The 57,671-nt window shown below is 37.8% G+C and carries 35 protein-coding genes and 7 pseudogenes (1 of these 42 running past the window's edge); 19 read left to right on the forward strand and 23 right to left on the reverse strand.

Translation table 11 applies throughout. The features are described from left to right. A pseudogene (locus F6K06_RS19470) lies at nucleotides 1-150 on the forward strand (transposase); the annotation flags it as partial. Nucleotides 151-165: 15 nt separating this feature from the next. Here the strand turns inward: F6K06_RS19470 and F6K06_RS19475 are convergent. From F6K06_RS19475 to F6K06_RS19495, 5 genes and pseudogenes are all read right to left on the reverse strand, one after another. Continuing rightward, entirely contained in the window at nucleotides 166-1,398 is a 1,233-nt protein-coding gene (locus tag F6K06_RS19475) for a hypothetical protein (RefSeq protein WP_124145539.1), read from the reverse strand. 805 nt (nucleotides 1,399-2,203) lie between these two features. Continuing rightward, nucleotides 2,204-4,294, reverse strand: coding sequence for an elongation factor G (fusA, locus tag F6K06_RS19480; protein ID WP_124145540.1), 2,091 nt, complete (start codon nucleotides 4,292-4,294; stop codon nucleotides 2,204-2,206). Between the two features lie 354 nt (nucleotides 4,295-4,648). Further along, nucleotides 4,649-5,614 (reverse strand): RNA-guided endonuclease IscB, encoded by a 966-nt coding sequence (iscB, locus tag F6K06_RS19485; protein ID WP_287242860.1) that lies wholly within the window; start codon nucleotides 5,612-5,614, stop codon nucleotides 4,649-4,651. Between the two features lie 74 nt (nucleotides 5,615-5,688). Continuing rightward, a pseudogene (locus F6K06_RS19490) lies at nucleotides 5,689-5,937 on the reverse strand (RRXRR domain-containing protein); the annotation flags it as partial. Between the two features lie 475 nt (nucleotides 5,938-6,412). After that, the gene (locus F6K06_RS19495) at nucleotides 6,413-7,333 is read right to left on the reverse strand and encodes a histone deacetylase (protein WP_124145542.1); all 921 of its coding nucleotides are present in this window, start codon (nucleotides 7,331-7,333) and stop codon (nucleotides 6,413-6,415) included. Between the two features lie 378 nt (nucleotides 7,334-7,711). Here F6K06_RS19495 and gyrA point away from each other — a divergent pair, with 378 nt between their 5' ends. Both gyrA and F6K06_RS19505 read left to right on the forward strand, forming a co-directional pair. Beyond that, nucleotides 7,712-10,369 (forward strand): DNA topoisomerase (ATP-hydrolyzing) subunit A, encoded by a 2,658-nt coding sequence (gene gyrA / locus F6K06_RS19500; protein ID WP_124145543.1) that lies wholly within the window; start codon nucleotides 7,712-7,714, stop codon nucleotides 10,367-10,369. Between the two features lie 234 nt (nucleotides 10,370-10,603). After that, entirely contained in the window at nucleotides 10,604-10,816 is a 213-nt protein-coding gene (locus F6K06_RS19505; RefSeq protein WP_287287030.1) for a hypothetical protein, read from the forward strand. Here F6K06_RS19505 and F6K06_RS19510 read toward each other — a convergent pair. After that, nucleotides 10,802-11,593, reverse strand: a pseudogene (locus F6K06_RS19510) (IS5 family transposase). The gene F6K06_RS19505 and the pseudogene F6K06_RS19510 overlap by 15 nt on opposite strands. Nucleotides 11,594-11,715: 122 nt before the next feature. Here F6K06_RS19510 and F6K06_RS19515 point away from each other — a divergent pair. The 3 genes from F6K06_RS19515 (at nucleotide 11,716) to F6K06_RS19525 (ending at nucleotide 12,611) form a co-directional block, all read left to right on the forward strand. After that, a complete protein-coding gene (locus F6K06_RS19515) occupies nucleotides 11,716-11,892 on the forward strand; it encodes a transposase (protein ID WP_192901140.1) in 177 nt (58 codons plus the stop codon). Nucleotides 11,893-12,047: 155 nt separating this feature from the next. Further along, entirely contained in the window at nucleotides 12,048-12,359 is a 312-nt protein-coding gene (locus tag F6K06_RS19520) for a transposase (RefSeq protein WP_287323287.1), read from the forward strand. A 120-nt stretch (nucleotides 12,360-12,479) separates the two neighbouring features. Then, nucleotides 12,480-12,611 (forward strand): hypothetical protein, encoded by a 132-nt coding sequence (locus tag F6K06_RS19525; RefSeq protein ID WP_275670392.1) that lies wholly within the window; start codon nucleotides 12,480-12,482, stop codon nucleotides 12,609-12,611. A gap of 158 nt (nucleotides 12,612-12,769) precedes the next feature. Here F6K06_RS19525 and F6K06_RS19530 read toward each other — a convergent pair whose 3' ends face one another. From F6K06_RS19530 to rimI, 7 genes are all read right to left on the reverse strand, one after another. Continuing rightward, nucleotides 12,770-13,276, reverse strand: coding sequence for a DNA-binding protein (locus tag F6K06_RS19530; protein WP_124145544.1), 507 nt, complete (start codon nucleotides 13,274-13,276; stop codon nucleotides 12,770-12,772). A 180-nt stretch (nucleotides 13,277-13,456) separates the two neighbouring features. Continuing rightward, complete coding sequence (locus tag F6K06_RS19535; RefSeq protein ID WP_124145545.1) at nucleotides 13,457-13,906, reverse strand: hypothetical protein; 450 nt, start codon at nucleotides 13,904-13,906, stop codon at nucleotides 13,457-13,459. Nucleotides 13,907-13,966: 60 nt separating this feature from the next. Then, nucleotides 13,967-15,103 carry an RNA-guided endonuclease TnpB family protein gene (locus tag F6K06_RS19540; RefSeq protein WP_287242854.1) on the reverse strand — a complete coding sequence of 379 codons (1,137 nt, stop codon included), beginning with the start codon at nucleotides 15,101-15,103 and terminating at the stop codon, nucleotides 13,967-13,969. Between the two features lie 377 nt (nucleotides 15,104-15,480). Next, nucleotides 15,481-16,689 (reverse strand): kynureninase, encoded by a 1,209-nt coding sequence (gene kynU, locus F6K06_RS19545; RefSeq protein ID WP_287242853.1) that lies wholly within the window; start codon nucleotides 16,687-16,689, stop codon nucleotides 15,481-15,483. A gap of 628 nt (nucleotides 16,690-17,317) precedes the next feature. Continuing rightward, on the reverse strand, nucleotides 17,318-19,786 hold the full coding sequence (locus F6K06_RS19550; RefSeq protein ID WP_124145547.1) for an ATP-dependent Clp protease ATP-binding subunit: 2,469 nt from the start codon (nucleotides 19,784-19,786) through the stop codon (nucleotides 17,318-17,320). Nucleotides 19,787-19,889: 103 nt separating this feature from the next. Continuing rightward, entirely contained in the window at nucleotides 19,890-21,140 is a 1,251-nt protein-coding gene (locus F6K06_RS19555) for a transposase (protein ID WP_287242851.1), read from the reverse strand. 896 nt (nucleotides 21,141-22,036) lie between these two features. Further along, nucleotides 22,037-22,663 carry a ribosomal protein S18-alanine N-acetyltransferase gene (gene rimI, locus F6K06_RS19560; protein WP_124145549.1) on the reverse strand — a complete coding sequence of 209 codons (627 nt, stop codon included), beginning with the start codon at nucleotides 22,661-22,663 and terminating at the stop codon, nucleotides 22,037-22,039. A 181-nt stretch (nucleotides 22,664-22,844) separates the two neighbouring features. Between rimI and F6K06_RS19565 the strand changes: the two are divergent. The 4 genes and pseudogenes from F6K06_RS19565 to F6K06_RS19580 all read left to right on the forward strand — a co-directional run bounded on the left by F6K06_RS19565 (nucleotide 22,845) and on the right by F6K06_RS19580 (nucleotide 27,768). After that, nucleotides 22,845-24,092: pseudogene (locus tag F6K06_RS19565) on the forward strand (RNA-guided endonuclease InsQ/TnpB family protein). 101 nt (nucleotides 24,093-24,193) lie between these two features. Next, the gene (gene lysA / locus F6K06_RS19570) at nucleotides 24,194-25,600 is read left to right on the forward strand and encodes a diaminopimelate decarboxylase (RefSeq protein WP_124145550.1); all 1,407 of its coding nucleotides are present in this window, start codon (nucleotides 24,194-24,196) and stop codon (nucleotides 25,598-25,600) included. 507 nt (nucleotides 25,601-26,107) lie between these two features. Continuing rightward, nucleotides 26,108-27,025 carry a diadenylate cyclase CdaA gene (cdaA, locus tag F6K06_RS19575; protein WP_124145551.1) on the forward strand — a complete coding sequence of 306 codons (918 nt, stop codon included), beginning with the start codon at nucleotides 26,108-26,110 and terminating at the stop codon, nucleotides 27,023-27,025. Continuing rightward, nucleotides 27,022-27,768 (forward strand): isoprenyl transferase, encoded by a 747-nt coding sequence (locus F6K06_RS19580; RefSeq protein ID WP_124145552.1) that lies wholly within the window; start codon nucleotides 27,022-27,024, stop codon nucleotides 27,766-27,768. The genes cdaA and F6K06_RS19580 overlap by 4 nt, the downstream gene beginning before the upstream one ends. Before the next feature lie 81 nt (nucleotides 27,769-27,849). Here the strand turns inward: F6K06_RS19580 and F6K06_RS19585 are convergent, their stop codons facing one another. The 3 genes from F6K06_RS19585 to F6K06_RS19595 form a co-directional block, all read right to left on the reverse strand. Beyond that, nucleotides 27,850-28,122: a DUF3143 domain-containing protein gene (locus tag F6K06_RS19585; protein WP_124145553.1), complete on the reverse strand. Its 273-nt coding sequence runs from the start codon at nucleotides 28,120-28,122 to the stop codon at nucleotides 27,850-27,852. A 197-nt stretch (nucleotides 28,123-28,319) separates the two neighbouring features. Next, nucleotides 28,320-28,793 (reverse strand): J domain-containing protein, encoded by a 474-nt coding sequence (locus F6K06_RS19590; RefSeq protein ID WP_124145554.1) that lies wholly within the window; start codon nucleotides 28,791-28,793, stop codon nucleotides 28,320-28,322. A 250-nt stretch (nucleotides 28,794-29,043) separates the two neighbouring features. After that, entirely contained in the window at nucleotides 29,044-29,271 is a 228-nt protein-coding gene (locus F6K06_RS19595) for a hypothetical protein (RefSeq protein ID WP_124145555.1), read from the reverse strand. Between the two features lie 959 nt (nucleotides 29,272-30,230). Between F6K06_RS19595 and lepA the strand changes: the two genes are divergently transcribed. The 6 genes and pseudogenes from lepA to F6K06_RS19620 all read left to right on the forward strand — a co-directional run bounded on the left by lepA (nucleotide 30,231) and on the right by F6K06_RS19620 (nucleotide 37,906). Further along, nucleotides 30,231-32,036, forward strand: coding sequence for a translation elongation factor 4 (gene lepA, locus F6K06_RS19600; RefSeq protein WP_124145556.1), 1,806 nt, complete (start codon nucleotides 30,231-30,233; stop codon nucleotides 32,034-32,036). Between the two features lie 153 nt (nucleotides 32,037-32,189). Beyond that, nucleotides 32,190-32,708, forward strand: a pseudogene (locus F6K06_RS19605) (GDP-mannose 4,6-dehydratase); the annotation flags it as partial. After that, a pseudogene (locus tag F6K06_RS19610) lies at nucleotides 32,709-33,971 on the forward strand (NAD-dependent dehydratase); the annotation flags it as partial. It abuts the pseudogene before it with no gap. A gap of 3 nt (nucleotides 33,972-33,974) precedes the next feature. Next, nucleotides 33,975-34,406, forward strand: a pseudogene (locus tag F6K06_RS34605) (GDP-mannose 4,6-dehydratase); the annotation flags it as partial. A gap of 86 nt (nucleotides 34,407-34,492) precedes the next feature. After that, nucleotides 34,493-35,860 (forward strand): UDP-glucose/GDP-mannose dehydrogenase family protein, encoded by a 1,368-nt coding sequence (locus tag F6K06_RS19615; protein WP_124145558.1) that lies wholly within the window; start codon nucleotides 34,493-34,495, stop codon nucleotides 35,858-35,860. A gap of 903 nt (nucleotides 35,861-36,763) precedes the next feature. Next, nucleotides 36,764-37,906: a tetratricopeptide repeat protein gene (locus F6K06_RS19620; RefSeq protein ID WP_287242847.1), complete on the forward strand. Its 1,143-nt coding sequence runs from the start codon at nucleotides 36,764-36,766 to the stop codon at nucleotides 37,904-37,906. A 42-nt stretch (nucleotides 37,907-37,948) separates the two neighbouring features. On the opposite strand, the gene F6K06_RS19625 is transcribed toward F6K06_RS19620, so the two are convergent. The 5 genes from F6K06_RS19625 to F6K06_RS19645 all read right to left on the reverse strand — a co-directional run bounded on the left by F6K06_RS19625 (nucleotide 37,949) and on the right by F6K06_RS19645 (nucleotide 44,611). Then, complete coding sequence (locus F6K06_RS19625; protein WP_287242846.1) at nucleotides 37,949-38,788, reverse strand: phosphodiester glycosidase family protein; 840 nt, start codon at nucleotides 38,786-38,788, stop codon at nucleotides 37,949-37,951. A gap of 884 nt (nucleotides 38,789-39,672) precedes the next feature. Beyond that, on the reverse strand, nucleotides 39,673-40,398 hold the full coding sequence (locus F6K06_RS19630) for an NUDIX domain-containing protein (RefSeq protein WP_124145565.1): 726 nt from the start codon (nucleotides 40,396-40,398) through the stop codon (nucleotides 39,673-39,675). Next, nucleotides 40,368-40,958: a nicotinate-nucleotide adenylyltransferase gene (locus F6K06_RS19635; protein ID WP_124145566.1), complete on the reverse strand. Its 591-nt coding sequence runs from the start codon at nucleotides 40,956-40,958 to the stop codon at nucleotides 40,368-40,370. The genes F6K06_RS19630 and F6K06_RS19635 overlap by 31 nt, the downstream gene beginning before the upstream one ends. 600 nt (nucleotides 40,959-41,558) lie before the next feature. Beyond that, on the reverse strand, nucleotides 41,559-42,509 hold the full coding sequence (locus tag F6K06_RS19640; RefSeq protein WP_124145567.1) for an ADP-ribosylglycohydrolase family protein: 951 nt from the start codon (nucleotides 42,507-42,509) through the stop codon (nucleotides 41,559-41,561). Nucleotides 42,510-43,237: 728 nt separating this feature from the next. Beyond that, a complete protein-coding gene (locus tag F6K06_RS19645) occupies nucleotides 43,238-44,611 on the reverse strand; it encodes a nicotinate phosphoribosyltransferase (RefSeq protein WP_124145568.1) in 1,374 nt (457 codons plus the stop codon). A gap of 477 nt (nucleotides 44,612-45,088) precedes the next feature. Here F6K06_RS19645 and F6K06_RS19650 point away from each other — a divergent pair, with 477 nt between their 5' ends. Beyond that, nucleotides 45,089-45,238 carry a hypothetical protein gene (locus F6K06_RS19650; RefSeq protein ID WP_192901141.1) on the forward strand — a complete coding sequence of 50 codons (150 nt, stop codon included), beginning with the start codon at nucleotides 45,089-45,091 and terminating at the stop codon, nucleotides 45,236-45,238. An 820-nt stretch (nucleotides 45,239-46,058) separates the two neighbouring features. On the opposite strand, the gene F6K06_RS19655 is transcribed toward F6K06_RS19650, so the two are convergent. Continuing rightward, entirely contained in the window at nucleotides 46,059-46,745 is a 687-nt protein-coding gene (locus F6K06_RS19655) for a diacylglycerol/polyprenol kinase family protein (RefSeq protein WP_124145569.1), read from the reverse strand. Between the two features lie 500 nt (nucleotides 46,746-47,245). Then, nucleotides 47,246-51,373, reverse strand: coding sequence for a PAS domain S-box protein (locus F6K06_RS19660; protein WP_287242844.1), 4,128 nt, complete (start codon nucleotides 51,371-51,373; stop codon nucleotides 47,246-47,248). Nucleotides 51,374-52,304: 931 nt separating this feature from the next. Between F6K06_RS19660 and acnB the strand changes: the two genes are divergently transcribed. Together acnB and F6K06_RS19670 are read left to right on the forward strand one after the other, a co-directional pair. Continuing rightward, nucleotides 52,305-54,914: a bifunctional aconitate hydratase 2/2-methylisocitrate dehydratase gene (gene acnB / locus F6K06_RS19665; RefSeq protein WP_287242843.1), complete on the forward strand. Its 2,610-nt coding sequence runs from the start codon at nucleotides 52,305-52,307 to the stop codon at nucleotides 54,912-54,914. 220 nt (nucleotides 54,915-55,134) lie between these two features. After that, nucleotides 55,135-57,671, forward strand: partial view of a DEAD/DEAH box helicase family protein gene (locus F6K06_RS19670; protein ID WP_287242842.1) — the 5' portion only. The gene runs 181 nt beyond the window's last position; the window shows 2,537 of its 2,718 coding nt (coding positions 1-2,537); the start codon lies at nucleotides 55,135-55,137; the stop codon falls past the right edge of the window.

Raw genomic sequence — 57,671 nt, forward strand, 5'->3', positions numbered from 1 at the left:
GTCAACTGTTGTATTTACCTCCTTATTCACCAGACCTCAATCCCATAGAGAAATGTTGGTCTTGGCTTAAAAGTCGCATTCGTCACCAGCTCAAAGGATTTGATTGTTTGCTTTCCGGCGATTGAATTAGTTCTGCAAGCAGTGTCCTAACCGCCTTGGCGGTTGCTATATGGCTACTCCATCGGAGAGTGTCAGGTTTTGAGTGCCAATGTTGATAGCTCCTGCGTTTCCTTTGTCTGTGGTTTGGACTGAGATGTTGCCGTCTCCTTTGATGTTGATGCTTTCTGGGGCGGTGAGGTTGATGTTGCCTCCGTTGCCTGTGGAGCTTGTGGAGGCTGAGATGAAGCCTTGGTTGGTGAAGTTGATGTCTAGGTTGGGGTTGGTTTTGTAGGGGCTGAGGGTGAGAACGCCTGCATCTGCTGTGGCTTCGGTTTCGGCAAATATTCCCAGTTCTCCTGCGATGTTGAGTTGGTTGGTGTTGATGGTGATGTTGCCTCCTGGATCTGTTGTTGTTGCTCCGAGGTTGACTGTGGCACTTCTTTGGGCGTTTTCGCCGATGGTGAGTTGGGGGGTGGTGATTTCTATGTTTCCGGCTTTTCCGCCTCTGTTGGTTTCGACTGATAGTTGGGTGTCTGCTTGTAGGTTGAGGGTTTCTGTGGCTTTGACTGTGATGTTGCCTCCTTCTCCGGTGTTTTCGGTGAAGGCTAGTATTTGGGTGTTGGGTTGGATGTTGATTTGGTCGCCTTCTAGGTTGATGTCACCAGCGTTGCCTAGACCTGTGGTAAAAGCGGTGATATCTATACCGTCAGAGAGGGTGATGTTGGGACTAAGGATGTCAATTTGGCCTGCCTTGCCTGATCCGCTGCTGCGGACTGTTATTTGTCCGTTGTCAGTAATGTTGAGGGTTTCTGGGGCGAATAGGATGATATTGCCTCCTATGCCACTGCTTTCGGTGAAGGCAGAGATTTGAGCGTTTTCGTTTATTGTTAGTTGAGTTTCTGTTGTGATGAATATATTGCCTGCGTCTCCTTGGCCTTGGGTGCTGGCAGATATTTCAGCACCATTTTTAACGAATAGAGACCCGGTGGTAATAGTTACACCCCCCGCATCCCCTTCTGCTTCTCGGTTCACATCGCTAAAGACTCCAGTGAGATATTCTGAGTCTCCTCTATCCAAGACTATAGTCTCAGTAGCATTAATTTCCACACTGCCTGCATTCCCCTTGCCGAAGGTATCGGCAGATACTTGAGCACCATTAATAACTTCCAGAGACCTGGTGGTAATAGTTACATCTCCTGCATCCCCTTCTGCTCCTGGTTGCACTGCGCTAAATGCTCCAGTGACAAATTCTGAGTCTCCTCCATCCAAGACCACAGTCTCAGTAGCATTAATCTCCACAGTCCCTGCATTCCCATTACCAAAGGTATTGGCAGATATTTGAGCACCATTTTTAACTTCCAGAGACTCCGTAGTAATAGTTACATTTACGGTCGGGCAGACGGAAATTAACGCCTCTGGAGAGAATGGCCTCTGCTTTGTTGAGGAAACTCAATCTAGTAAGTCAGCTCGAACGAAGAGAAAGAGCAAACCCAAATCGTGAGGTTTGGAATCCCCCGTGCTTTAGCCGGGGGAGAATGTCAATATATCAAATATCCCATTAGGGAAAAAATAAAAAATTTTGTAGGAGGTTTCCACCGAACCCCCCCTACAAGGTTTTCTAGAGATGTCTATACAAGGCTTTTCTACTTGACATACTCCCGACGTTGTGCTTACGCGACAACCCAGGATTCTTCAGTCAGGAAAAAAACTGACCGCTGTTTTGCCAGAGGTGATGTCAACCCCCTGCGTTGATCTTGATAGTAACAAAATACCTCCTAGGTTGTTAAGGGTATAAGAAAATTTAGTGCATGGAGGTATCTGACTCTTGGCCTTGGCTTTCATCCCGACGCTCCCCTAATAGCTGCCGCACTTGCTCCGCCAACAGGAGAGCGCGGGACTTCCCGCCAGGGAAGTTAATTTTAAGTTTTCAACCCTGTATAGAACCCATTTGGTATCTTGAGCTGGATGACAATTTTGAGCCATGGAGTCGGGAGTGGGATAGAAGCAATAATTGAAAATACTTCAATACACCCCATCCCCCATCTCCTCATCTGCCCCTTTATTTTTAAATAGATCTCAAATGGGTTCTATATACCAGACCTAACTATTTCTTCGCTTCTTCACGCTCTTTAGCTTCCTTAATTACCACTTCCGCCACATTAGCAGGGCAAGGTGCATAATGGGAAAACTCCATTGAAAACTGACCTCTACCAGAAGTCATAGTCCGCAAGTCACCAATATAACCAAACATCTCACTCAATGGCACATCTGCTTTAATACGAGTACCCATGGGTGATGAATCTTGAGACTTAATCATTCCTCGACGGCGGTTGAGGTCTCCAATCACATCACCAACATGATCGTCAGGGGTAAACGCATCAACCTTCATTATCGGTTCGAGTAACTGAGGAGATGCTTTAGAAAAAGACTGTCGATAGGCCGCCTTAGCAGCAATCTCAAAGGCGATCGCCGAGGAGTCAACCGGGTGAAAAGCACCATCCATCAACGTAAACTTCATATCCACACAAGGGAAACCCGCTAACATACCCTTTTCAAAACTACTTTCAAAACCCTTTTGCACGGCTGGCCAAAATTCTCTGGGCACATTTCCACCAGTCACCTTTGACTCAAATTGGAAACCTTCACCTGGTTCAGCTGGCTCAAAAATATAGTCAATCTTAGCAAATTGACCAGAACCACCAGACTGCTTCTTGTGAGTATAACTATCTTCAAGACGCTTAGTAATAGACTCGCGATAAGCTACTTGTGGCTTACCAACTTCCACATCAACCCCATAAGTCCGCTTCAGAATATCAACCTTGATATCCAAATGCAACTCACCCATACCCTTGATAATAGTTTCATTACTTTCCGGGTCTGTCTCAACTCGGAAAGACGGGTCTTCCTGAACCATCTTGCTCAATGCCATGCCCAGTTTTTCCACAGAACCTTTGTCTTTTGCTGCCACAGCAATAGAAATCACTGGATCGGGGAACACCATCGGTTCTAGAGTTGCAGGATTTTTAGGGTCACAGAGAGTATGACCAGTTTGGACATTCTTCATACCAACGATAGCAACAATATCACCAGCTTGAGCTGATTCAATTTCTTCGCGAGAGTCAGCGTGCATTTCCACCAAACGTCCAACTCGCTCAGTTTTACCTGTAAAAGTATTCAGCACTGTGTCACCTTTGGACAACATACCAGAATAGATGCGGGTAAAAGTTAGAGCACCATATTTGTCGTCCATGATTTTGAATGCCAAAGCACGCAGAGGCTTCTCAGGGTCAACATAAGCTAAATTACCAGTCTCATTACCCTCTAGATCGATCTCTGGCTGTGGTTTAACTTCAGTCGGGTTAGGTAGATAATCAACTACCGCATCTAGTACCAACTGCACGCCCTTATTCTTGAAAGATGAGCCACAGTAGGTAGGGAAGAAAGCCAACTCATTGGTTCCCTTACGGATGCAGTTCTTGAGAGTGTCAATATCTGGCTCTTCTCCTTCCAGATATTTTTCCATCACTTCGTCATCTTGCTCCACAGCAGTTTCAACCAACATTTCCCGATATTTCTCTACATCATCAACCATGTTCTCTGGAACGTCTTTAATTTCATATTTGGTTGGGTCTCCAGAATCATCCCATACCCATGCTTTGCGGGTTAGTAGATCGACTACTCCCACAAAATCATTCTCAATACCAATAGGTAATACCATTACTAATGGCTTGGCCGCGAGTACATCTTCAACCTGCTTCACAACCCTGTAGAAATCAGCTCCGGTCCGGTCAAGTTTGTTTACATAGATAATCCGAGAAACTTTAGAATCGTTGGCATAGCGCCAGTTGGTTTCAGACTGGGGTTCCACACCACCAGAGCCACAGAATACACCAATACCACCATCAAGTACCTTGAGAGAACGATATACCTCGATGGTAAAGTCAACGTGGCCAGGGGTATCAATAATATTTAACTGGTGGTCTTTCCAGAAGCAGCTTGTGGCAGCGGATTGAATTGTAATACCCCGCTCTTGCTCCTGTTCCATAAAGTCTGTTGTTGCTGCACCTTCGTGGACCTCACCGATTTTATGGATTTTTCCGGTTAGTTTCAGGATTCTTTCGGTTGTGGTGGTCTTGCCTGCATCAACGTGGGCGAAGATGCCGAAATTACGATAATTAGTGAGGTCTTTTTTCATAATTTAACTCTCTTGTTAGGTGCTACACTTTTGTGTTACTTAAGTATTACATATAGGCGGTAGATTTAGCCTTAGCAGCTAGGAGAGAAATCACTACACAGGTTTCTGCTAGTTAGCTGGCCCTAAGCTGCCGCTGGATTTCAAACATTGGGTTTGAAATATCTGTTTTATGCCCATAATTATATTGCTGATTTTGACATACTCTTCACTTTTAAAGTACAGTAAGGGAGTATTGTGTCTATTTCATGGCATTTCCTGAATCAAGTTGTCCATTTATACTGATGATTGGCCTTTCTAAAATATTTATATTTTCCTACGCCCCAGGGTACTTTTATGCTCTTAGAAAAAATATACTTAAAATGAGTAATTGTATCCATCTTGTCTATGGACCGGTTGGATATGGTTTCGAGATACAGACAAAATTTGATCCCCCTCTCGGATATCAAAGTTGCCTTTGCTTGTCACAGTTTTCATCCTGACTGCTTTTAACCCAGCATTTTGGCCTTTGACGACATTGATCATATCCCCTGTTTTCCAACCTGGTACAGGTTTTTTTGCTTTGTCACCAATCCTAGGAAAACCATATTTATCCATCTGTACCATTTGTCGGCAACCATGTCCCATTGCTGTGACGACCAGGGGTTGAGAAGTAAATATTGTTAACTTTTCAATTTCACCAACGCCAGCAGCATCTATCCAATGTTCTTTTGGCAAATTCAACCGACAACGGTTATATTTAGTACCAGCACCACTACCGGTAATCACACGCAAACCTTTTGCTTTTAAAGTTTCAAAGATTTGAGTGTGGGTTGTGTTGACTGCAGCAGCATCTTTTAATGGCGTTTTGGCAACCTTTAGAACATGAGCTAGTATAGACGGTTTATTTTCGAGAAATTCCCGAATATCCATAGCACCCTTATTTTGGTTGCATTGATGACAAGCTATGGCTAAATTAGACACCCGATTACTACCACCTTTTGAGCGTGGAACTATATGTTCAACTTCTAAGGGCGTATCTATTGCCCCACAATCAGCAGATAATCGACCCCATTTCTCTAATAGATACTCCCGGACATGATCACCAAATAGTTCCCCTTTTTGATATTCAACTCCTGAAATTTCTGGGTTCTGTATTTTCTGGGTGTCAAACTTGACCAATTCCATAGTCAAACTACTTATCGGACTTAGTTTACAAAGTCTATTAACCCAAGTTTCTACAGTCATATCATGTCCGGTAGCATCGGTATTGTATAGAAAAGGTAGGCAACAGGCAAAAGCTCCGGAAGGCAACAGGCAACAAACAGGAAGGCCATTGAGCAAGAAAAAAACTTAAATTTCCTGTAGATATCCACGCTAACTTTTACACAAACGCGCCCCAACGGACATGATCTCAAAACCCGATGCCTGAAACTTGGTGGCAGCCATCCTTTGTTTCGTTTGCGGTTGAAAAATCTGCACTTACGGTAGCGAGTTTTTCGACGACGACCTCGACGAAGAGTTCGCCGTCGCTCCAAAGCATTCTTGATTTACTGACCACGATGGATTAAAACCATTGCAAAGATAACTTCTTCACTTTGGGTAACCATTGCAAAGCCTGTTTGTTTAGAACCAGGGTCAATTTTTAATTGCAAGCCTTGATTTTCTTCAGCTATCAATTTATTTTAGATGTAAAGTTGGCCTCGCCCGGTTATTTAAACTTTTTACGTTCGGCACACTAGCTTTTCAAATCTCTTTGGCTGTTTAATGCCGAACAATAGAGGTTGGAACTGGCCTAGCATCCCGACGTATTGTCACCAAAATAACGTTTACTTGAAAAAAGTGGGCTGGACTAACCATTTAAACACAAAATTTGCGTTTTGATTAGATTTGTGGTTAGTACCCACACAACCTAGAGAATTACAAAATTGCAAATTAATTGAGTGGTAGCGAATCAATCCAGTCTCAGTTAAAATATAATTATTCATATCATTTCATGTCCGTTTAATTTAAGTCCTGATAATGTTTGATTTTGAAATCTTCGATCGCTTTAACTTACCTACATCTTCAAAGCTTCCCTATTGCCGGAGGTACTGATAACTGCTAACACAGTTCTTCCGGTAGGAGGCTAACTGAATTAATCTACAAACAACGTTCAATTGTTGCTACTACTGATTGAGATAAGCTAGGTAGGTCATAACCACCTTCTAAACCAAATAAGATTTTGCGGGTTATTTGCAAACAATATTTTGTAAATTCTCCATAGTCTTCTGGTTGTAGAGCAATACCTGCTAATGGGTCGTCACGGTTAGCATCATAGCCAGCACTAACAATCAATAAATCTGGTTGAAAGCTAGCTAAAAAGGGTACAACTTTTTGCTCGAATGTGGGTTGATAAATTGCCATTGTGGTACCTGGTGACATGGGTAAATTTAATACATTATTGTGGAAACCATGTTCATCAGCAGAGCCAGTGCCTGGATAACAGGGAGATTGATGGAGGGAGCAGTAGGCTATATTTTCGTTGGTTTCGACAATTTCTTGAGTACCGTTACCGTGATGCACATCCCAGTCTAGAATGGCGACTTTGTTAATACCTGGTTTCTCTAGAGCATAATGAGCTGCGATCGCCGCATTGGAAAATAAGCAAAATCCCATGCCTCGTCTACTTTCAGCATGATGTCCAGGGGGTCTCGCCAACACAAACGCCGGATTGGCATTTGCTAATACTAGATCGACTCCATCTAACCAAGCACTTATCGCTAATAATGCCACATCATAACTTTTCGCAGAAACTGGCGTATCTCCATCCAAATAACCGCCACCTTGATTAGCTATTTCTGCTACTGCTTGAATATGGCTGCGAGAGTGAACTTTTTCTAGTAGTGTCATCAATGATGAATGACGTTGTTGCACCGGGGTGGGCGATCGCCATTGCAATTGGCCATTGTGAGGAAAAGTTTTGAGAGTTTTGACAATTGCAGTTAAACGTTCTGGTCGCTCCGGGTGTAGCATACCAGTTTTGTGTTCGAGAAATTCATCGGAATAAATAACAGAAATCATCAGTTAATTTTAGATATTAGATTTTTTTTGATTAAATGAAACTTTTTATCTTTTGATTTTGGGTTTAATACCCCCCTGTCTACACGGTGTTTACAGATGGTTGGAGTTATAAGTCATTGACTATCCCCCTCCACTTTTTCCTTCTTTTTTCTTCCTTCTTCCTTCTTCAGTGTAATCATACCAGTATTTTAACTTGAAATCGGACGGAAAATACTTATCTATTACTCATTAATTTTCTCAAAAAATAGACACAAAATATGCTATAATTGTAGACGTAAACAGCATAATTTGGCAAATACACCGAACTTAATCGGACGAAATCCAATTTTTTCGGTTTTTTGCTAATTCATTATATATTTAACGGAGTTTTTCATTAGTATGACTACTTCTGAGTCACGAATTGTACCGACCGATCTCCGTAATGAAATGTCCCAATCATACCTAGAATATGCCATGAGTGTAATCGTAGGTAGGGCATTACCAGATACTAGAGATGGTCTCAAACCCGTACATCGCCGCATACTCTATGCCATGAACGAATTAGGGTTAACAGCAGACCGCCCTTTCCGTAAATGCGCTCGTGTTGTGGGAGAAGTGCTGGGTAAGTATCATCCCCACGGCGATACAGCGGTGTACGATGCTTTGGTGCGAATGGCTCAGGATTTCTCAATGCGATCGCCCCTCATTCACGGTCACGGTAATTTTGGTTCCGTAGACAATGACCCACCTGCGGCTATGCGTTACACAGAGTGTCGTCTACAAGCGCTCACTTCTGATGCCATGTTGCGGGATATTGATGCAGAAACAGTAGATTTTGTAGATAACTTTGATGGTTCTCAACAAGAACCGTTGGCATTGCCCTCCCGCATTCCTCAACTATTCCTCAATGGTTCGTCTGGTATTGCAGTGGGAATGGCAACTAATATTCCTCCCCACAACTTGGGGGAACTTATTGATGGTTTGTTAGCACTGATACACAACCCAGAAATAACTGATACTGAGTTAATGCACTACATTCCCGGTCCTGACTTTCCTACAGGGGCTCAAATTCTGGGAAAATCTGGTATCCGTGATGCTTACACACTCGGTCGCGGTTCTATAACTATGCGGGGAGTCGCTACTATAGAAACTCTCGAACAGCGCGGTCGTCCTGATAAAGAAGCTATTATTGTTACAGAGTTACCTTACCAAACTAATAAAGCAGCTTTAATTGAAAAAATTGCTGAACTGGTTAATGACAAAAAAATTGATGGCATTTCTGATATTAGGGATGAAAGCGATCGCGACGGAATGCGGGTAGTTATCGAACTCAAACGAGATGCTTATCCTAGAGTTGTACTCAATAATCTTTATAAACAAACCACGCTACAAGCAAATTTTGGAGCTAATATTTTAGCATTAGTAAATTCAGAACCCCAGTTACTAACGCTGAAAAAATATCTCGAAGTTTTCCTAGATTTTCGGATAGAAACTATTACGAGAAGGACTCAATATGAACTCCGAAAAGCTGAAGAAAGAGACCATTTATTACAAGGTTTGTTAATTGCTTTAGACAATTTAGATGCAATTATTCAATTAATTCGTCAGGCTGCAGATACTCCTACTGCTAAACAAGAGTTAATTGAAAATCATGGTTTATCTGAAGTACAATCAGACGCAATTTTACAAATGCAGTTAAGAAGATTAACAGCATTAGAAGCGCAAAAAATTGAACAAGAGCATGAAGAATTACTGTTAAGAATTGCTGATTTACAAGATATATTAGCGAAACGGGAACGGATTCTAGAAATTATTGAAACTGAAGCTTTAGAAATAAAAGAACGTTATGCTACTCCGAGAAGAACTATCATTGAATTAGCAGAAGGTGAGCTAGATGATACAGATTTAATTGCCAATGAAAAAGCAATTATTTTACTAACAGAACAAGGCTATATTAAACGGATGCCAGTTAATACTTTTGAGGCTCAAAGTCGAGCAACTCGTGGTAAGTCTGGTACGAAAATGAAAGATGATGATGGAGTTGAACATTTTCTCAGTTGTTGTGACCATGACAGTATTTTATTCTTTACTCAAAGAGGTGTTGTTTACTGTCTAAATGCTTATCAAATTCCTATTGGTTCTCGTATAGCAAGGGGTGTACCAGTGGTACAAATGTTACCTATTCCACGAGATGAAAAAGTAACTTCTATAGTGGCAGTTTCTGAATTTACGGATGACAAATTTTTAGTGATGTTGACCAAAGGTGGATATATTAAAAAAACACCTTTATCAGCATTTTCTAATATCCGTTCTAATGGATTAATCGCTATTTCTCTCGCTGAAGGCGACCAATTAAGATGGGTAAGAAGAGCGAAAGTTGATGATAGTGTGATTATTGCTTCTAGTTCTGGGATGGCAATTCACTTTAGAACGGATAATAAGCAATTACGTTCTTTGGGTCGTAATACTAGAGGGGTAAAATCTATGAAACTGATCGAAGATGATGAGTTAATTAGTATGGATATTTTACCCAGTTCAATTTTAGATAAAATTGCTGATGTTGATGAGGAAGAATTAGAGCTAGAAGAAGCAGAATTAGAACTAGAAAATGGAGAAATAGAAGAGGAAGAAACTGAAGAAACTACATCAGTTAATAATAGTGGTCCGTGGGCATTAGTTATTACTACTGGTGGTTATGGAAAGCGGGTGCCAGTTTCTCAATTTACCTTACAAAACCGAGGTGGTAAAGGTCGCATTGCTACTAAGTTTAAGAAGAAGAAACGGAAACAAGATAAATTAGCTTCTTTACGAATAGTCAACGAAACTGAAGAATTAATAATGATTACTACTCGCGGAATTATTATTCGTCAAGCAGTTGACGCTATTTCGATTCAATCTCGTAGTGCTACAGGAGTAAGGGTACAAAAACTAGATGACGCAGATACCATCGCAGAAGTAGCTTTAGTTCCTGCCACTGAAACAGAAGAAATAGAAGATATGGAAGAAATAGATGCAGAAGAAACAGAAGATATAGACCCAGAAGATATGGAAGAGTAAGGAGGTAGGGATAGAGAGTTAAATATAGTTATATAATCCCTCCTTCGGGAGTAAGGAGAAAGGAAAATTGTATGAAATTCTACCCTACTCCTTACTATCATCTATTTATAAATATTTATAAAAAAATTGCCTTTTATTAGGGCGTGTCATCAATTAAAAAATTGACAAGTAGGGGTATTGTATGCTCTAGGTCGATGGCAATCGCTATGCTCATAATACCAAATTGATAAATGTTTGCTACAAATAGTTAGGATATTTCTTAGGAGTCAACCCACCCCTCGCCCCTCCCCCTCCCAGGAGGGGAAGTCAGGAGTCAGGAGTCGTATAGGAAGGGCTTCAATACCATTTTTTAGGTCGGAAGTCATCTTTTTTGTCAAAGGGAATATTCTGAAAAGTCTTTTTATTCCTCTTACTATTCGTAACATTATTTTTTCACGCTTGGTATAAAATGACTGAGGCTACCAAATAAATCCCTCCCAGGAAGTTAAACGAACGTTGATCGTATCTAGTAGCGATATAGCTGCCGCTAGGCGGAGCCAACGCTGGATACTCTTTGAGTTTGGCAAAGAAATTTTCGATTCATAGACCTGCTTTGTACAATATCTGATCATAATTACGCAGTTCACGCGCAGTTTTTTTTTTCGGGGAAATCACTACTTCTATTCCTCTGTGGGTCAAAGGCGATTGGCACCCGCTCCTGAGCATCATCAGCTTTTTCCCCTAATACTGCTTCCGCTTTTACCATCGGTAATACTACATCTGCCCCATCCAAGTCCGATGCTTGACCAGTAGTAAAAAAAATTAGTAGGATTACCCAGAGCATCTACTACTCCATGTATCTTGGTACTCAACCCTCCTTTGCTACGGCCAATGTCTTCCTGTTCTGCACTACTGTCCTTCACTCCGGCACTATGTTGATCAGCACGAACAATAGTGGCATCGATCATGGCATATTCGTTATCTGCATCCTCAGCTAGAGTTTGAAATAGTCTTTCCCAGACTCCAGAACCGCTCCAACGGCTAAAACGGGTATGGACAATGCGGAAGTCCCCAAATCTTTCTGGTAAGTCTGTCCAAGGAATTCCCGCCCGATATCTGTATCAAACCGCTTCTACAAAGAGGCGGTTGTATGCATGCTGTTCTTCCTACAGTTCCTTCACGGCCTGGTAGTAAATGTGGAATGGGTTCCCATTGGTCGTCACGCAAACCATAACGTCTAGTCATTGAGAGCAGTCCTATGCCTGTTATTCCTGTAGTTATTCTTTATAGAACCCCTGAGCGTATCTTTTCCGTCCAAGTTTATACTAAGTAGCGATCGCCAATTATCCTAAACAAGAGTTAGGCAAATGCCGTATTCAAGCAGTTTAACAGACAAAGAATGGGTTCAAGTTGAACCATTATTGCCAAAAAAGAAGAAAACTTGTCCCACAAAATGGACGAAAAGGCAAATACTTGATGGTATCCTCTACCAACTTAAGAATGGTTGTAATTGGTGTGATTTGCCCTGCATATTTGCCTCCTGATTCCACAGTTTTTTGGCAGCAGCTACATTCAGCTGGAATTAAGAGGCACTTAGCAGTTGATAGTCTTGGTTTTCCTTTTTTTACCCACTGTACATGCATCATCAGAAACTGATGATGTAGGATGAATAGAAATGATCTCAAACAACATCGACTATTTGAAATCCAAACCAGTCAATATTCCTCAGATTACTATCTTACTTGATCATGGATACCACCCCGAAAAGATCATAGAGGAGTTAAAGAAAATTTATCCGGCAATTATGACTAAGATTCGGTTTAAACTATCGCCAAAACCATCAAAGTTAGAGAAAGAGAATCTGGGAAAAAAAGGGTTTGTTCCCGTTCAAGCCTGGTGGGTGATGGAAAGAACCAATCCCTGGATGGAGAGGTGTAAAAGCTTGACTAAAAATTTTGTTTGCGCAGCATTCCGCAGGAAAAGAACCCTGGAAAATGCTACTTCCAAGTAAATTATGTGTTTTATTCGACTAATGCTTCAGAGATTGGCGATCACCTAAATTTTTAGAGATACGCTCAGGGGTTCTATAAGCATACTATACCTTTAATGTCAACCTCTTTATCTTTAATTGATGACACGCCCTAGTATTAATGGAGATTTTCAAGCAGCTTCCCGTTGGTATTTATATCAGTTTATTCCTGAATCTAATTATATTGCTGTTGTAGTAGTGGCAGGGAAAAATCAAAGTTTGAGTTTTTGGTAGATCAATAATATTGACATTGCTTTTTAAGATGCTTATTGTCACAAAATATAGCAATCCCAAATAGATTACAATAAATCAGAACTTACGCATCCACAACGCGACAGTACTATTTAATAGTATAAATAAAAATTGGTTGAATCTAAAAATCAGACCCTACCTTAACCAAAGCCTTGAGGTTTGTCTTCTTGCAGTTCTACATCCCGGAAAAATTTGCGAATAATTTCAATATCAGGCTCTGTCTCAATCCACAGCCGCGCACCACCAGCTTGACTTTTGTTAGGTTTATGAGGACGATAGACTATTTTGCAGTTTCCCAGAATTTCTACTTCGTGGCAGCGATGGTTTTTGCCTCCTTGTTTGACAGAAATTGCTGGAAGAGAAGTACCGTGGTCTCGGTTATAGTCAATTTCTCTTCGCAGCACATGGATAAAAGTATTGCCTGTACGGAATCCTTTATTCCAAGTTCCTTGAGGACCTCGACGACCAGGAGTAATTTCTGGCATTCCCCGACTATTTAAGGGAATGATCCAGAAGCGTTTGACTTTTTTGGCTCCTTTGAGACGACCTTGCCTGAGAAGTAACCTGAGTCTAGCGGTAGAAATATTTAGAAGAAATGCTGCTTCTGTTGTACCAACTTTATCTGGTTCAGTATTTGTATCTTTCATAAACTGTTTCGGAATATATAAAGGATGAACTGGATAACCATTTACAGCGTTGCATAAATGCGGGATGATTTTAATAGTTTTGTGAAATGAGCATCTTGCCCAGTCCTTATATTTTCGGGCGGGCAGGATGCCCATCCCACTTATATTTATCCCTTAATTCAGCAACGCCCCCATTTACTATCAAACCACATTCGAGATTAGATTGGCTTTGGTTTGTGCTTCTACTTTTTTGAGAAAAGGGACAAAATTGGTGCCGCCAGTTCCCCTCTGCTCTTTGGGAGCTTGTTGGAGGATATATTGAGCAGCAATTGCCAAGTGCTGTTTTCTAAAGTTCATTAGCTCCTCAACGCAATGATTGTATAAATCACATAAAGCAGGATGACTCTGTTGGTGGTCGATTATAAACTGTTTGATAGATGGTCCTGACCAAATGGCGACAATAAACTGGCGGTGCCTGGGGGACATATAGGAGTGCATCTCCTGCAAAAACGATTGAGTGTTACCTGCGTGTTGTATTCCTAAACCAGCGTCGAGGGACTGTACCAGGGAACATAGAGCTGCACTACCGCCAGCGAATTTTTGCGGTACATCACTGACCGTTCTTAGAAACCTATGATTATCTATATAAATCTATGATTTTCTATAATAAATAATCTGTTCTATTCTTGCTTCAACCTGGCAACGTCGGCGTTATCCAGTCCACAAGCTGTCACGGTCGTTCGCGCTAGCGTTGCGGAGCAAACTGACCGCCTGAGCTAAATTTAACGCTGCGTTCAAGTCTCTATCGCAGCTAAAATTGCAGTCTTCGCAAGTGAAAGCGCGCTCTGATAACAACAGAGACTCTTTTACAGTTCCACAGTTACAACAGGTTTTAGAACTGGGAAACCATCTGTCAACAATGGTTAAGGATGAGCCGTATAGTTGACATTTGTACTCTAGCTGCCTACGAAACTCGTAAAAACCCATATCAGCAATAGCCTTAGCTAGCTTATGATTTGCCATCATTCCTGATACATTTAAGTCTTCTATTACTATTTGGCTGTGATTCTTGGCTAAGTAAGTAGTAAGTTTATGCAATGTATCTTTTCTGATATCAGCTATTTTGCTATGTAGTTTAGCTATCTTAAGTTGCGCTTTTTTCCAATTATTGGAAAACTTGACTTTATGTCGATTCAAGTATTGCAACCGAGAAAGTTGAGCTTCTAACTTTCTATAAGATTTGGCTCCAGGAAATACTTCGCCAGTGGATAATGTTGCTAAAGATTTTATTCCTAAATCTACACCAACTACATCTACTGATTTTTCAGTAATTTGAGTTTCTGTATCTGTCTTGAAACTAATAAACCATCTATCAGCTTTCCTGCTAATAGTTACAGATTTAGGAGTTACATTATCTGGTAAAATTTCATAAGTTTTCACCCATCCAATTCTTGGTAATTTAATCTGATTAAAACCAACTGTAATTGAACCATCTAAAGTAAAGCTATCATCTTTACCTTTTTTCTTGAATTTAGGTTGACCAGACACTTTGGTAAAACAGCGTTTCCAACTATTGGATAAATACCTCAAAGCATACTGAGGTGCTGTTTTAGAAACCTCGTAGTACCAATAGTTATTTGGTTTAACCATTGCTACCAAAAGTTTATGGAGGTCGATTGCAGTAGGAAATTTAAGCTTACTATCAGGATTATGCTGGTTATGGTTTAAGATATTTTTAGTTAACCACAAACCCCAATTATAAGCATGACGCGCTACACCCGCGTGTTTAGCTAGCAATGTTTTTTGGTGGTTATTTGGATGTAACTCTGTTTTGAATCCAAGTAGCATAAACAGATAATCCTAGATTTTAATAGATAATACCAGATTTTAGCCAACAGTTACAAGCCCCGCCAACGCCGACAATGTTCCACCGCGAGATGACGACTCCGGAAAACCGGAATGTTTGGTCTGCCGATGTACAATGCATTGGATAGGCTAGAGTTTATTATATCCTACCTTTTCTTGCAGTGATCACCCTTTTTTTTTATCAGAAGAATTTATATCACATATAACTTTGTTTTATCTAGCCTTGCTCCCGTGCCAGATCTTCCTTTTTCCTCTATACCATTACTATGCAGGACTACCCTTTTTCTGATAATTCCGATCGAGTTTTATTATAATTCTGATAAAGCTTGCACAAATTGAAAAACTTCTGTATAGCGGTTTTAGAGGGGAACAGGTGCAATCCGAAGGGTGTTTGGTTCGCGCCAGTCGCATAATATTCCTCGTTCTGTTAACTTTTCCAGCAAATTTCCCTCGGCATTTTTAATCTGAATCGATAACTGACATCCTCTAGCTTCAGGATTGGCAGGGGTAAGCAATAAAGGTTTGTTTTCTAGACTATTCAATAAGAATTCAAGATAGCCAGTCAGCAGGCGACTTTTAGTTACTAATTGTGCCATTCCCACCCTGGCAAAGATATCTAGAGAAACTGACAGGGACGCTAATGATAAAACATCTGAATTACTAATTTGCCAACCTTCTGCACCGGATGACGGTTCAATATCTTGTTTCATCAGCAACCGCGTTTCAATTTTATTGCCCCACCAACCAGCAAACCGAGGTAAATTGAACTGATGGGCATATTTTTCATGGACGAAACAAGCTCCGACCGCTCCTGGTCCACTATTCATATATTTATAATTGCACCACACTGCAAAATCTACCTGCCAATCATGCAAAGCAAGGGGAACATTGCCAACAGCATGAGCGAGATCGAATCCTACCAAGCAACCGTATTGGTGTGCTTGCTCAGTAATTTTTTTCATCTCGAAAAACTGTCCTGTTAGATAGTTTATTCCTCCTAGAAATACTAAAGCAATTGAATTACCTTCTTGCTCTAATAAGTTTTCAATATCTTCGGTTCTGATGTAGGTTTCGCCCTGACGAGGTTTAATTTCCAGCAAGGTAATTTCTGGATCGTAACCGTGAAATTCAATCTGGGATTTGAGCGCATATCGAGGAGAAGGAAAGGCGTTAGCTTCAATCAGAATTTTGTATTTTTCTGGGCTAGGTCGATAAAATGAGACTAGCATCAGATGCAAGTTCATGGTCAGAGTATTCATGATTGCTATTTCTGACTCCAGTGCGCCGACAATTTCAGCCATTTTTGGCTTTAATGATTTACTATAATCCAGCCAGCGAGGAGTACCGCAGAAGTATCCTTCAATTCCCAGCTTTTCCCAATCATATAATACCTTTTCGATGCTTTCTCGAACAGTTACAGGTTGTAATCCTAGAGAATGACCACAGAAATAGATATTTTCTTCCCCAGAAGCAGCCTTGGGAATATAAAATTCTTTTCGTAAGGAAGCGAGAGGATCTCTAGCATCCATTTGTTCAGCAAATTCTTGTTCCAGTCTATATTCTATCATTGGCTAGTTGGGCATCTCGAAAAATTTGATTTAGCTGATCCATAAAACTGATACAAAGCGTCACATAACGTGAAAAATTGATGTGTACGGACGTTGCATGCAATGTCCCTTGCTTCTACTGAGGTCGTCGGCGGTTACTTAGGGTTTGCTGAAAAAGTCTTTTGGTGGGGGTAGGAGTCAGGAGACAGAAGACAGGAGACAGGAGAAAAGGGAATGAGCGAGGAGGCAGGAGCTAAGTTTTGTCCCTTAATTTTTTTGCCCAACTATGCGCCTAAAATACTAGCTTTTTGAGCTTTTTAGACTGAAACAGGCGCACTTTTTAAAGGCAAAAAAAGGCTGAAACCAATATCTGTCAGTGCTTTGATATTTAATCAGCAAGTCCTACTTATCCACAGGCATTCACGGTTGTTTAACGCCGAAGGCGGAGGGAGCGTAGCTCTCACCGACCGCATCTCTTAAAGTTCTACTCTACTATAATTTACATAGCAATCCTAAATTGGTTCTGACAATTTTTATCATCATTAATTTAAAAATTCTGACTCCCTACTCCCTCAAAACGGCAGAAAGCTTAAACTCTCTGCCGTCTTACCATGAAAAATTAACTTCCGTTCCCAGAAGAAACTAAATCCTACTCAGCTCCTTGAGGCAACAACTCTCGTTTTTCACCTTGAGTAACCTTAACCTGACCATCCTCTCCAACATCAACCACAGCAGTATCGCCCTCACGAACAGCACCAGAAAGAATTTCCTCAGCCAAAACATCCTCAAGCAAACGCATAATTGCCCGACGTAGAGGACGCGCTCCATAACTGGGATTATAACCTTCCTCAACTAACCGCTCTTGGAAGCGTTCAGTAATTTCTAGCTTGATGCCTTTTTCTGTCAAACGACTAAAGACTTCTTTCAACATAATCACAGCAATTTCCTTCACCTCATCCTTATTCAACTGACGGAAGACGATAATCTCATCTAAACGGTTGAGGAATTCTGGGCGGAAATATTGTTTTAGTTCTTCATTAACCAAGTTGCGAATTCGGTTGTATTGAGCATCAGCTTCATTATCGGAGAACTCGAAACCAAGACCACCGCCTCCTTTTTCGATTACCTTAGAACCGATATTGGAGGTCATAATAATTAAGGTATTCTTGAAATCTACTGTACGACCCTTAGCATCAGTCAACCGTCCGTCTTCCAAAATTTGCAACAACATATTGAAGACATCAGGGTGAGCTTTTTCGATTTCATCAAATAGCACCACAGTATAAGGGCGACGACGAACTGCTTCAGTTAGCTGACCACCTTCGTTATAACCCACATAACCAGGAGGAGAACCAATCAACTTAGAAACAGTGTGACGTTCCATGTATTCAGACATATCCAACCGAATCATTGCTTCTTCTGACCCGAAGAAATATGTAGCCAGAGCCTTAGTTAATTCTGTCTTACCAACCCCAGTCGGTCCAGAGAAAATAAAGCTAGCAATTGGTCGGTTGGGGTTTTTCAATCCTACTCTTGCCCGACGAATAGCACGAGATACTGCTCTGACAGCTTCTTCCTGACCAATCAAACGTTGGTGCAGAGTATCTTCCATGTGTAGCAACTTCTCAGATTCAGATTCTGTGAGCTTACTAACTGGAACACCTGTCCAACTTGCAACAATATGAGCAATATCTTCTTCATTAACCACTGGAGAATCATTTTCACTCGTGGAATCTGTCTTTTTACTTTGAGCAAGGGAACGAATTTCAGATTTAATCTCCATTTCCCGATCGCGCAACTCTCCTGCCTTATCAAAATCTTGAGAGCGTACTGCCTCATCCTTTTCTTTAAGAATTTGACGCAACTCTTTATCTAACTCCTTAGCTGCCGGAGGAAGTTGAGAATTAATCAAACGAACCCGGGAACCTGCCTCATCAATCAAATCAATAGCTTTATCCGGTAAATAGCGATCGCTAATATAGCGGTCTGACAATTTAGCAGCAGCTTCTAGAGCTGTATCCAAAATTTTTAACTTATGATGTTGTTCGTAACGTTCCCTTAAACCGTATAAAATTTCAATTGTCTCTTCAACGGAAGGTTCACCCACCATTACTGGTTGGAAACGACGTTCGAGTGCCGCATCTCGTTCAATATGTTTGCGATACTCATCGAGGGTTGTTGCCCCTATACACTGTAGCTCCCCACGAGCCAAAGCAGGCTTCAAAATATTAGCCGCATCAATTGCCCCTTCTGCTGCACCAGCTCCAATTAGAGTATGAACCTCATCTATAACTAGGATGACATTACCCGCAGAGCGAATTTCATCCATAATTTTCTTCAGACGTTCCTCAAACTCTCCTCGATATTTTGTGCCAGCCACCAATAGACCAATGTCCAGAGTAACTACCCGCTTTTCTTCAAGAATATCTGGTATATCATTATTAGCAATACGTTGTGCCAGACCTTCAGCGATCGCTGTTTTTCCGACCCCTGGTTCTCCAATCAAAACTGGATTATTTTTCGTTCTACGACCTAGAATTTGAATAACCCGTTCAATTTCGTTTTGCCTTCCCACTACTGGGTCCAACTTACCTTCAGATGCCATTTGAGTCAGATTAGAACCAAACTCATCCAGAGTAGGAGTTTTAGTCCGTCCACCGCCACCACCAGCAGTGACTTCTGCAGTTTCACCCAACATCCGAATTACCTGAGTCCGTACCTTCGAGAGGTCTACGCCCAAGTTTTCTAGAACTCTTGCTGCAACTCCTTCCCCTTCTCGAATTAAACCCAGAAGTAGATGCTCAGTACCAATATAGTTATGTCCTAATTGCCGTGCTTCCTCCAAGGATAATTCTAAAACCCTTTTAGCTCTGGGAGTAAAAGGAATTTCTACAGCCACAAATCCAGATCCACGGCCAATTATTTTTTCTACCTCAATCCTAGCGTCCTTGAGATTAACACCCATAGATTTGAGAACTTTGGCCGCAACACCTGTGCCTTCTCCAATTAGACCCAGGAGGATTTGTTCCGTCCCCACAAAGTTATGTCCCAAGCGCCGAGCCTCTTCTTGGGCCAACATTATCACTTTGATTGCTTTTTCGGTGAAGCGTTCAAACATAATTAATTAATTCCTATTATTTATAAAGTTCCCCTTACGGTTATTCTAGCGTGACATTTATATTAAAACTGTTACCGCTCAACTAAACTTACTCAAACTAAACTTACTCAAACTGAATGAGAAAGCCTGAAATATTAGTCATTCGTAGTGGATCAACCACCACAGGGTTAAACGGCAAACCCTTTATTCCTTGGTCAAAGACATCAGGAATTACTTTTTTAATAATGTTAAACGACCCATTTACATCAGCATTTAATAATTTATTTTCCCTAGTTTTATACAACCCTCTTGTTACTCTTTTTCCACTAAATTCCGGTTTTTGTTCTCCATCTTTGGGTAAATCATCCCCATCTAAACAGCTCGATTGAGATGTATAGGATTCTTCGGTAATTATTACTTTTATTCCTCTTAGTTGGGCTTTATACCTTAACATCTCTATTAACCTATAGTGAGGGATATTCACAAATTGTTGATTGTTCTTTTTCCCTAATTTTATTTCTTGTTTCCAAGTCTGATTATACCCAATAATTAAGGTCCCTATTTCATAGTTTACACACCAATCTATTACTATTTTACTTGCTGTATGAAGATAGTTTTCTACTCGACAATTTCGTTTGTGAGTTAATTTTTTTAACCGATGAGAATTACTTTTATTGTGGTTATTTTTTAATTGAGATTGTAAACAAGAGCGCTGTTTATTATAAAAAGTGTTGATTGCTTTTAATGGTCTGCCTTTAATCAAAAGAGGTGATATTCCTGTTTGATTTGTCGTTACAGCTATTAAGTTATTTACTCCTAAATCTACTCCTGCTATTTGTTGATTATTTGTTATTTCCTCCTGTTTTTCATAGACTATTTCTATAAGATAACAGCTACTTTTGGGGATGATTCTTGCCTCTATTATTTCTGTCTGTGAAGTAGGAATTTTTATTTCACTCATCGACAGATGACAAATCCCTTTTTTTAAGGCTTTTTTGTAAATTGATTCATCTGGATAAGGCAGAATATTTCGGCCTTTTGACTTATGTTTATATTTGGGAATTTTTGGTTTTCCTAAAAATTTATTTTGCTGTTTTTTCCACTCTCTTAAAGCTGAAAAATAATGTTTCCAACTTTGATCTAATCTCTTAATAATTTGCTTACTTACCTTGGTAGGTAAAGCTTGATAATCATCAGTTTTAGATACCTTGTGATACAGTTCATTAAAATTTAATTTCTTTTGATCGCAAAAGAAGTATTGACGATAATAATAGTTAGCTAAATTGAACAGATTTTTCGACAAAAAAGCCTTGTGGTCAATTTCTGACCACAAATAATGTGATTTGCTGATAACATGACGTTCAACTAGCTTCATACCTTAATTGTAGCTGATAGCGACTCAATGGATAGACAACTGAAAAAAAACTTACTTATTTTAGTTTGATAGCTATAATTATGAGTAAGTTTGATGAACTTTAGAGAAGTTTACGCTTTCTGTATTTACCCCGCAAAATGCTTATTCAGACTTGAGATAGTTCATAAAAATATAGTCACATAAGACATATCCTTCGGAACCCAGGTGTCACCCTGACTGGGTGTTAGCGTTTGCGTAGCATTCAGCAGGAAAGCTCCCCCGAAGGAGATACTACAACACCCTCGCTTCCCATAGTTAAAGACAAAAGTGAGCTGCTTTTCTCATTATATTCAGAGAACCGTTCACGCAACTCATTGATTAATCCTTTGGTGGCGGTGCAATTGCATTCCTCTTTCTACTCTTTTTCCTGAAAAAGTAACTTGATTTTTCTCACCTTTGTTGTACACTGGAATCAAATCATTATCTATAAAGCTTGCTTTTGAGATGTAAGATTCTAAAGAATTTAACGTTATGTACTTCCTCCTCCATTAATGGTATTTACACTTACATATTTATAGCCAAAATATAATTTGAGTTTCTAAAGTATAGCTCAGGTTTTTATATAGAGATGATTAAATCTGCTTGTTTATTTTAAGAAATTCTAAAGTTTTATCGGTAACAATTATCTATTTCAGTCAACTAAATCTTTGCTATTAATGTAGTTTTTATATTTAGATTCTATGAGAAAATATCTTAACAAAATGCAATATTGGGTGAGATTTTTAGACTTTTTATGTGTTTTTAGATTTTTTACAGATTATATCTATAAACTCCATACAATAAATTTAAAGTGTAGGCAAAAGGGTCTATAAACAAAATTAACTCAAAATAATAAAGCTATTTGAGTTGAGCGATCGCTAATTACCAATAACCGATTCTAACTTTTCCCACCTTACTTCATAGTCATTCAGACGAGCGATCGCTTGTCTATGCCATTGGGACAAAGTTTGCTCAAATTCTGGGTCATGGAGATGACCACGCCATAGAATTAGAGCATCTTCGCCAGTTTGCTGATAATATCCTCGACGACGGCCCACATCTTGAAACCCAAACTTGTGATAAAGGGACAATGCAGATGTATTTGAAGCTGCAACTTCTAAGGTGGCTCTCTCTAAACCTCTGTCCCAAGCAGACCTCATTAAGGAATATAATAATAACTGACCTAAACCCAGACGTTGGTATTGGGGATGAATTCCGAGAATAGTGATATGTGCTTCCTCTAAAATAGCCCATAAACAACCTATGCCAATTATGGACTGATAATTGGTAAGCTCTGATTTAGAGTTAGAAGATTTAAAGGTTACCTCCCTTTTCATCTCTTCATTCATTTGGCTAATTACTAAAATTAGCAAATCACTGTTAGGACTTTCTAGTTCTTGCTGATAACCTTGAAAATTCCAGAGTCCACCAAAGCAGAGTCGATCCAATTCAACCACGCTAGAAATATGCTTTGGACTCATTGGTTGAATCGTAATAATTGCCATAATTGCAAAAGTCTAAATTCTAGATAAAAAATTAATCAAAAATTGACCAAAAAAAGCAGGTCTCAATTCGCACCCTAGAAGGACAGTTAACCTCAATCAAGTTGCCCAAATTGAATTGAACGTCAGATCACAGATCATATACGCCAGACAAGCTAGCGTTAAGATTATGATAGTGTAAGAATTGAAAGCCAAGGGAAAACTGAATCAATATCAAGGGATTGATGAGGCAATTCGGACGGGTCAATTCCTGAGAAACTTATGTCTGCTTTATTGGATGGACAATCGAGGTTTAGGGAGAAAAGAACTGTACTCAGTACAATACCGAAATACGCGCAATGTATCCCTTTGTCAAAGATTTAAACTCTCATGCTTGTCAGGCATCTGTAGAACGGTGTTGGTCAGCAATTGCCAAGTTTTTCTTAAACTGTAACAAGAAAGTACCAGGCAAAAAGGGTTTCCCAAAATTAAAAAAACATAGCCGTTCAGTTGAATATAAAATCAGCGGCTGGAAATTGCATGACCCTAAAAATATTGAATTTACTGACAAAAAAGGTATAGGAAAACTCAAATTGATGGGGACGTGGGACTTGGCCTTCTATCCAATTGAACAGATTATAAAGAGTGAGATTGCTTAGACGAGCTGATGGTGATTATTGTCAGTTCTGTATCAGCGTAGATATCAAGGTTGATGTAGAACAGACATTGCATAACGTTGGCTTAGATGTGGGACTCAAAGAGTTCTACACAGATTCAGATGGCAATACAGAGTATAATCCACAGTTCTACAGGAAGAGTAAGAAACGACTTAAATTTTATCAAAGTCGGGTTTCTTGCAAGAAAAAAGGCAGTGCTAACCCCAAGTGCGCCATTAATAAACTCGGATCAGTACACCTCAAAATAAGTAGGCAACGTGAAGAACATGCTAAGAGACTAGGACATTGCGTAGTCCAGTCTAAGGATGTGGTCGCCTATGTAGAGGCAGAGCGACGTGCCGGAGGCAGATTTGAGGATTAAGAATCTAGTTAAGAATCACTGTCTGGCTAAGTCTATTAATGATGCAGGTTGGTATAAATTCAGAAAAGCGATGCAGCGCGGTCTTGAGGGTTTCCCCCATGAGCGATTGCATCAAGAATGGTTAGAGTATTTTGGCCATAGATTCGGTAAAGCCACTGTTGCAGTCAACCCAGCTTATACTAGCCAAAATTGTTTAAACTGTGGAACCACGGTCAAGAAATCACTATCAACTAGAACTCATCTTTGTCAATGTGGATGTGTTCTGGACCGAGACCACAATACAGCTATCAACATTCTGAATATCGCCCTTGGTACTGTGGGGCACACAGAAACCAGGCTCATCCAGTCAAACACTTTGGGAGACTTCTCCTCTACTGGGGTAGGAGAAATCTTGTCTCAGCAAGTCTGGTCATAGAACGAAGAATCTCCGTCAATTCATCGCGGGGAGTGTCAAAAAGTGAAATAACTTCTATATTATTAAATTAGACTACTAGAGTATAACTCTGTACAACACTTATGGTATCAACTCAACCTGTAATATCCGCAAATTCTGGACTTCAGTATTTGCCAAAAATGGAAAGTTCACCAAATCAGGAACTTTTACCACTCACTGCCAAAGTTAACAATCTAGACCACTTAGAAATCGGTGGCTGGGATGTCCCAGCACTGGTCGAGAAATTTGGCTCACCTCTATATATATTGGACGAATATACTCTCAGAACAGCTTGTCGTCAATATCGAGATGCACTTAAACAGTACTACCCTGGAGAATCTTTGGTTCTTTATGCTTCTAAAGCTTGGAGCTGTCTAGCAGTATGTGCTATTTGTGGTTCTGAAGGTTTAGGTATAGACGTTGTATCTGGAGGTGAATTATACACAGCTATCCAAGCAGGTATTAATCCAGAGAAAATATACTTACATGGCAATAATAAATCTCTTGCAGAATTAAGTTTAGCGGTCGAAACAGATTGTGTAATTGTTATCGACAATTGGCTAGAATTAAAAACATTAGCCGATTTAAAAAACGAACAAACAGAAGCACTAGAAAATCCCACAAAAATAATGGTGAGGTTTACACCTGGTATTGAATGTCATACCCACGAATACATTCGTACAGGTCATCTAGATAGTAAATTTGGATTTGACCCTAACCAATTAAATGATGTTTTTAGCTTCATAAGTCAACAACAAAAACTATCATTTATAGGAATTCATGCTCATATAGGTTCCCAAATTTTTGAAGTTCAGCCCCATCAAGATTTAGCAAGTGTAATGGTAGATGCAATGACAACTGCCATGGCACATAATCTATCAGTCACAGAAATTAATATGGGTGGTGGTTTAGGAATCCGTTATACTGAAGCAGATGACCCTCCTAGTATTGAAACTTGGGTTCACAATATCAGTAAGGCAATGGTAGATGCTTGCCAAGCTAGACAATTACCTTTACCAAAACTATTATGCGAACCTGGACGTTCAATTATTAGCCAGGCTTGTGTAACAGCTTATACAATTGGTGCTCAAAAACAAGTTCCAGAAATTAGGACTTATATATCAGTAGATGGGGGAATGTCAGATAATCCTCGTCCAATCACCTATCAATCTCTTTATCGAGTGGTTGTAGCTAATAAATTCTCTGAACCTGTAACAGAAACAGTTACCGTTGCTGGTAAACATTGTGAATCTGGTGACATTCTAGTTAAAAATGCCATGTTACCCGTAACTCAACCAGGAGATTGCTTGGTAGTAATGGCTACTGGTGCGTATAACTATAGCATGGCTTCTAACTACAATCGTCTACCACGTCCAGCAGGAGTTTTAGTTAGCAATGACGAAGTAAATGTAATATTACAAAGGGAAACTTACCAAGATTTACTCAGTCACGATGTTTTACCAGAACGAATAGCTATAGAACAATCATAGTATTTGATTCCAATGCAAAAAAGCTAACAATAGCAAGATGAAAAAATCAAACTGTTGTATGTCTTATAACTTACTATAGATACAGAAATTTGATTTTTAACCTAATTTGGCAATAAGTTCCATGTCTACTGATAACTCAAAAGCAAATTCTGGCGTTGGCATAATTTGTTACTAACCAAAAATGATGCTATAAGGAATAGTTAGGACTAAGGGGAGGTGAAACAGATGTAACTATAAGTGAGTGAACTAGAATTTGCATCAAGATGCTTATACTATAATATAAATATATCAAAGAGTATAGCATCTATATATATTCCGCAAACCTACTAATGTCGCCAAAAAATGTCCAATTAACAGTGGATGATCAAACTTATTGTTCATTGATATTGATAATTAATTATTTACATTACGCAAGAGAATAAATGCTCTTTGCTGGTGATGACACCAATGTTAAATGTTAAATAAAAAAACATCAAAAGTTGACGTTAGATTAATAATTAAAGTTCAATGAAATCGGGTCTTAGTAATGACCCAGGCTTGATGAAGTCCTTATTAGTACATAGTATTGATATCGGACTGGTTCTAGCCTTGATATATATGGTGCTTGTCATCATAGGGGAACGTCGTACACTATGGATGGTAAGAGGGTTTATAGTCTTAATGTTGGCTTCGGCCTTAAGTCATTGGGCTGGATTAAAGCTTTTAAGTTTTGCCCTCAACAGTTTAGTCATAGGTTCTGCTGTTTCCATGGCAGTAATATTACAATCAGAATTCCGTAGGTTTCTTGAGCAGTTGGGACAGGGAGAAATTCTGCAAATGTTTGGACATAATCGTAGAGTTTTACCTGAATCAGATAGCATTATTGATGAAATAGTAGAATCAATCAAACAACTGTCTCAAAATCGTATAGGCGCTTTGTTAATCATAGAAACAGATGGGCCTATAGATGAGAGAGATTTTTCTGTGCCTGGTGTGAAGTTAAACGCTGAACTTTCTAAGGAACTATTACAGACCATATTTCAGCCAAAAACTTTATTACATGATGGCGCAGTCCTAATTAGAGAACATAAAGTTATATCAGCTGGTGTGATTCTACCATTGTCTGAAAGAATAGCTTCCAGGCAATTAGGGACTCGTCATAGAGCAGCTATGGGAATTACAGAACAAGTAGAAAAGTGCCTCTGCGTAGTGGTGTCTGAAGAAACTGGTTCTATATCTCTGGCTGAAAAAGGGACTTTAAATCGACCCTTAACCAGTAATAAACTTAAGGAATTATTAGAACAACGCCTATTTCTATCAGGTAGTGAAAAAAATACAAAACCATTCACCATACTTAATCTTGGAGTTCAAATAGGAACAAAAGGATCGAGATTAATGTCATGTATGCTTCGTCAAAGTCCACCAGCTCCTCGAAAGAAAAGATGAATCAAGGAACTTGCTTACAAGATTTACCTGTTGACCTAGAACCAGAAAAGTTGCCTCGCCACGTAGCTGTAATTATGGATGGTAATGGCCGCTGGGCAGGACGCAGGGGTTTACCTCGAATTATGGGTCATAGGCGTGGGGTGGAAGCGCTGAAAGCCTTATTACAGTGTAGTAAAGATTGGGGTATAGAAGCATTAACTGCTTACGCATTCTCTAGTGAAAATTGGGGCAGGCCACTAGAGGAAGTTAATTTTTTGATGAGTTTATTTGAAAGAATTTTACGTCAAGAGCTACAGGAAATGGTGGCAGAAGATGTTCAAATTAGATTTGTTGGTAATCTAAGTTCTTTACCTCTATCTTTACAAGCTGAGATTAAACATTCAATGGAAATGACTCAGCAAAATCAGGGGATTAAGTTTACTGTAGCTACTAATTATGGAGGACGTCAGGAGATTGTACATGCTTGTCAAGCGATCGCCTCTCAGGTACAAAAAGGTTTACTCAAACCAGAAGAAATTAATGAAGGGTTATTTGAGCAATATCTTTATACTGCTGGAATTTCTCATCCAGATTTATTAATTCGTACCAGTGGGGAAATGAGAATTAGTAATTTTTTATTATGGCAAATGGCTTATTCGGAAATCTATGTTACTGAAACATTTTGGCCTGACTTTAACCGCTCTGAATTTCATCGTGCCTTATTTGCTTATCAAAAACGTCAACGCAGATTTGGTAAAATATGATACGAAAATCTATTTACGCAATACAGAAAGCTAATATTTTTGATTCGTAAGTTCAATTTTGTTGGCTGGAGTTATCTTTAACTAAGGCCCACAAAAAATTGCTTCTTCAAGGTCTTGACGACTCAAAGAATATTTAAAGGAGCGTTGAATATCATCACCATTATCACTAGCGTCTACATACCGCACCGTAAGTTGATCGATATCAAGTGATAATTCTGCTTTCCAGGTAGGTTTTTCAACCCACCAACAATGTAATTTTTCAGAATTTTGTTGGCAACCATTTTCTTGGAGCCATTCTTCAATTTTGGGCAGAGGGTGGTTATATAAAGGAGTGTCTGGTTTGGGAGTATCCATTTTTTTGTATCTACAAACAAAAAATATCTAGACTTAATAATAATTTTAATAACTTACAAAGACTTCCAGTAATTCAGTTGCGTCAATTCTAGAACATATAATATATTTACTTTTTCCAATAATTTTTAAAAAAATATCATAGAAATTAATCAAATCTTAAATATTTATATATAACTATTTTGATCAAATCAATAAAGCTATAATGAGTATTTGATTTCTATGAATTGATTTCCTGGTGGTTCAATAGGTTGGATAGTTACCTCTGGACGTATGAGGCCAATAGTAATAGCTATCAACAAACAACTAATTAAAGTTATACCTATAATCAATAAAGCAAATAATTCACCAGCAGATAATGGTCTGTCTTGAGGGTCTAAGTAGGCAGAGGAATTTCTATAATTAAAATTAACTCTTTGACTCAAATCATCTACATATAAGCGCCTAATTTTTTGGTCGTACTCTAATCTTTTTTCTGAGTTCACGAGAGTAGCATAAGCTTCATTAATTTGCTGGAATTTTACAGTAGCGATCGCCTTCGGCATATCTGTAGTATCTGGATGATAGCGCTTACTTAGTTCTCGATATGCTCTTCTAATTTCCTGATTAGATGCTTTTGGATGGAGTCCAAGCAAAGAATAATAACTCACACCCAAAGGAGTGTATTTTGACATTCTTTAATTTTGGTTGTTTGTAGTTTCCAAACTCAATTAATTTTTGTCAATAACTATTTACTAACTCACTGATTTCAATTGTCTTTAACAACTCATAGTTGGTTGGTGAGATATAGGATATATTTTGATTTATCAAAAATTATCTTTAAGTTTCATTTAATTAATCAAAAGTTTGGATAATTGATAATCTTAAATAAAATCTATGATTAACTTCTATAAACCTTTCACATAATCTGAAGTAAATAGTATCTTAATCGTTCCATTCCCCTCTTGGTGGGATAGGAGGATTTCTTTGCAGTGTCAGGGCTAACTCATCTTCTGGAAGTCCTCCTCTTAACCACTGGCGAAGGGCACTTTCAATGACCTTACTCGGGTCATTTGTCAAATGTTGAACTTGGTCTAATAATCTAGAATCTATGTTTATAGATAATTCTACTTTTTCTGGTAATTTCGACTGATTAACTTCAGGCTGATTCATAGCAAGACAATCTTATAAATCTAGAAAAGCTACTTTATATTATGTTGACATACTCCACTCCATGAAATGAGTGAATTTTCTCAAGCTCACCGATAGAGATTACTGGTTTGTCCAGTCCACTTAACAACTATCTGTATCTATCGCAACAGATCATCAAATATGGCTATGTCCACAGTCATTGAGTTGACTGGCCTTAGTTGACTGATGTCCTCCGCCACTATTTTTTTAATCTAAATATGGATTTTGGGTCTTTGGAAAAATTAATTTATTCAGATGTTTTTTACTGTGTTTGGCCTACCACAGACATAGTATTAATTTCGGCAGGTTGTCAGTTTCTTGTATTTTCCCTCATGTCTATATATTTCAACAAATTTCACTTTAACACAAAGTAGTATTTCAAGGAATAGAAAAATTTTTATAGTCATAAACACAATTCATAATGTGTATTAATTTTTACATATCGACCTCAAAAGAGAAGTTCTCAATTAGTGAAGAATCTGGAATTTGATCGTCGCTACGGTTTCTTTAGTGATAGGTTGTAGGTGTAGAAAACAGGCACTAGCAATTGCTCCAGGCTTTAATTATAGCATAAAAATAGAATATAGAGGAAAGTTATACCTATGGTAGGGGCGTTTTCGGTGCGGAATGTTACACAAATACAAATATATCGGCGACAGCCATTAACCAGCATTGTGCGCTAGCTTTGAGCGGAAGCTCTGTGAAGCGAAAACAGCCGTTCCCATAGAATCTCTTTAACTGTAGTCCCCATAGTAGTCAAGAGTAATCATAGAAATTTCTTTTTTAACCAGGAAACAATTTAGACCAGAACCTAAATTAAGTCAGACTAAAGCTCAAAAATCTTCAGAATTAAAATATGTTAAGAATTATAGATAGATTGAATTAATTGTGCCAAGACCATAACAAAAATAAGGCATTTCAAATTATTAACAAAAGAAAGTATGACAAAAGTTCCTGTATCTCACATTCGTAACTTTTCAATCATTGCCCATATAGATCATGGAAAATCAACTTTAGCCGATCGCCTCCTACAAGCAACTGGCACTGTGGAAGACCGTGAAATGAAAGAGCAATTTCTAGACACAATGGACTTAGAAAGGGAGCGTGGTATCACAATCAAGCTGCAAGCTGCCCGAATGAATTATCATGCTGAAAATGGAGAAGAATATGTATTAAATCTTATAGATACCCCTGGCCATGTAGACTTTTCTTATGAGGTGTCGCGCTCTCTGGCGGCTTGTGAAGGTGCTTTACTAGTAGTAGATGCTTCCCAAGGAGTAGAAGCTCAGACTTTAGCTAATGTCTACCTAGCTTTGGAGCATAACCTAGAAATTATTCCGGTCTTAAATAAAATTGACCTTCCAGGAGCAGAACCAGATAGAGTAAAACAAGAGATAGAAGAAATAATTGGCCTAGACTGTTCGGGGGCAATTTTAGCATCTGCCAAAGAAGGAATTGGAATTCCGGAAATTCTCGCATCAATTGTTAAATTAGTACCACCACCACAAGATACTATTGATGAAAAATTACGCGCTCTCATCTTTGATAGTTATTATGACCCATATCGAGGGGTAATTGTATATTTCCGGGTCATGGATGGGACTATTGCTAAAGGCGATCGTATCCGACTCATAGCATCAGGAAAAGAGTATGAAATAGATGAACTGGGAGTTCTCTCCCCTACCCAAAAACCAGTAAAAGAGCTTCACGCAGGAGAAGTAGGTTATTTAGGAGCGGCCATCAAAGCAGTGGAAGATGCCAGGGTGGGAGATACAATTACTCTAGCCAAAAAACAAGCAGAGGCCCCTTTGCCTGGTTATACAGAAGCTAAACCTATGGTATTTTGTGGCTTATTTCCCACCGATGCCGACCAGTTTCCAGATTTACGAGAAGCTCTAGACCGACTCAAACTCAATGATGCAGCTCTATCTTATGAAGCAGAAACATCAAGCGCAATGGGTTTTGGGTTTCGGTGTGGTTTTTTAGGGTTGCTGCATATGGAAATTGTCCAGGAAAGGTTAGAGCGAGAATATAATCTAGATTTAATTGTTACTTCTCCATCAGTAGTTTATCGAGTAACCACTAATAAAGAAGAAGTTATTCTGATTGATAATCCAAATTTACTACCAGACCCTAATCACCGAGAAAAAATGGAAGAACCTTATGTCCAGGTAGAAATGATTACTCCAGAAGAATATGTAGGGACATTAATGGAGTTGGGTCAATCACGACGTGGGATATTTAAGGATATGAAGTATCTAACTAAGGGTAGAACAACTTTAGTATATGAAATTCCTTTGGCAGAAGTAGTAACAGACTTTTTTGACCAAATGAAATCTCGGTCTCGTGGTTATGCAAGTATGGAATATCAACTCATAGGGTATCGTGAAAATCCTCTGGTGAAGCTAGATATTATGATTAACGCTGAACCAGTAGATGCTTTAGCTGTAATTGTACATCGCGATAAAGCTTATGGAGTAGGTCGTGCTTTGACAGAAAAACTTAAAGAATTAATTCCTCGCCATCAATTTAAAGTACCAATTCAAGCATCTATTGGTTCTAAAGTTATTGCTAGTGAACATATTCCTGCTTTACGGAAAGATGTTTTAGCTAAATGTTATGGTGGGGATATTAGCCGTAAGAAAAAATTACTGCAAAAACAGGCAAAAGGTAAAAAACGAATGAAGTCATTAGGTACAGTTGATGTGCCACAAGAAGCTTTTATGGCAGTGCTGCGATTAGATTAATACCTTAACTAAGTTGTTTTTTAGAGATTCGATACACTTTCTGTGCTAATATGTTTCAGGCGCATACTTTGTTAGTGTATGATCAGATTTGATGTGGTTATTCAATTATTTGTTGCAAACCACAGCAAATTACAGTCCTTGATAGTGGAAACAATGAGAATATTAGTAACAGGTGGTGCGGGTTTTCTTGGTTCTCATCTCATCGATAGATTAATGGAAAAAGGCCATGAAGTCATCTGTCTTGATAATTTTTACACAGGAACTAAGCGCAATATTTTAAAGTGGTTGAATCATCCTTATTTTGAGTTAGTTCGCCACGATATTACTGAACCTATTAGATTGGAAGCGGATCAAATTTATCATCTAGCTTGTCCTGCCAGTCCTATACATTATCAGTACAACCCTGTCAAGACAATTAAAACAAATGTGATGGGGACATTGAATATGTTGGGGTTAGCAAAAAGGGTAAAAGCAAGATTCTTTTTGGCTTCCACATCTGAGGTATATGGAGACCCAGATGTACATCCTCAAACAGAAGAGTATAGAGGTAATGTTAATTGTATTGGTATTAGATCGTGTTACGACGAGGGGAAGCGAGTAGCAGAAACTTTGGCATTTGATTACCATCGTCAAAATAATGTTGATATTAGAGTAGTCAGAATTTTTAACAGTTTGACTGGAGACCAAAAGGTACTTTATTACATTGGTAAAGAACTCTATTATGAAAGCTTTGCTGAATGTTATGACAGAATTAATGGAGATATATCTAATGTATCGGTGCCTTGTTTTGATGAAAATTCCAAGACAGTAATTAAACCAATTTCTGCAATTTGGAAACATCATGTTAAGAAGAAGGGTTATCAGATAAAAACTGTCTGGGGTAAGCAGATAAAAATTACTGAAGACCATAGTTTATTTACTAGGAATAATAACGATCGACCTCAAGCAGCTTTCGGAAATGAACTAAAGGTGGGAGATGAAATAGGAGTTCCTAATTATATCAGCTTTTTGGAGCAACCTTTACAACCATTCTACATTACAGATAAAATTTGTATTCAAGAAGAAATATTTCTGGAAAGTGAAGAGACAATCTCCTATATAGAAAAATATGGAGATAAAATTCGTGAGTATTTATTGGCAAAAGGTGTTAATCCCGAACAACTTTATTCAATACTGAAAAGCTACGAAGCAAAAAATAAAATTCCTTTGCATCTATGGGAATATTTAGAACTTCCTCTATCCAAAAAAGAAAAAATTTGCTATTTATCTTCAAAGGCAATTAAAAATTGGGTGGGGAATATAGAAGAATTTTTGTGGTTATTAGGGTTTTATGTATCTCAAGGAAGTTTCATAGACAATGAATTGGTGTTTAAAGGAGGAGCTGAGAAACTAGCAAAATTAATAGAAGTAGTAGAAAGAATATTTGAGTGTCAATGTGAAATTAAGATAGAAGGGTCTATAAGTATTAGGTCAAAAATTCTGGTCGATCTAATTGGAGAAGGGTTGAATTTTGGGAATAAAGAAAAAGAGATTCCTAATTGGGTTTTACAACTTCCTCAAAAACAATTAATTAGTTTTTTACAGGGATTGAATGAAGGAAATAATGTAGTAGAAAATCAACCAAATTTAAATATTGAATTTAAGAGTGGCAGTCAGGCGATCGCTGAAAAGTTAGTATTAATTTTAGCTAAGTTTGGGCTAGTAGCAAATGTCTCAGAAATAGAACAAAATTACCAAATAATAGTACAGGGGTTAGAAGATAACAATATTGAGAATTTGTCTAACATTCAGCAGAAAATATCAGCAAAAAGGACTGGTGATATTGTCTGGGCAAAAATAGAAAGTATTGAGGAATTTGAAATAGATGATTATGTGTACGATTTCTCAGTACCAAATTATGAAAATTTTATTGGTGGAAGCTACGGAATTTTTGCTCATAATACTTATGGGCCAAGAATGTTAGAAAATGACGGTCGAGTAGTGAGTAACTTTATTGCACAAGCCTTAAAAGGAACACCACTAACAGTTTATGGAGATGGCTCTCAAACCAGAAGTTTCTGTTATGTGTCAGACTTGGTAGAAGGGTTTATTCGATTAATGGATCAAGATTTTATTGGACCAGTCAACATAGGAAACCCAGGAGAATATACCATACTTGAATTAGCTCAAACAATTCAACAAATGGTTAACCCAGATGCAGAGATAACATATAAACCTCTGCCACAAGATGACCCGAAACAGCGACAACCAGATATTACTCGTGCTAAAAAATATTTAGGTTGGGAGCCTAGTGTTCCTCTCCAAGAAGGGTTAAAATTGACAATAGAAGATTTTCGAGAGCGGCTCAAAAATGAACCGCCAAAAAGTTGAAAGGGTGCGGGGGTAAAGGAAAGCAAATTGTAAAAACTTAATCCCCATTAAAACTTTTCGTGTTAAAAACTTTGAGGATATAAAAGATGCGTGTTTGTGTCATTGGTACTGGCTATGTTGGCTTAGTTACAGGGGTTTGTTTATCTCATACAGGACATCATGTAATTTGCGTAGACAACAACGAGGAAAAAGTTAAACTATTAAAATCAGGACAGTCTCCAATCTACGAACCGGGGTTATCTGAACTGATGCAAGGTTGCACTAAAGCAGGAACTCTCGAGTTTACATCTGACTTAAAAGCTGGGGTCAATCATGGCGATATCTTATTTATTGCTGTTGGTACTCCCCCACTCCCTACAGGGGAAAGTGATACTCGTTATGTTGAGGCAGTGGCTAAGGGTATAGGTGCTCATTTGACTACAGGTTATAAGGTAATTGTGAATAAATCAACTGTACCTATTGGTTCTGGGGACTGGGTACGAAGAATTGTGTTAGATGGGGTTGAGGAGCGGAAAAATGAAGAGGGTGGCTCCGGTACAGATATTGAACCTGAATTTGATGTGGTTAGTAACCCAGAGTTCTTGCGCGAAGGTTCCGCTATCTTCGATACTTTTAATCCAGACCGCATAGTATTGGGTAGTAATAGTCAAAAGGCACTAGACATGATGTTGGAACTTTATGCTCCTCTGGTTGAACGTAAGTTTGCTGACGACTCCTCACTCCCACCAGTACCAGTGGTAACAACAGATTTGAGTTCTGCGGAAATGATTAAGTATGCTGCTAATTCTTTCTTGGCAACTAAGATTAGTTTTGTGAATGAGATTGCTAATATTTGCGACCGCGTTGGAGCAGATGTGACTCAGGTGTCTAAGGGTATTGGTTTAGACTCTCGTATTGGTAATAAATTTTTACAAGCTGGTATTGGTTGGGGTGGCTCTTGTTTCCCGAAAGATGTTTCTGCTTTAGTGCATACTGCTGATGACTATGGTTGTGAGGCACAGTTGTTGAAATCGGCAATTGAGGTGAATAAGCGTCAACGCATGATCGCAATAGATAAGTTACAGCAGGCGCTGAAAATTCTTAAGGGTAAGACTATTGGGTTATTGGGTTTGACGTTTAAGCCTGATACTGATGATATGCGGGATGCACCTTCTCTAGATTTGATTCAAGAGTTGAACAGGTTGGGAGCAAAGGTGAAGGCTTACGATCCGATTCTTTCTCAGTCTGGTATGCGTCATGGTTTGACTGGAGTAGTAGTGGAAACAGATGCAGAAAGACTTGCTGATGGTTGTGATGCTTTAGTTTTGGTGACTGACTGGAAACAGTTTGAGAAATTAGATTATGCTAAGATGTTGAAGTCCATGGAGCAGAATTTATTTGTTGATGGACGTAATTTCTGCGATCGTAAAGAGTTGGAAGCTGCTGGTTTTCAATATGTAGGGATTGGGCATTAACTAGCTATCAGTAATCAGCAATCAGCTTTCAGCTAGCATAATTTTCAACAAAATATTATGTAGGGGTGTTCTATGGAACGCTCCTAAATTTTTGGTCCCTACTCTGTACATAAGGATGCTGCATACAACATCCCTACTTCCCTCTTGTCCGGAAATGTCTAATTATTGCTCTGCTGATTAAATCTAAAAGCATTGATCATAATGAAAACCGTTGTAAAAAATATTTACAGGCTCTGTGATACTCAAAAATTAGCACTAGAATATAGATATATTAGGACTTACCCATGAACGCTATTGGTAGTGTTGTGTCAAGCTGAAAATGGTGTATTAAATTTTTGAGTATAATTCTTGCTCTGACTAAGGTTTGGAGAATTTTCCTAAAACACTATTTCAAGCTTGACGCGCTAGTAGAGTGTGTTAGCGCTAGCGTAACACACCAAAGACCTATATATAGTACCTTTGCGTAAGTCCTGATACAACTATGCGAGAGAAGATTTGCGAGATGTGCTTGATGATGAGTTTTATAAATTGCCTGGTGGTGAGGACTGGTATTTTAAGGAGTAATATCATGCGGGGGCGGGGCGGGTTTAGATAAATTAATCAGGACTTACGCACTAGGTACGAAAAACTAGGACTTGAGATTGCTTCCCTATCGGTCGCAATGACGGAAATACGTTGAGGTGTGTAAGTCCTATTAATATCTATGTATCAAGATTTTTGCTGAAACCCGCCCCTACGTCGGTGTTTAATTTATTTCCCAAATTGTAGGGGCGGGTTTTTAATGGGTTTTAGGTACATTTATCGAAATTTGGCTAAACCCGCCCCCCTTCGGATATCATGCACCACCGGGCCCGGAGCGGGAGAGTTCAATTCATAATAACAGGTCAGACGATTCACACTGATATGATTATTATTTGTTACGGAATGCCTAAATCAGCTAGCACTTTCACTTTTCAGCTAGCATCTGCATTGGTTGATTGTAAATATAGTCAGAGTAAGGTATACAAATCTTTACCAGAAAAAACTAAAAGGCATTTTTATAAAAATACACGCTTTATAGAAAAACTCGATCAAGCCATCTATGATTTAGTAGACATAGTACCTAGTGATAAAGTGTTAGTTATCAAAACTCATTCTCCTTTATCAAAACCAGTTGAGTCTGTTCTAGAATCGGGTAATGCTCTAGCTATTGTAAATTACAGAAATCCTTACGATATCATTGTTTCTCTCAAAGATGTGGGAGAGAAAGAACGCTTAAAAAAGAAGTCAGAGCGGCACAAAGGATTTGCTAAAATAAAAAGCATTGACGATGCTAAGGTTCTTATTCCAGATTTTATCAGAAAAGCCAAAACTTGGCTGGATAAAAAATCGGAATCATTGCTATATGTTTCTTATCAAGAAGTAGAAAAAATACCTTTTAATGTTGCACGGGATATTAATGAATTTCTGCAATTAAATTTAGAACCTAATTCTATTGACACAATAGTTGATGGATTCATAAGTGACAAAAGCAAGATTGGGCAATACAACATTGGTGTATCTGGTAGGGGAGCAGAAATAAGTTTCAGTGAGTCAGATAAAAAATTAGTAGAAGAAATTAATAGTTTTGTTGACTTATATTTTCAAGGAGGAGACAATACAATAAAAAAAGAGATAGCACCAACCATCAGAAAAAATATTGATGACTATGAGTATTATTTTCAAATAGCTGAAGAATTTTATAAACAAAGAGAATTTAATTCAGCTCTTACTACATATCAAAAAGTAATAGAAATTAATCCGAAGCACTCTTGGTCTTATTATAAATTAGGTAATATTTTCCGAGAACAAAACAAAGATGACCAAGCTGTCACCGCTTATCGTAAAACAATAGAAATTAACCCTGATTTTTCTTGGTCGTACTATCATTTAGCCACTATTTTAGAAAAACAAGGGAAGTTAGAAGAGGCGATCGCTTCTTATCAAAAAGCTATTGAACTTTATCCAAACTTTTCTATATGTCGCTACAAATTAGAAAAATTACTCCAACAGCAAATTTTTAAATAAACACCTAAAAAGTATCAATAACTTTACCAAGTATTCATAAAACTACCCTAATATAACAATCATTTGAGGTATGGTTCTTGGTGAAGTTATATAATTATTCCCCTGACAAATTAATTGTGTAGAACCTCCACCATCTAACATTATTACTTGAGTGGCCCCGAAACTTTTCAAAACATTAGCAGCATGGGGTTGAGCTGCTTGTTTAGAAGTAAAAATTAAAATTGTTTCATTGAGGTGATCGCCATCTTTATCTTTGACTCCAATAAATGTTCTACCTGTTTTATCTTTGACTCCTTTATCAGCATTTTCCTGTAAACCAACAATAAGATTAGGTGCTGTGGATAATTGCAGATTATTTGGCTTAAATTTAGTAATTAATGCTCTATCATTCCAGACTTCTAGCATTAATTTTTCATCGGGAAATTCTATTTCTCCTGCATAACCATCACTAACTATAATTCCATCTGACTTGACAGGAAATGCTAACCCTGTAGAGGAGTTTTTATCGTTTCTAAAAAATTGACCGTTAGTGATGCAAAATAAATTAGGTTTTACGGAGGATAAATCAGACCATACTTGTGATATTGTCTGACGTTCAAATTGTGGATCGTTACCGCCATAAGCTCCTTTTTTAGTACCTAAGTCTGTGATATTTCCATAGATAAAATTAATTTTTGCACCTTGAGTTAAATCAACAACTTGTACATAATCTAAATCTTTTTGATAGAGAGTTGTTCCCTGAGAATTACTAATTGTTTGGAAACCAAGAGATAGAGGGTTTTGTGATTTACTTTCGGCATCCTCGGCAGAAAATAAGTTTATTGTTATTAGGAGGAAGGTTGTTAAAAATAATCCGGTTAAAGTCAGACTTTTTTGATTCATTATACCAATTTTATAAATGTTTTTTACAAATGGTAGGAAGGTTGCATGCAACCTTCCTACAGGGTTATCATTTTTTGGCGTTGGTTATTTGAGGTATTAAATCAGTAATTTAGGTAAATTAAGAGTAATTACTTGAATGGAAAGATTAGATATTGTCTTTACTTAATTGACTGAAAATCACTTTTCTTTCTCCTGACTTCTGACTCCTGACTCCTAAGTAATTAAAATTAATATCATACAGTAATTCACCAACGCCTAAGTTAATAGTTGAGGTATCTTCCCTAAGCTGATTGCGGGAAAGAGTTGGTTGTTATCAATGTAAAATATCAAATTATTAAATTATAACTGTGAGTATTGAAGTTCGGCCTTTTTTAGTAAGTTGTAACCGGTATCTTAACTACAGAAATTTTGGCAGTAATGGTTGCTATTGGGTGGATATACGGAGAATAAATTTGGGGAAGAAAGATAGTATATAATTGCACCACTACTGAGGATAAAAAGATAATATTTGAGAGTAAAAAGGATATAAATGATGTTCTAAAAGAGCTACAAAAAGACTACCCAGATGCTAGAATATTTCTTAATGGTTACTTAAAACTCAAATCCAACGAACAATGGCAATATTTGACAAAAAGAGAAGAAGTAAATGAACTAGAAAATTACACTATTAACCTCTATGGAAACATCTTAAAGCTACAAGATCATCCACTTGATTTAGGGAACGCTCAACTTCGCAACCAGGAAATTGTTGAGTACATTAATATCAGCGCAAAAATTATAAATAGAAAGGAATGTAAAAGAAATTCCTGAAGCAATCTCATAGATACCCTACAGTTGAAGAGATTGCTTCGGGGTATCAATTTTTTCTGAATTTCATACCTCTATCAAATAAATATTAAAGGTTTATCTTTGATTAACGCGAATGCCTCAGAATTAAATCGATAAAGACTAGCTGGTCTACCAGCACCTCGTGATGTTTTTACTCCAGTATCAGATAAGAAAGCTAACTTTAATAGTCTGGCACGAAAATTAGAATAATCTGAAAAATTGTCTCCTAAAATAGTTGTATAAAGTTGATACAATTCCCCTAAAGTAAACTGCTCTGGTAAAACATCAAAAGCAATAGGACTATATTCAATTTTATTGCGTAATCTAGAATATCCATACTCAATAATTTTTTTATGGTCAAATGCTAACTGAGGAATTTGTTCAATAGGATACCAAGCAATACCTGTTACTCCATCGGCAATTAATTCTGCTTCTTCAAATCTCACTAGGGCAAAATAACTGACTGATAAATATCGACAATTATAAATAGATTCTCTGGGGTCGCGACCAGGACCGCCAAAACTATATAATTGCTCTAAATATAGATTTTTTACCTTAATTTTTTCCGCTAAAATTCTGTAAGCTGCTGCTTCTAGAGATTCTCCTTGTATTACTAATGTACCTGGCAAACTCCAGTAATTAATAAATGGTTCCTTTTGCCGCATTACTAATAAAACCAATAAGCGGTTTTGTTGAGCATCGACAGAAAAAATTACGTTATCTACTCCTACTTTAAAATCTGCTTTATTATTTACACTTTTTCTATAGTCGCGTCCTGGCATTTGTATAACTGCTCCCGATATATATAATCTTTAATGGGAGGCGTAATAATTGCTGGGTCTCCTTGCTCTCGATATGCGGATGAGGAAACATTAGGAACTTCTAAAGAAGCTATTTTTACTCCTGTATTTAGTTCTCTTAACTTTTGCAAATCTGCCTCTTCTATTGTAATACCTTTTCGAGGTACAACTAATAATCCTACTTTCTGCAAAAGTTCTTCTACTTTATACCAATTTGGTAATTGTTTGACTAAATCTGAACCTACTACTAAAGTAAATTCAGCATTATGCCATTTTTTTCTAGCACGTTCAACGGTTTCTATAGTACGACGACTACTTAATTCTGAATTGAGAGAAATATTGTTTTTATTAGAGTCAATATTTTCAATCAAAATTGATAACATTGCCGAACGTTGTTTGAGGGGTATTTTATGTGATTTAAAGGGATTATCTGATGCCCAAACTATTACTTGATCGAAGTTTTGAGAGAGCCATTTAATAATTGTTTCATGTCCGGATGTTGGTGGATCGGCACTTGTACCGAATAAAGCAATTTGAGTCATTTTTTTTGATTTTATATAAGTTCCTAAGTCGGACATTTTTCTAATATATAGCAATATGATTTTAGTTGTGAGATATTGGATACTTTTGTTTTAGGTAATAGGGAACAGGGAATAGGGAATAGACTAATATATATAAATAAGATAACTGCTATATTCTATACTTTCAAGGAACACCTCAATTCTCACATCTGATTCCTGATGGCTATAGCAGTTTCTAAACGAGTCGATAAATTTACTATATCATCTTTTCTAGCAATAATTTCTATCCACTCATTTGGCATATTTTCTATACCATAATAAATTCCTGCTCAATCTCCTGTCACCGAATAATTAATAATTATTAATTATTAATTATTCAGCTTTATTAGCCTCCTCTTTCAAGGGAAAAAAAGTGCTAGAATATTTCCTTATATTAAATCAAGAACGGTTTTAACCAGAGGTAATTTCCATTATCCATTATCAATGAATGAAGGCTCCGGTTGTATCTGTATCTTCTCCTAAATTTACTGCTTTTAGAACAGCTATTTTAGGGAATAGGTATAGAGGGAAGAAAAGAATATATATGAATCAGATAACTGCTATATCTTAACACCTCAATTCTCACATCTGATTCCTGATGGCTATAGCAGTTTCTAAACGAGTAGCTAAGTTGACTATATTATCTTTTCTAGCAATAACTTCTATCCACTCATTTGGCATATTTTCTATACCATAATAAATTCCTGCTAAACCTCCTGTTACGGCTCCAGTTGTATCTGTATCTTCCCCTAAATTTACTGCTTTTAAAACAGCTTCGGCAAAAGAATTTGTAGTTAATAAACACCATAAAGAAGCTTCTAATGTATCTAATACATAACCACCCGCATGAATTCTGGTTACAGGTAGAGATTCAATTTCTCCATCCAATACTTTTCGGAAACGAGATATCTCTCCTGCATACTTTTCTTGTGAATATACTTGTTGAATATTTTCAATTCCTTGTAAATATGCTTTCTTTACTTCTAAACCTTGTAATAAATAAATAGCTATACTGATATAAATACCACAAGCCATTTGTGACCTTAAATGACCATGAGTTATACAAGAACAATCATGGACTTGCTGAATTAAATCTGGAAATTCAACGTTTTTATAGTAATAAGCTAGGGGTAAAATTCTCATTAACGAACCATTGCCATTATTCCTATCTTCTTTACCTCCAGCTTCTATTGCTGAGACACCTTTTTTAATCCGAGAAATAGCTGCAGCAGTGGTACCTCCAATATCAAAAACTTTACCATGAGGAGTCCAATAATCTTCATAACGCCACCGATAAAAAGAGTGGGCGATCGCTTCTAAATCAAACCCTTCACACAGACATTCAGCTAAACATAATGTCATTGAACTATCATCTGACCAGGTGCCTGGTGGTTGATTATGTGCGCCATAACCAATCATTTCTGTGACAGGTTTAATTGTTCTTTCGTTGCGACTGGAAAATTCGACAGGTACGCCTAAAGCATCTCCAATACACACGCCCATTAAACCTGATAATACTTGGGAATTATTCATAGTTTGATCTCAATTGAAGTTAAATTGTTTTACAGTGCTTTTCATTAGATATTAAAGAGGGAGTCGGGAGTCGGGAGTCGGGGAAATAATTGATAATTTATGGATAATAATTGATTTTATTTTTTATTTTTGGAGATATTTAGTAGTTAGTGATTATTTTTAATATCATGTTTGTTTAATTAGCAGTCGTAAAGTTCTTAGGTGGTAGGTATAAATTCAAGCTCGAACACTGGAAACGGAGCAGAAATTTGGTATATCGCTTCAATAGAACATTTTCCTCATTTTCTCTTAATATTTATTTTTTAAGTATTTTATATCATGTCCGCACTTTATTGTTTGTGTAAAACCAAGGGTGAATATCTACAGGAAATTTAAGTTTTTTCAAGCTTTTAAGCCTTCTTCCCTCTTCCCTCTTCCTTCTTCCTTACTTTCGCGCTTATAATACCGATGCTACCGGACATGATATTAGCTTGAGTTTTTGGCGTTGGTGATTTGAGGTTATAATATTATGTCTGGATAAGAGCGGAATAGAACTCCGTTCCACACTCCATGTTTTCGATGCGGAATGCTGCGCTTGACCTGTCGCATACCGTTAACGTGCGTTGTGCGCCAGCTAAACAAAAAAACTTTCTCCTTCTACTACTCTTTACTTCTTCTTTCTTTCCTCCTGAGGACTGAGGACTGAGGACTGACTCCTAAATAATTAAGATTAATGTTATACACGCTCTTCAGCAACGCCGAGTTTTTTGTGTAATTTCTTGTAAGTTATCAGAAATTTTCATTGGTAACAAATTAGGATTTTCTAGACTACGAATTTCTGGAGGCAAACTAGCAACAGAAGCAGCAGTACGTTTAGCGATCGCTTCTAGATTTTCCGATTTTTGCACTATTTTCCCATTTTTAACTACTTGTGACATTAATTTTATAAAAGAATCAGTCTGATGTTCTGTTTGATTCGATACATCTTCATCCATTAATCCCAAATAATCTTGTTTTAACTGACCATTTTCCAGATATCTATATATTTGTTTTCGACCAGGATAACTCACTTTCCCCGTAGAATTTTTCATCACCGGAATGCCGTCTATTTCTACCAATTTATAAACTCCATTGACAGGGGCACCAGTTACCAACTTAGTACCAATACCATACCCATCTATACAAGCATTCTCCCGCTGAAGTCTAGCTATTTCCCACTCATCTATATCTCCACTAGCAAAAATTGTCACTTCTGGTAGTAGCGATCGTACCTCCTGGGATAATTGGACTAAATTTCCTGAATCTAACCTTACCCCACTCACCTGCATATCATCCTGCTTGACTCGTTGTGCTAATAGGTGAGTAGCTGCCGACGTATCGTAAGTATCTATCAATAGGGGTGCTTCAGGAAAATATCGTTGAAAAGCATGAAAAGCATCCTCCTCCGTGCCTTCAACGGCAGATATTGCCATCACCAAAGCATGAGCCATTGTACCTACTGGTTTCCTACCCAGTTTCAAAGCTGCCAAAACATTAGAAGTAGCATCCATTCCACCTGCTAAAGCAGCACGAGCCGCCCAAACACTAGCTTGGGGACTAAATGCACGTCTAGTGCCAAATTCAAATAACTTTGCATCATGGCCTGCAATATCCCGCATTCTAGCTGCTTTTGTAGCAATTAAAGTTTGGTAGTTGAGAGTATTCAATAGATATGTTTCCACTAACTGTCCTTGCCAAAGTGGAGCTTCTATCCGCAGTAGGGGTTGGTTCGGAAATATAGCTGTTCCTTCTGGTACTGCCCATACATCTCCAGTAAATTTAGTCTCTGCCAAAACCGACCAAAATTTATTAGGAACATTAGCAAATATCCCAGTTGACTGTAAAGCCTCAATTTGTGCGTGGTCAAATCGAAATTTTTCTAAATAGTCTAATACTTGTGCTAAACCCATGGCAATGAGATAGCCAAAACCGACCGGGAGTCTTCGCACAAATACTTCAAAATTAGCTTGCCGTTGGTCTATTTCTTCCCCAATATAACAAGCTGCCATTGTTAGTTGGTAGAGGTCTGTTAACAAACTGTAATCTTCTGGCGAGAGAGAAAGTTCTCGATCTTCTTGTGTCATTGGACAACTTCCTAACTAAGCTCTTTATGTTAATTATAGTAAAAATTACTATATCTGTCCAGGTGATTTTGATAATTCTCCATAAAACTATTAGTAACTCTTATGCTTCTTTGACTTCTAAAGTTATTTCTAGCCAGATAAGGCTCTATCCCAAAATTTATTGGCGATAAATATAGTAGCTTTAATTATAATCAGCCTTACATTTAATACTTTTGGCATCAAGATGTTATACTACAGTTGAAATTCTAGAATAGATAATCCTGTGAGTTTTAACCTAGAAAAGTATCAGCTCAAAGTAAATTCTTGTAAATATAAAACTATAATTATTCACATTTTATGTCGATCCCTATAGTCAGTAGTTACGAAATAATACAACCTCCAAACAAATATTACAACTATCATCAAGTCAGAGAATAAGCAGCTAGAATAAAAGTGTAAGGAAATCAAAGTTTTATTGACAAAAAAGAGGTAAAAATTATGAATATTTTCCAATCTATTGAAGAGGCTGTTGTTTATATATCAGAAGCAATTAGCCGCATTTTTGGTCCTAGCGATGATATGTATCCAATGATTGGTGTAAATCCTTTTGAAGGAGACCCTTATCACGGACCTAATTGGGCAGAGTAATACAAAAGGTTCAGTAAAATTGTTAGCTTAGTAGAAAAAAATAAGTTTTGTCAGAACTATTGAGGAAGGAAGGACTAAAAGACCGAAACAGTGAATCGGGATACTGAACAGTTGACGCTCCTCTCTGTCGATCTCTAATCAATTTTAGACACCGCTTATGATGCACGTGGGTATTAAACCTATAAGGGAAAAGATAATATCAAGTTAAATTAATTAACCATAATGTAGGGACTAATCATCGTTAGTCCCTATAGCTTTACCAGAAGCAAAGTTTATGGGGTTGCACATTCTGGAATGATATTGGCAAAAATTAGTTTAGACTCTGACTAAAAAAACCTAATATTAATCATTCTAGCAATTGATTAATCCACAATCCAATTCAATCAAAAATCTCAAATCATTCGTCGCTGTGCAACGCCAAGTTTATTATGCTTGTTCAATGAGACTTGATATAAGTAGTTTAAAACCTACATTCGGCACTTCAAAGCATAATATAAAGGGCAAGTAGTCAGTAGTCATTTAGGAGAGCCGTCGGATTGGCGACATGCATTAGTCAGTAGGGAATGATGCTGACTAATTATCTGACTGCATCAAGTATTTATGCTTAATTTATTCAATTTAATTTGGCTTTTGTCTCAGTTAAATTATCATCATTTATAGAGTATAAATACTGAGCAAACCACTGATATTTGTGATACTTTTTATGTGAAAAATTGAGGTGCGGAATCTGAGTTAAAAGCTTAAAAAAGGATATATAAAATATTAATATTTTATATTATTTATATACCTATTACTAAGTTATTTTTTCTGTTGCCTACCTCTATAAAAATAGATTTAGCAAAAAGCATAGAGCAGCACTACCCAGTGGCACAGTTAAATTATCAATACCAATTTTTGATAAGGTCTCCAAACCAGTAGCAGCTAGTGCCACAGGAATAGCAACGACCCAAGTTTGCCAAATATTGCCTTGTACTGCCAAAAGAATCAAACTACAAATAGCATAACTAACCAAACACATAGTTAGGGAACCCTCCCAACTTTTCTTCATTCCCCAAACTTGATAAGGATGTTTGCCAAAATTTTGACCAATAACAGCAGCTAAACCATCGCCCCAAGCCATAATTAAAATACCCAGAGCTGCATATTGAGGTTGTTCGAGAAACCAAAAACAACCGATAAGAATGCCAATACTAACTGCATAGAAAAATGTGCCTAAACTTTTGCGTCCCACACTATTAACACTGGGAAGAATGGGAAGTCGGTAGGAAATTAAAGCGATCGCTGCTGAGAGAATTCCAGCCATAATACCTACCCATGCCGGAATTTGTAACCACCAAGCTAATAGAATTACATTACCTGTGCCAATATGAACTACTTTTCGTGATATTTCTGGGTCTACTTTGGCAAAACGGTTAAGTACTTCAGCAAAAATTAAAATAATTCCTAACCATGCTCCGACTAGAAAAACTTGGATAAAAATATTGGGAAATGTACTGATTATTGCCACTATTAATTATATAAATTATTAACTTAATTCAACAGAAATAATATTACCAAATAATATCAGGACTTATATCATGTCCGGTTGAATAATTAGACTTTGGTGGAAGGAAGGCAGGAGGCAGAAGGTTTTCTCAAGAGTGTCACCTTAATTTTATACACAAACGATGCTACCGGACATGAGATTATGCAAAATATCAAATTATACGCCATCTGTAGGGAGTGAAGGCCGTTAGGCTCTACTAGATATAGTGCTTGTGGTAATATCATATCCGGATAATTAGCGATAGAATTCTGTTCCGCGCTCTGCGTTAACGTAGTTGTGTACCAGCAAACAAAAAACTGTCTCTTTCTTCTGTTTTTTCTTCCCTCCTGACTCCTTTGCTAAAGATGTCTATTAGACATCTGGTAAAAATCAAAAATCAAATCAATTCTTATCCATAAATTATCAATTATTCCTCTCTGTTCCCTGTTCCCTGTTCCCTGTTCCCTCTTTCCTGAAAATATCTATTGCAATATTTGATGATAGTTAAAATTACGAAGTAGTTTAGTTGCTTGGTAACTATCCACTGGTTTTGAAAATAAATATCCTTGTCCTTTTTCACATTTAAGTCGCTTTAGTTGTTGCATTTGCTCTTGAGTTTCTATTCCTTCTGCAACGATGTCTAAGCCTAAATTATGAGCTAGTGCAGTAATGGCACTAACAATTTTTAACGACTGACCAGTAACATTCAGGTCTAATGGGCTAACAAAAGAGCGATCAATTTTCAAACTATTAATTGGGAATTGGTGTAGATAACTTAATGATGAATAACCTGTACCAAAGTCATCAATTGATAATTTAATATTTCGATTTTTCAATTGATTCAATACTGTGGTTGCTAAAATAACATTTTTCATAATCACTGTTTCAGTAATTTCAAGTTTTAAATAATTAGGTTTACAGTCTGTTGCTTGCAAAATTTCGTCAATTTCTTCTACTAAATTTGGTTGTGAAATTTGGTGACTAGAAAGATTAACACTCATGGTCAAATTGTAGTTAGGAAATTCACAAGTAGAATTAAACGCAGGACAATTAGTATGACATTTGCCATTGCCATTGTTAACTTGAGATAAACAGTTAGATGTTGAGGATATTTCTTGAGTGCTATTAACTATAAACTGACAATTGTTTTCTTGATATTTATGTCCAAAGGACTCTTGCTGCCAAATAGTTAATTGATGACAAGCAGCTCGTAATACCCACATTCCTAGAGGAACAATTAAACCAGTTTCTTCTGCCAGAGGAATAAACTTTCCTGGAGAAATCAAGCCTTTAGTTGGATGATGCCAACGTATCAAAGCTTCAAAACCTGTAATTTTACCTGTAGATAAACAGATAATTGGCTGGTAATTTAAGATAAATTGAGAATTAGCTGGATCTTGTTTAATCATTTCTACAGCTCGTCGGAGGTCATTTTCTAGCTCCAGCAAGGATATAGCTTCGTCGTGCATGATCAAATCAAATACTTCATGTCTGGCTTTACCAGAAGCTTTAGCCCTATACATAGCAATATCTGCATCTCGTAGTAAGTCTTCTGGATTGTTGTAGACAGGACAAATAGGGGGATAATTTTTATCGGTATGATTATGATTAGTAAAATTTCCGCGACTGTGAACAATACCAATACTAGCTGTAGTAAAAATTTCATGTCCTTCTATATAAATTGGTTTGGCAAGTTTTTGATTAATTTTACGAGCTACTCTAGCAGCATAGCTAATGTCCGGTGGATACTCTAATAATATTGTGAATTCGTCTCCTCCTAATCTTGCCAGAGTATCTGATGCTTTAATACAACTCTGGAGTATCTTGGCGATCGCTATTAATAGTTGATCTCCTATATAATGTCCTAATGTGTCGTTAATTACTTTAAACCGATCCAAATCTAGAAAAAGAACAACAAACTCATAATCTAAATGTTGTCTAGACCGACGCAGCGCTTGTTCTAATCTATCAAATAATAAGGTACGGTTTGGTAAACCTGTCAGTGCATCATGAAGGGCGTCATGGAGCAGTTTTTGCTGTGCTTGTTTGCGTTGAGTGATATCTCTAATCATTATCTGCACTGCTGCCTTGTCATAATAAGTATAGGGTATTCCAGTTATTTCGACATCTATAATTTCTCTATCCAGGGTGATTAACTTTTCTTCTTCTAAATGTGTTTGTTGTCTTTGGTGCTGAACTTTTTGCAGTCTCTGCTTCTCTAATTCTATGTAGTCTGGGTGAATAAATTTCCAGATCGATTGACCAATAATTTCTTTTGGAGATTTTGCACCAAGTAACTGAGCACCAGCAGTATTGATATAGACAATTTTTTCCATCCAAATTACTGATATTGCTTCTGGTGAAGATTCTACTAAACGACGGTAACGTTTTTCGCTTTCTCGGAGTAACACTTCAGCTTGCTGACGTTCCAACTCTATTTGATGAGCTGTAATAAATTTGCCAATTCCTTGAGCCATTAATTCAATAATTTCTTCTTCGTAGTATTCAAATTCTTTAATTCTTGCTTGGGAAGATAAGAAACATAAAGTACCATAGATTTGATGATTTACAAATATTGGAGTACAAATATATACTTTTATGGGCATACTTTTTGCTTCCGAGGGTTCTAACTCATCAATACAGATTGTTCTTTTTTCTTTAACTACTCTATTACAGAAAGTATCACATAAATTAAATTTTCTTCCTGGTACAAAATAATCCTGTTTTGATTGTACAGCTCTAACAATATATAATCCCTCTTTTATTTCACCAATAACACCAGTATCCGTGCCAAAAATTTCACAACCAGCTTGGAGGTAATCAGCAAAAAGTTCTTCTATATTATGATAATTACGAGTAGCAATTCTATGCAGTTGTTTCAGACTAGAACTAAATTGTTCTAAAGCTTGGGACTTAATAAATAATTCTGCTTCCCAACGGAATCTTTCCGTAACATCTGTTTGAATACCAATAAAATGTGTTAAATGCTTTTGAGAGTTGTAAACTGGTGCAACGAATAGTTCATTCCAAAAATCTGTGCCATCTTTCCGTACATTTTGCAAAATAACATGACATTCTTGACCATGTAAAATGGCATTTCTTAACTTAGAAATTGCTGGCTGATTTGTTGATTTTCCCTGCAAAAATCGACAATTTTTGCCAATTAGTTCTTCAGCTTGATAACCTGTGATCTGTTGGAAACTAGGATTAACATAAATAATGGGATTATCTGGCTGAGTAGCATCAGTGATCACGATGCCATTGTTACTACTATCAAGAGCTCGCTTCATCAGTTCCAAGTGTTCCTGATTAGCATGACGCTCAATGGCAGTTGCGATAATATTAGCGATCGCTTCGAGAAAGTATATTTCATCCTGGGTAAATTCTCGATGTTCACAACTATGAACCCCCAAAACACCCCAAGCTTTATGAGTAAGTTCGGGATCGGTTGTTTGATATGCTGTAATTTTCAAGTTAGGTATGATCAAAGTAGCACCACTAACGATGTGATGGTTATGTAGGAGAGGAGAACCTGAAAAGCTAGTTTCCACAGGAAAATCTTTGACCGTAACTGGTTTGTCAACAAAAAGAGTATAACCAGCTTGAGACTTTTCTCTGGCAGCAGTAATTGTCGCTTTACCAATCAATCCTTTTTTCCAACCTACTCCAGCACGGAGGAGCAGAGCATTATTTCCAGGTAACAACTCTAGAATTTGGCTAAATTTTACATTCAAAGTTTTGGCAATTATGGTGGCAGCTGTATCAAGCAGTGTATGATAATCTGATGTTGCTATAGCTTTTTGCCCTAACCATGCTACTGCTGCTTGTTGACGTTCGCGAGATTTGAGGCAATCTAAGAGTAGGTCTTCATTTACTTGCGCTTGCTTTTGCTCTTTAATATCTCGGTTAACTCCTATAGTTGCAACTATCTGATGAGATTTATCTAGCATCGGTACAACTGTAGTTTCGCATATGCCTTCACTACCATCTTTGCGAATAAAGTTTATTTCTCCTGCCCAGCGACCATCTTCCTTCATCTTCTTGAGAATTTCCTGAGTTAACACAGAAGCTTCTTGCGGTTTGTGTAAAATGCCTGGAGTCTTACCCAAAACTTCAGTTTTGCTATAGCCAAACATTCTAGTTGCTGCTGGGTTCCAATCAATAATATGACCATGAATATCCGTAAGAATTACCCCATCATAGATATTCTCAAAAGTTAAAGCTTGTCTTTTTAGTGACTGTTGGGCAAATTTGCGTTCTGAGATGTCCAAAAATATTGACAGTATTGCAGTTTCCCCATTAAACTTGATGGAATGCATTGATGTCTTAGCCCAAAATGGTGTGCCATCTGCTTTTTTTAAGTACACTTCGCGGTCTCGCACTACACCTCCTTGATGCAGATTTGCGAACAACAATTCACATTCTTGAGGATTACAGTAAAAACCTGATTTGGGACGACCGATTAATTTTTGACCAGGAAGTCCAAAGGTAAATTCAAAGAGTTTGTTATTGAAAAGTATCACACAATCAACTGCACGGCTAATTACTATTGCTACTGGCATTACTTCCGCAATATTCTTCCACAATTCTTCATTTTTTCTTTTTTTCATAGCTTACTTAAAACCTATATTTTAACTTTTTAATTTATTTATAAAGTTGTATTTTTAAAGTTGTATTTTTATCATTTTCTTTGTGGGTTTAATACCCCACCGTCTACACGGTGTTCAAAATTACTTGGGGGAGCGAATCCCCATGTAATTTTCCTCCTGTCTCCTGTCTCCTGTCTCCTTCTTCAATGATTTATTTTAATTTTATTTTGATTGTCTTTTCTGATTTTTTTGCTGATTATGTTACACTACCGATCTGAAATAATTAGCGATCCCTAATCATAAAAGTGACATTTATTACATTCTCAAATCAAATAGCACCTGAAAAAATTATCACACCCCGATCAAACCTGATAATCATCTTGTGATAGATTATCAATATTGCAACATAAACTTATTTTAATCTCAATAATTAAATCTTAAAGTAATTTGTAAATTTTTTTTAATATTTTTTCTAAAGATTTATGAAAATTAAAGTAGGTAAATAATATGTCAAGATTAGTTATATAAGCGATCGCTGCCACAAAAAAGGCAATTGCTCACACAAATAATTTCATGTTGGTAGCAATCAAAAATTAGCCATAGCACACAAATATAGTCTAGATAAACTATTTATATAAAGTTTTGATGAAGAAGATAAATAGATTTTAGGTAATGGTTTAATGTTCGCCCTCAGATTTAAGCCCTACTAATTGTAAGGATTCTAAGCAAGGTCTTCTACAATTAGAATCTCTGGAGCGTAGCAATCAGAATTTTATAGACAATAGTTTCTGTAAAAAAGACAACTGGAAAAGCAATAATGAAGTATTGAAACCTACTGTTTTTTTAGTTAGGTTACCATTCTATATTGGTGGGATATTGGATCAGATATATCCCTGAAAAAAATATCTAAAATTATAGAATTGACGATGTAAACCTGGAGGACACCCGAACAATGTTAGACAACTATGAAAATCACGTTAAACAACGGGCAGATTTAGGAATTCCACCACTGCCACTAGACGCCCAACAAACATCAGAATTATGCGAACTGCTGAAAAATCCACCTATGGGAAAAGAAGAAAAATTAATGGCATTACTGCGCGATCGCGTACCACCAGGAGTAGATGAAGCAGCTTATGTCAAAGCAGGATTTCTCACAGGTATTGCTAAAGGAGAAATTATCAGTCCTCTCATTACCCCCACCTATGCAGTAGAACTATTAGGAACAATGGTCGGCGGTTATAACGTTCAATCTCTGATTGAGCTACTCAAATCAGAAAATTCCGAACTAGCAAACACAGCAGCTAAAGCTTTAAGTAAAATTCTGCTAGTCTACGATGCCTTCAACGATGTCATCGAACTATCCCAAATCAACCCCTACGCCAAACAAGTAGTAGATTCTTGGGCAGCAGCAGAATGGTTTACCACTCGCCCCCAACTCCCAGAAAAAATTACCGTCACTATCTTCAAAGTTCCTGGCGAAACCAACACCGACGACCTTTCACCAGCCCCCCATGCTACCACCCGTCCCGACATCCCACTCCACGCATTAGCAATGCTAGAGTCAAAAATGCCAGAAGGGTTGAAAACTATTGCAGAATTAAAACAAAAAGGTCATCCAGTCGCCTATGTTGGAGATGTAGTCGGTACAGGTTCATCCCGGAAATCTGCCTGTAACTCCGTGTTATGGCATATTGGAGAAGACATTCCCTATATTCCCAATAAGCGATCTGGTGGATATATCCTGGGTGGTAAAATTGCTCCGATTTTCTTCAATACTGCCGAAGACTCTGGTGCATTACCCATCGAATGTGATGTTACCAAAATGGAAACAGGAATGGTAATAACTATTCATCCCTACAAAGGCGAAATTACTAACGAAGCAGGGGAAATTATTTCCACATTCACCCTCAAACCAGAAACTATCTTCGACGAAGTACAAGCAGGTGGACGTATTCCCCTATTAATAGGGCGTACCCTCACTGACAAAACTCGCAACGCTCTAGGATTAGAAACCAGCGCTGCATTCAACCGTCCCCAAATGCCTGAAGATACTGGTAAAGGTTTCACCTTGGCACAAAAAATGGTCGGTAAAGCTTGTGGTTTACCAGGAGTTCGTCCGGGAACAGCTTGCGAACCATTGATGACAACAGTAGGTTCTCAAGACACCACCGGACCTATGACCAGGGATGAAATGAAAGAACTTGCCTGTTTAGGTTTTAGCTCCGACTTAGTAATGCAGAGTTTTTGCCATACAGCAGCTTATCCCAAACCAGTTGATATTAAGACTCACAAAGAATTACCAGATTTCTTTTCTGCTCGTGGTGGAGTGGCGTTGCGTCCGGGAGATGGAATTATTCACTCTTGGTTAAACCGGATGTTGTTACCGGATACGGTGGGAACAGGTGGGGACTCTCATACTCGTTTTCCTTTGGGAATTTCTTTTCCTGCTGGTTCCGGTTTAGTAGCATTTGCAGCAGCTTTAGGTTTAATGCCATTGGATATGCCAGAATCTGTTTTGGTTCGGTTTAAGGGTAAGTTACAACCGGGGGTTACATTGCGGGATATTGTGAATGCTATTCCTTATGTGGCGATTCAAAAAGGGTTGTTAACTGTTGCGTTGGAGAATAAGAAGAATGTATTCTCTGGGCGAATTATGGAAATGGAAGGTTTGCCTGATTTGAAGGTTGAGCAAGCTTTTGAATTGACTGATGCAACTGCGGAACGTTCTTGTGCTGGTTCGACGATTAAGTTGGGAACGGAGACTGTTTCTGAGTATCTGCGTTCTAATATTACGTTGTTGAAAAATATGGTGGCGCGGGGTTATCCAGATGCACGGACTATTATGCGTCGGGTTGCTAAGATGGAGCAATGGTTGGCAAATCCAGAATTAATGTCTGGGGATGCGGATGCAGAATATGCGGAAGTTATTGAGGTAGATTTGAATGAAATTAAGGAACCTATTGTAGCGGCTCCCAATGACCCGGATAATATTAAGTTGATGTCGGAATGTGCGGGGGATAAAATTGATGAGGTGTTTATCGGTTCCTGCATGACGAATATCGGTCACTATCGTGCTGCTGCGAAAGTATTGGAAGGTGCTGGTACAGTGAAGGGCGTTTTGTGGATTTGTCCTCCGACTCGCATGGATGAGAAACAGTTGCGCGAGGAAGGAATGTATGGGGTGTTTGCTGCTGCTGGTGCGCGGACGGAAATGCCTGGATGTTCGTTGTGTATGGGAAATCAAGCGCGGGTGAAAGATGGCGTGACTGTGTTCTCGACTTCGACACGGAATTTTAATAATCGCATGGGTAAAGGTGCCCGGGTGTATTTGGGTTCCGCTGAGTTGGCGGCGGTGTGTGCGCTGTTAGGTCGGATACCTAGTGTGGATGAGTATTTGGAGATTATGAAGGAGAAAGTCGATCCGTTTGCGGCAGATTTGTATCGGTATTTGAATTTCGATCAGATTGCTGGTTTTGAGGATGAAGGGCGAGTGATTCCGTTGGAAGAGATGCCCAAGATTGAGGAGATTCTGGGGATGCCAGTTAGTGTTGGGAAGTAGTAGAACAATGAATAATGAATAATTAATAATTAATAATTACCTCTTCTTTTCAAGGAGAAGATTGACTAAAAATAATTTTTTTTCTTCTGCTTTAAAGGAGAGGCTTTAAACCTTAATTATTCAGTAAATTAAGTGAATTGAGGGTGGGTTAACTCCCGCCCTCTATTTTGAAATTAAAGCAGTATAATGAAGTAGTATTTTTTCACAAATTCATATAAATATGGCACTAAAAAAGACTAGGCATTCAACCATAATACCTGAAACTCCAGAAGCACTTTTCCGCGACTTAAGAAATCGAAAAATAGAAGGTCTTCTTTCTCATCAAGCAGACATATTACGAGAATATCAAAAAGAAGAAACTTTGAACAAATCTAATGTAGCTTTGCAACTTCCTACTGGCAGTGGTAAAACTCTAGTTGGATTATTAATTGGGGAATGGCGACGACGAAAGTTCAGAGAAAAAGTAGTATATCTTTGCCCTACTCGTCAATTAGTTAATCAAGTAGTTGAGAAGTCTATTAATGAGTATGGAATAAAAGCGAAAGCTTTTACTGGAAAACAAAAGGAATATGATCCTAGAATCAAGACAGAATATAGCCGTGGAAAAACTTTAGCTGTTACTACATATAGTGGTCTATTTAACACCAACTCATTTTTTCAGGATGCAAATTTAATTATATTAGACGATGCTCATGCTGCCGAAAACTATGTCGCTAAATTTTGGTCAATATTAATTGAGCGAAAAAAACATGACTCACTTTTCAAGAATATTGTATCGTTTTTAAGACCAATTCTTTCAGAATCAGACTATTCAATATTTTTTAAAGAATCCCCAGATATATCTGATAAAAGTTGGGTTGCCAAAATCCCTACATCAGATTTATATGAAAAAATACTAGAGTTAATTGAACTAATAGATGGATATACTTCTGATGATAGCTGTGATTCTAACATGAAATATCCTTGGTCTGTACTAAGAGATCATCTTTTTGCCTGCCATATATATTTGAGTTTTAACGCGATATTAATTAGACCTGTAATACCTCCTACTAAAACACATAAACCATTTTCACAAGCAAAACAACGTTTATATATGTCTGCAACTTTAGGAGAAGGAGGAGAAATAGAGCGTCTTTTCGGTATGGAAAATATAGTTCGTTTACCAGTACCAGAAGGTTGGGATAAGCAAGGAATTGGTCGTCGTTTTTTCTTTTTTCCTGAAAGCTCTCTTAATGAAGAATCATCCTTAAATTTAGTAATGAAAATGCTCCGTTCAACTCCTCGCTCTCTTTTCTTAGTTCCAGATGATGAGCAAGCAGAAAAAGTAAAAAATAAGATTAAAGAGCAGACAAAACACCAAATATTTGAAAGTAAAGAAATTGAAACTTCTAAGCAAGATTTTATTTGCAAAGATGGAGCTGTTGGTGTCCTAGCAAATAGATATGATGGAATCGATCTACCAAAAGATGAATGTCGGTTACTAATAGTTAAAGATTTGCAGCGAGCTACAAATATTCAAGAAAAATTTTTAGTTACCCGTTTGTGTGCTGCTGTAATTTTCAATGACAGGATTATAACTAGAATGGTTCAAGCAGTGGGGCGTTGTACAAGGTCTGATACTGATTATGCAGCAGTAGTTATATTAGGAGATGAGTTAAAAAATCTTTTGCTTAATCCTGACAAACAAAAGTTTTTACATCCTGAATTACAAGCGGAAATTGAATATGGAATTGAGCAATCTGAAGCAGAAAAAGAAGAAACATATTTTGCGGAAATTGAATATGGAATTGAGCAATCTGAAGCAGAAAAAGAAAAAGAGAGGAATTTTCTTGAAAACCTTAATATTTTTTTAGAACATGGAGAAAAATGGAATCAAGCTGAGGAAGACATAATTTATCATAGAGGAGCATTAGAGCAAGCTAAACTACCTGCAATAGAAAAGCTGAAAGAAACTGTTTCTGATGAAGTAAAATATCAGTATTGTATTTGGCATCGCAATTTTGAAGAAGCTCTAGCTAAGTGCGAAAGTGTTTTTAGTCAGCTTAATCAGGTAAATGATGAAGAACTTAGAGGTTACATAGCTTTTTGGTACTATCTTGCAGGAAGTGCTGCATGGATGGGGGCAAAAGATGGAATTACCTCTATGGAAAGTAAGGCAAGAGATTATTTTAAACGTGCTGCTAAAGTTGCTCCAGAGGTTACATGGTTTTCACGACTTGCTCGATTGTCATTAGAAGATGAAGTTCCTCAAGTCGATCCAAGACTTAGCAAAGTGATAGAAGGTTTAGAGCAGCGATTAATCAAATTAGGTACAAGGAATAGTACAAAATTTGATAAAGAGGTAAGAGCAATTTTTGATAATCTAAATCCCCCAATAAAAGATCGGCAAAATCTGACAGATGAGGGGCGTAACAAGCTAAGTAAAAAATTTGAGGACGGCCATGAAAGATTAGGAAAACTATTGGGTTATGACTCAGGTAACTCCACAACCCATAGCGCTCCAGACCCTTGGTGGATTGCTGGAGATGACTTGTGCATAGTATTTGAAGACCACTCAGAAGGCAATACAGAAACTACCCTCGGGTCTGTCAAAGTTAGAGAGGCAGCATCGCACCCAAAATGGATTAGAGAAAATAAAGATACCTCTTTATCTCAATCCGCAGATATTATTCCAGTCCTCATTACACCTTGTGCAAAAATAGAACCTGATGCTAAACCTTATACAGCAGACGTATGTTACTGGAATTTAGAAGACTT

Origin of the sequence: Okeania sp. SIO1H4 (genome assembly GCF_010672695.1) — a bacterium.
Classification (GTDB): domain Bacteria; phylum Cyanobacteriota; class Cyanobacteriia; order Cyanobacteriales; family Microcoleaceae; genus Okeania; species Okeania hirsuta.

Coding starts and splice junctions, on each gene's coding strand:
- rimI (WP_124145549.1), bottom strand. CDS start 22,663: ATGGCAATTATTACGATTCAACCAATGAGTCCAAAGCATATTTCTAGC.
- fusA (WP_124145540.1), bottom strand. CDS start 4,294: ATGAAAAAAGACCTCACTAATTATCGTAATTTCGGCATCTTCGCCCAC.
- F6K06_RS19615 (WP_124145558.1), top strand. CDS start 34,493: ATGCGTGTTTGTGTCATTGGTACTGGCTATGTTGGCTTAGTTACAGGG.
- F6K06_RS19555 (WP_287242851.1), bottom strand. CDS start 21,140: ATGAAGCTAGTTGAACGTCATGTTATCAGCAAATCACATTATTTGTGG.
- F6K06_RS19650 (WP_192901141.1), top strand. CDS start 45,089: ATGAATATTTTCCAATCTATTGAAGAGGCTGTTGTTTATATATCAGAA.
- F6K06_RS19590 (WP_124145554.1), bottom strand. CDS start 28,793: ATGTCAAAATACACTCCTTTGGGTGTGAGTTATTATTCTTTGCTTGGA.
- F6K06_RS19530 (WP_124145544.1), bottom strand. CDS start 13,276: ATGAAAGATACAAATACTGAACCAGATAAAGTTGGTACAACAGAAGCA.
- F6K06_RS19540 (WP_287242854.1), bottom strand. CDS start 15,103: ATGCTACTTGGATTCAAAACAGAGTTACATCCAAATAACCACCAAAAA.
- F6K06_RS19580 (WP_124145552.1), top strand. CDS start 27,022: ATGAATCAAGGAACTTGCTTACAAGATTTACCTGTTGACCTAGAACCA.
- F6K06_RS19495 (WP_124145542.1), bottom strand. CDS start 7,333: ATGATTTCTGTTATTTATTCCGATGAATTTCTCGAACACAAAACTGGT.
- lysA (WP_124145550.1), top strand. CDS start 24,194: ATGGTATCAACTCAACCTGTAATATCCGCAAATTCTGGACTTCAGTAT.
- F6K06_RS19525 (WP_275670392.1), top strand. CDS start 12,480: ATGACACGCCCTAGTATTAATGGAGATTTTCAAGCAGCTTCCCGTTGG.
- F6K06_RS19595 (WP_124145555.1), bottom strand. CDS start 29,271: ATGAATCAGCCTGAAGTTAATCAGTCGAAATTACCAGAAAAAGTAGAA.
- acnB (WP_287242843.1), top strand. CDS start 52,305: ATGTTAGACAACTATGAAAATCACGTTAAACAACGGGCAGATTTAGGA.
- F6K06_RS19515 (WP_192901140.1), top strand. CDS start 11,716: ATGCCGTATTCAAGCAGTTTAACAGACAAAGAATGGGTTCAAGTTGAA.
- F6K06_RS19645 (WP_124145568.1), bottom strand. CDS start 44,611: ATGACACAAGAAGATCGAGAACTTTCTCTCTCGCCAGAAGATTACAGT.
- F6K06_RS19625 (WP_287242846.1), bottom strand. CDS start 38,788: ATGAATCAAAAAAGTCTGACTTTAACCGGATTATTTTTAACAACCTTC.
- F6K06_RS19585 (WP_124145553.1), bottom strand. CDS start 28,122: ATGGATACTCCCAAACCAGACACTCCTTTATATAACCACCCTCTGCCC.
- cdaA (WP_124145551.1), top strand. CDS start 26,108: ATGAAATCGGGTCTTAGTAATGACCCAGGCTTGATGAAGTCCTTATTA.
- F6K06_RS19620 (WP_287242847.1), top strand. CDS start 36,764: ATGATTATTATTTGTTACGGAATGCCTAAATCAGCTAGCACTTTCACT.
- kynU (WP_287242853.1), bottom strand. CDS start 16,689: ATGATAGAATATAGACTGGAACAAGAATTTGCTGAACAAATGGATGCT.
- F6K06_RS19550 (WP_124145547.1), bottom strand. CDS start 19,786: ATGTTTGAACGCTTCACCGAAAAAGCAATCAAAGTGATAATGTTGGCC.
- F6K06_RS19630 (WP_124145565.1), bottom strand. CDS start 40,398: ATGCCAGGACGCGACTATAGAAAAAGTGTAAATAATAAAGCAGATTTT.
- F6K06_RS19635 (WP_124145566.1), bottom strand. CDS start 40,958: ATGACTCAAATTGCTTTATTCGGTACAAGTGCCGATCCACCAACATCC.
- F6K06_RS19660 (WP_287242844.1), bottom strand. CDS start 51,373: ATGAAAAAAAGAAAAAATGAAGAATTGTGGAAGAATATTGCGGAAGTA.
- gyrA (WP_124145543.1), top strand. CDS start 7,712: ATGACTACTTCTGAGTCACGAATTGTACCGACCGATCTCCGTAATGAA.
- F6K06_RS19640 (WP_124145567.1), bottom strand. CDS start 42,509: ATGAATAATTCCCAAGTATTATCAGGTTTAATGGGCGTGTGTATTGGA.
- lepA (WP_124145556.1), top strand. CDS start 30,231: ATGACAAAAGTTCCTGTATCTCACATTCGTAACTTTTCAATCATTGCC.